The sequence below is a fragment of the Enterococcus sp. 5B3_DIV0040 genome (assembly GCF_002140755.1).
Lineage (GTDB): Bacteria > Bacillota > Bacilli > Lactobacillales > Enterococcaceae > Enterococcus_D > Enterococcus_D casseliflavus.
The window spans coordinates 1,177,300-1,234,970 of record NZ_NGLC01000001.1 but is presented as its reverse complement, the minus strand read 5'-3'; the positions used below and the strand labels follow the sequence as shown (position 1 = coordinate 1,234,970).

The following is a 57,671-nucleotide window of genomic DNA, read 5'->3' as shown; positions in this document are numbered from 1 at the left end:
TCCTCGATACAACTGGTGAAATACATACCCGTCTTTGATAAACAAGACGCGTTGTGCGCGACTGGCTGCGATCGAACTGTGGGTGACCATCACGATCGTCTGTCCGTTTTGATTGATCTGCTGAAATAATGTCAGTAGTTGATCAGAGGTTTTCGAATCCAGCGCTCCGGTTGGCTCATCTGCTAATAGCAGTTCTGGTTTTGTGATGATCGCTCGTGCGACGGCAACACGTTGCTTTTGTCCGCCAGACAATTCATACGGGTAATGCTGCAATAAATCGGCGATTCCTAAAGTTTGTACAATAGGCTGAAGCTGCAATTCCATTTGTTTGACGGAAACTTTCGATAAAACTAATGGCAATAAAATATTGTCCTTTACCGTAAAAGTGTCCAATAAATTAAAGTCTTGAAAGACAAAGCCTAAGTGATCCCGTCGAAAACTTGCTGCATCTTTTTCTTTGATGGTGGTCAAATCGATGCCATTCAGCTGCATCTCACCCGCTGTCGGTTGGTCTAACGTCGCCATCAAGTTCAGTAGCGTACTCTTCCCCGAACCTGATTCCCCCATGATGGCTACATATTCCCCTTCTTCTACCTTAAAGGTGATATTCTTCAACGCTTCGACGGGTTGCCCATTCAGCTGGCTTTGATAGATTTTTTTTACTTGTTGAATGTTTAAAAGTGTCATCTTGTTCCCTCCTTCCTTTTTAGAATAAGCTGACTGGCAGAAAAAAGCGACTTACAATAAAAACCGCAAACTTACAGTGTTGAAAGTTTGCGGCTATCGGTTATTTGTGGTGGGAAAAAGAAGTGTGACGATGGTTCCCTGTCCCACTTCAGAATCAATCGCTAAACGGCAGCCGATTTTTTCAGCCGCTTGTTGACTCATATATAAGCCTAGCCCGCTCGCTCGTTGCTGAAACCGACCATTGTGTCCCGTATATCCTTTCTCAAACACCCTTGGCAAGTCTTCCTTACGAATACCAATGCCGCTATCTTGAATCACCAAGGCATTGTCTTTAGTGAAAACATTAATGCCACCGGTTTCAGTATACTTCAAGCTGTTGAAAAGAACCTGTTCAAAAATAAAAATGAGCCACTTTCGATCAGATGTCACCGTCAAATCCACTGCCATATCCAGTTGCAGATTCTTTTTCGAGAAAAACAAGGCATACTTTTTGATTGTTTGACGAACAAGGGGCTCTAAAGCAATCGACTCAAAGACAAAATCATCATTCGCTAAATTTTGTCGCAAATAATTCAACATCATTTGCAAGTAATCGTTCACCTTAAATAATTCCGCTTTGACCTCCGTCGGTGACAGGGTATCGCTTTGAACCAAAAGATCCAACGCCGCTAGAGGCGTTTTGATTTGATGAAGCCACAAGCCGAAATCTTCATAAATTTCTTCATTTTTCACGGTCGCTTTGTATTCAGACAGAGTTTTTTCTTTTGCCATCTGCCTAAGAAGCGTTTGATACTCGTCTTCTAGCCGATTTCGAGTGGTCGGCAAGAACGCCAACGCCGCTTCCGTCATACGTTCTTTTCTTAATAAATGCTGTAGCTGCTTTCTTTTTTGTGCGTAACGAAAATAATGAAAAAGGGAAAGACCTCCTAAAATCACCCCTGAAAAAACCGCATAGTCAATGAAGGGTTCTAATGGAAGGCTGTGAAGAAAGAATAACCCTAGTAGACCCGCACTAAATAGCAGGTAAACGAGATAAAACTTTCCATACAACACGAAATATTCTTTCACATTAGTCATAGGCGTGTTCCTTTTCTATCAAATAGCCTTTATTCTTTACCGTTTGGATCAAATCGGATAGTTCGATCTGGCTCAATTTTTTTCGCAAACGAGTCATATTGACGGCTAATGTATTGTTATCGATGAACTCTTCACTATTCCAGAGCATTTCAATGATGGTCTCTTTGGCTACGATCTTCCCTCGATGCTGCAAAAGCAAGGAAAGAATCCGAGCTTCATTTGGAGAAAGCGGCAACTGTTCCCCCTGATTTTTTAATACATTTTCTGTTGGATAAAAGGTTACTTGCCCTATGTCAAAGGTCAGCGATTGTTGGTGGCTATACTGATAGCTGCGCCGCAGCAACGCTTGGATTTTTGCCAAAACGAAGGCTAAATCAAAGGGTTTTGTTAAATAATCATCCGCCCCCATGTTCATCGCCATGATTTGATTCATCTGCTGATCCATCGACGAAAGAAAAATGATCGGTACTTCTGACGCCTTGCGAATTTCTTGGCACCAATGATACCCATTGTAATAAGGCAAGGAGATATCTAAAAGAACGAGATCAGGTTTGATGTCGTGAAACTCTTGCAAGAGTTCAGCAAAATTCTTGGCCGAATGGCATTCGTATCCCCACTGCTGCAAATAATCGGCTAAAACAGAGACGATCGTCGCATCATCTTCAACCAGATAGATTCTTTGCATGTCTTTCTCCCCTCTGTTGATTATTCGGTCGGTTCTTTAGAGACAGTGTACCAGAAAAGAAAAAGAATCGTCTAGATGGAGGAACATTCCAAAGGACTGTTTTTCCTTAATCTTCTGCCAAGTGAGCAAGGATTTCTTGGTACCGTCGGGTGGCGAAGGAACTAATTTGTCCTTTTTTACAAAAATTCAGTTTCCCCAGTTTTGGTACAACCCGTTCTACAATAACATTGCCATTTTTAACTTTCGATTCAAACTGCTGCAAAGCCTCCAGAAACCGTGCGTCTTTTCTGGCAGAAGGATAAAAAGACAAGACATACAGATAATAAAAAAGATTGTACCCTCTAAAGGGGTATTCTGTCTGCATAAACAATGTGCCCATTCCGTAATGACAGGGACTGATTGGCTGACGAATCTCCCAATGAGCAAGCAAGCATTCGATTGCTTGATTAAGTGTTTCCATCTGTTCACGATCATGAGTATATCGAAAGGCATCAAGGACCGTTAACGTCGTCATCGGGGTTGAATAGCGGGTCTCCGGGCCGCGACCAAAACTGTATTTATTGCACTTCCAGCCGCCATCTGTTTCCTGAGTAGCAAGAAAATAGTGAAAGGTCTGTTGTAGCCGCGGGTCCCTTGCGTAACCAAGAGCACACAGCGTTCGCAAAGCCAGCGCTGTATGACAGGGATAAATCCCCCCTGATGGCGAAATTTTAAATCTGCCATCTTCTCTCCATCCTTGAAAGATCAATGCAGCGGTCTCTTTTAATAAGTTCTCCTCAGGCGACATACCAAGTTCAAGCAAATAATGAGGACACTCTAAGGTTGTAAAGGGTGCTCCTTTCAGTAATTTATGGTCTGGCGTCGACCATAAATCGGCGCCATGATCATATTGACGGGAAATGATCGCTTCGATATCTTGCTGAACCGTCTGATCCATATTGTTCCTCCTCCATTTCTTAAGTGCCCTGCAATCAACGCAACAATCCTTATTGACCCACAATGCAACAGCTTCTAGAATGATAAAATCGACGTTTTTCAACACATGAGTTAGATTTTTGTATTCGAATTGTCCAAATAAATTTTAGGAACCAACGAGTTTTTCAGGATGGACGTACTTAAAACAAGAGTGTTCAGATTTTCCTGATGACAGGTTCTAAAAAAGTTTCTCTCTAAACTCGCCTGATTATGCTAGCCCCTTAATGAAAGATCACCTTAATAAGAACGCGCTCACGCAATAATTTAATGCCACACTCTTCTAGTTAAAGGAATCAGGCATAATGAAATAGTTCAAAACGAATGCCTTCTGGGCTTTCAAAGAATAAGGCATAGTAGTTAGGAGCGATGCGCTCATTGTACTCCATTGGTCGATCGTGAAGGATCTTTACCCCTAAGGCTTTTATTTTGGGAAAGATCGCATCTACTACTTCGCGGCTTTCCGCCTTAAACGCCATGTGCTGAACCGAGCCAGGTTTTCTTGAATCGATTTTCTCCTTCTTCCATTCTTTTCGTGGGGAACAAATACCGAAATCAAATGAATCCCCTATATATTCTACTACTTCCATCTCGGCATGTTCTAAATACCCAGAATATTTCTTCTGAAGGTCGAAACCTAATAGTGCAAATAATTGATCATAAAAACCTTCTGCTTTTTTTACATCATTGACTGTGATTTGGATATGGTGAAACTGAATGTTCATAATCGCTCCTTTCTGGCTAACAAAATAAGTGTTTCAGGAAGAAAAGCCGCTTGCGGAAGTTTGATTCAATGGGATTAGCCAGGAAGCTCATTTAATGTAGAAATCACATTTCCCATTGCCTTTGCTACCTCTTTAGGCAACTTATTATAGCCATCATTTTCTGTTTCTTGAGCCAAAATAAAGTCCAGCCGTCCTTGCATCCGCTCTCTTAAATGAGCAACATAGGAGGCATCTTGAAAATCGACTTCGAACCCTGTTACTGGCAGGTAACTCATTTCTGTGATTTCACCAAACCTCTTAAAATTGGCCTCGCCTTCCACAATTTTTTCAATCGATGTCAGCGTGACTTCAGGTGTGACCTTCTTGTCTTTGTAAAAGCCTGTATTTAGAATATAACAAGCCGTTTGGTTTTCTTTGAATAAGTTCATGAAATGGGCAAAATCTTCTTTTAAAGGATAGACTCTAAATGGATTGGCATAAGGCTCGATGACCAGTTTATCTATATCCGTGGTCTCGACAACATGTTCAGCTGTCGTGCGCTTCGTAGCTAAGGTCAAACCAAAAACAGCGGCTAAAATCGGATCGTCAATTTTTACTACAGGAGGTAGCGTGTCATCTTTCATGATCCAAAATACTGCATCGATCGGCGACTCTAAATGATCCACCCGGTTAGGTGTGACATACCGTGATTTGACGGTTCGACCATTCCCGTTACGAATATCTTGGGTCACAAGCACCTTCTTTCCTTCCTCGTCTAAAGTAACCCCAACATTTTGACAGGTGATAAAGTAGCGGACATTTGGATTGGTTAATGGATAATCCTGCGTTTTATCAAAATAAGAAGGCTCCAGAGCAGTGGACGCACCGTTTGTTTGATTGATCACAAACGCATCGTCATGCAGAACCTTGATATCATATTTGCCATCATGTTCTGCCAATGTAATGGTCGATTTTCCTGATCCTGAAAGACCAAAAGCAGCCATCGTAAATGTTCGATTCGGTAGCTGATATTGCTTCATTCCTCCATGACACGCCACAAAGCCATTGCGATGCGCGGTAGCCCAAGCCAAAGTTAATGTCGCTTTTTTCAATTCACCAAAATAGTTTAAGCCTAAGACTGCCGCAACATTGTGTTCAGGATCAAAGAGAGATAGCCCATAGGGAAAATCAGGATGTGTCCAGTCCGGATCAGCGTACAAGAATATATCTGTCTCTGGATAGTTCTTGGAGTGTTGATACCTTTCCTGCCATGATTTCGTCAGCATTTGAAAATTCAACAAATAAGAATAAAAATTGGTTTCATAGTACTCTGGTAGCAACAGGTGTGCTTTGACCATAAACGCTTCGTCTAACCCTACAACAACTTCACCGCCATAGAATTTTTTACGTGTCCCTTGAAATAAAGCATCTCTTAAAATCCCTTCATACAATTTTCGATCAATCCCGGGATGTCCGATGATGCGTCGAGCTGCCGCTGTCCGTCCAACAACTTTTCCGTCATTAAACACGATGACTTTAGCATCCTCTGGTAGTCCTAACTCCTTGGTGTGTGTGACCGGCATATCCGTAAGAATAGCACCAGAAGATTCTTTTGCTAAGCAATAGGCCGTGGCTAGATCATGAATCCAAGTGACATTGTTCCCATAAAAAGCTGACTCTATCAACACTTTAAAACTCGACAAATGCGTATTCTGCGGTGTAATCTCTTTGTGTGAAAATGCACGAATCGTTGCCATGTGTAATCCCTCCTAACAAAAATTTTCTATTCACTACGTTTATTATAATACTTTCTAATCACCACACGCCATATTTTTATACACATTAACTATAAATTGCCGACAAACCATTTTGTTAAAGGATTTGGATCTCTGCATATTTGAAGCTTCACTGCTTTTTACATTGATTTTTTCCCCGCTCATCAATAGTGAGAAAGAACAAAAAAACTGGCACAGAAAGAGTATCTTTCAGTTCCAGTTTCTGGTTTTATATTTCATCCATTCTAAACGTCACAATCGACGTAACTAGATAGACAGATGGGTTTTAGTTGCTTATTTCTCAATTGACTTGCTTTCTCTAGTAACTTTGCTATCGTAAGATTTTATGACATTTACCATAAAAAGAATTCAAAATCAAAATTGCTGAAAAAAACTTGTTGTTTCTTAACCACGTTCTAACAACACGACACACTCCACATGGGTCGTTTGTGGGAACAAATCTACAGGTTGAACTTCTTTTGTCACATACCCTTCTTCCGCAAACAACGCGAGGTCACGAGCCAAGGTTGCTGGATTGCAGGAAATGTAAACGATGCGCTCTGGTTTAACCGCAGCAGTCGTTTCGATAAAGCTAGCATCTAAACCTTTGCGAGGTGGATCAACGAAGACGACTGTCGGTTGAATGCCTTCGCGTAGCCATTGCGGCATGATTTTTTCGGCTTTACCGATAAAGTAATGCACGTTTTCGACACCATTTCTTTTGGCATTGGCTTTGGCATCGTTCACTGCTTCAGGAATGACTTCCATCCCTAACACTTCTTTCACGCGATCAGCCAAACTAATCCCGATCGTTCCGATTCCTGCATAAGCATCCACAACGACATCATTTTCAGACAGTTGCGCCATCTCGAAGGCGGTTTGATACAAGACTTCTGTTTGCGCTGTGTTGACTTGGTAGAAAGATTTCGCTGAGATTTGGAAGGTTTTACCTAATAATTGATCATCGATCGATGACTTGCCATACAACACACGCTCGAATTCCCCCATGATCACATTGGTTTTTTCTTCATTGATGTTTTGAATGACAGAAACAACTTCTGGAATCTCTTCGTGGATCACTTCCGCGATTTCTTCTCCTTTGAAGAATTTCGGTTTACGTGTCACTAATACGACCATCATTTCACCTGAGTGATGCCCACGACGAACGACAATGTGGCGTAAGAACCCTTCATGGGCTTCTTCATTGTAGGCTTTGACATTGAACCGCTGCAAAATATCTCTGACTTTGATGATTGCTTGATCGATGTTTGGATCTTGAATATAAAAGTCTTCGATCGGTACCAGAGTATGGCTGTTTTTGCGGTAAAATCCAGTCGTTAATTCCCCATGGATTTTTTGCACAGGGATTTGCGCTTTGTTGCGGTAACCAAATGGTTTTTCCATTCCGATTGGCGCATTGACTGTGATTTCAGGCAATTTGGCGATTTTAGCCAAAACATTCTCTACTTGCTGCTGTTTGAAGGCTAATTGTTTGTCATAGCTCAAATGACTCAATGGAGCGATACCGGTGCGCAACAATGCTTCATTCGGCAATTCTTGCCGATCAGGACTTGCTTGCAACAATTTCATCACTTTGGCAAAACCAAATTTGTTGCCGACTTTCAACACTTTGACTAAGGCACGTTCATTTGGCAGGGTGTTTTCAATAAATAATAAGTACCCATCGACTTTGGCGATCCCATTTCCTTCATGGGAAAGATCCAAAATATCAACTTCAAGTTCCTGATTCTTTTTAACAGGATAATTTTTCATAGATTTCTCCTTTGTGCTTGCTTTCTTCATTTTAAAAAGGAATGGCCGAAATTGCAAGCGGTGCTTATTCTAACGGTTCAACTTGACTTCGAGCAAAAAAGAACCGAAGGAGGGAAATCGGCTGATTGCTTTTTCTGGGTCCTGCGGCGAAGAGCCGCTGCAACACAGGAGCAATCCCTTTTCCATCCTTCGGAAAATCGAACAGATCAGAAGTGTTTAAAACTTTTGATCACTGTTTTAGTTATCAGTTATTTTTCTTTTTCTGTGATTTTTCCCGTTCGCTCTTGTTCAAGATTTGTTTTCTTAAACGAATGCTTTCTGGTGTTACTTCACAGTATTCATCATCATTCAAGAATTCCAGTGATTCTTCCAAAGAAAGAATACGAGGTTTCTTGATAACTGAGGTTTGGTCTTTGTTTGCAGAACGGACGTTGGTCATTTGTTTTGCTTTCGTGATATTGACCGTTAAGTCTTTGTCACGAGAGTTTTCACCAATGATCATTCCTTCGTACACTTCGGTACCTGGTTCAACGAAGACCGTTCCACGTTCTTCAATACTCATGATCGAGTAAGTCGTTGCTTTTCCTGTATCGATCGATACAAGTGCGCCTTGATGACGGCCACCAATTTGTCCTTGGATCATTGGCAAATATTGATCGAAGGTGTGGTGCATGATGCCGTAGCCGCGAGTCATTGATAGGAATTCTGTCGTGTAACCGATCAAGCCACGAGCTGGTGCCAAGAAAATGATCCGTACTTGTCCATTCCCTGTATTGATCATATCTTGCATTTCTGCTTTACGCATTCCCAATGATTCGATTACTGATCCCATGTATTCTTCTGGGGTATCGATTTGCACCCGTTCAAATGGTTCGCATTTCACGCCATCGATTTCGCGTTCGATAACTTCTGGACGAGAAACTTGCAATTCAAAGCCTTCACGACGCATATTTTCGATCAAAATTGACAAATGAAGTTCGCCACGTCCAGAAACGATCCATGAATCAGGTCCGATTGGATCCACACGCAATGAAACGTCTGTTTGCAATTGCGCCATTAAGCGTTCTTCAATTTTACGAGCGGTTACGAATTTTCCTTCGCGACCCGCAAATGGTGAATTGTTCACGATAAAGGTCATTTGCAAAGTTGGTTCATCAATGTGTAAAACAGGTAATGAATCTTGATGATCGATTGGTGTAACAGTTTCACCAACGAAGATATCTTCCATCCCAGAAACGGCAATCAAATCACCGGCTTTGGCTTCTTGGATTTCTAAACGTTTCAAACCGAAGAAACCGAAAAGTTTCGTCACACGGAATTTTTTAACTTCTCCGTTTAATTTCATCAATGCAACTTGGTCGCCGACTTTGATTGATCCGCGGAAGACACGGCCAATACCGATACGTCCAACGTAGTCATTGTAATCAAGCAATGATACTTGGAATTGCAATGGTTCGTCGCTGTTGTCGATTGGCGCTGGAATATGTTCGATGATCGTATCAAACAATGGTGCCATCGTTTTTTGTTGATCAGCAGGATCATCTGATTCACTTGAAGTTCCGTTAATCGCAGAAGCGTAGATCACTGGGAAGTCCAATTGGTCATCGTCGGCACCTAATTCGATAAATAGTTCTAAGACTTCATCGACAACATGCTCAGGACGAGCAGATGGTTTGTCGATTTTGTTGACAACTACGATTGGCACTAAGTGTTGTTCCAACGCTTTTTTCAATACGAAACGTGTTTGAGGCATCGTTCCTTCATAAGCATCAACAACCAAAACAACACCATCGACCATTTTCATGATCCGCTCTACTTCACCACCGAAGTCCGCGTGTCCTGGGGTATCCATGATATTGATTTTTGTACCGTTGTATTCAACCGCTGTATTTTTCGCTAAGATCGTGATGCCTCGTTCTTTTTCGATCGCATTTGAATCCATCGCCCGTTCTTGTAATTGGGTATGGCTATCTAACGTTTGGGATTGTTTCAATAATTCATCAACTAATGTAGTTTTTCCGTGGTCAACGTGGGCAATAATTGCGACGTTGCGGATATCATTTCTAATATTCAATTTATAAACTCCTTTTTTGGTGACATTGCACTCGACAAGCCATTATACCAGAATTTCTTTCTGAAATATAGTGCAAAGTTTTCATTTTTACAGAAAAAACCAGATATTAATAAAATATCTGGTTTTTTTCTTATTGATTAACGATCGCCAATAATTCTTCAAAAGCTTTCGGTGTACCGCCGACAAACAATTCCCGTCCATTCAGGGATAGTGGCTCTCCTTTGATGTTTGCCATTTTTAATCCAAGGGTTTCTAACAAAACACCCCCTGGCGCATAATCCCATGGCGCAAGATGAGAAAGATAGCCTGCTCTTTGTCCTTTAGCGAGGGCGATCAACTCTACCCCAGCACATCCAGTCATACGAATGCCTAATGCTTTGTCACTGACTTCAGTTTCGTGGTGGCGGTTATGGATCAACATGGGTGAATTCAAGCCAACGAGACCCTCGGATAAGGCAATATCTTTCGGCGGTTCGATCTTCTTGCCATTGTTATAAACACCAATCTCTGGACCCCCCCATAAGAATTCATCTTTCATGACATTATAGACAAAGCCAAAGCGCCCTTTGCCCTCTTCGTAGATCGCGATCATGATACAAAAGTTTTCTTTTTCCAACACGAAATTCATGGTTCCATCGATCGGATCAATGATGAAGACCCGTCCACTCATGTCGGCAAGTGTGTCCAGTCCGTTTTCTTCACCTAAAATTTTGGCATCCGGATCATAGGATTGGATCTTACCAATCAGAAAATCTTGCGTGGCTTTATCCAATTCTGTCACTAAGTCTTTCCGTCCTGATTTTGTCTCGACCACCAAGTCTTCTTTATTTAAATTGCCTTTGATCCTTTCGCCTGCAGCGATTATCCACTGGCGAACTTCATTAACGATTTCATGCATTCGTTGATCTACCCTTTCATTTTTAGTTTTCCCTCAGTCTTTTTCGCTGCCTGCACGGCATGGTATAACGAATAGCCTGATAGTTCTTCAAATTCTCTACCTAAACGGCGTTCCTCGCCAATGCTGGGAACGACTTTCTTAAAGGCTTGATACGCCTCAAGAAACGTGCTGCTAGGAAGGCCTTTTTCATAGGCTTGTTCTAACCGTTCCCACATCTTCATGACGACGACCATTTCATCCGTCGACCAATCTAAGTCCAGAGGATATTGATAATCCCGCATATTACCACTCCTATTCATCTTATTCAGTGTACCACAAAATTGAAAATAGGTCAGAGCCTCCGCTGCAAAAAAGGTACATTCTGGCAATGAATGTACCTCTGGTTTACAAACTATTTGGATTTCTAGAAGCTGAACTCCATGAATCTCAAATAAGAAGGAAATTCCTTTGTTCTTTCAACGAGATCGCTGATTAAAAGATGACCGATTTCAAAAAGGTTCGTCTAGAAAAGCCCGCAAAAACAAAAAATTTTTAATGATAGCAATTGATTTCCACCACTGTTTACTAATGAAAAACTCTGGGTAATCTGTTCCCCATTGCCATGGAATGACAAATGATCCGTCTGCTTGTTGGTGTTCTAAAATTTCTTCGGCTTCTTTTTTACATATTTCTTCACTAAAAATCCCAAGCAGCTGCTCTCTTGTAAAGAAAAAATTTGAAGGTTTGCTGACATAAGACGTGAACCACTCTTCTGGCTCGTTTGAGACAGTATGGCGAATTTGCTGGAATAAGATCTCGCGAAAGCGGTCATTTGCTAAAACAGGCTGATACTGGATTTCTTCACAGTCTTGTAATAATTCTAGATAGACGACTAATGTGTGCATTTCACTGGTTGGCTCCTTAAGGAAACTTGCAACTGCTGTTTCGGCGATTTCTTGTGCTTTTTGATAGAGGGTCGTTTCGCCTGTTCTTAAGATCGTACCAGCTAGACTGACCGTTGGGTTGTCTGCTGGCACGCCCACAGGACTCTCCCACCAAATCGCATGCGGATAGGATACCGTTGACGGCACTTGGTTGAGCCATTTCCCTTCAGAAAATTCGTTTCCACTAGCTAAATACCTTAGAATCCCTTGGACTTGTGGATTTGACGAATGAAGGCATTCAAGCTCTCGTAAAATTCGACATGCCTCCCACACTGCAATCGGTGTACTATTGGGATTCCAATAATCAGGTTCCAAACCATGCCCATAACCACCATCTTCATTTTGGTAGACTTGTAACGCCTGTAATACAGCCTCGCGAGATCCATTTTCAAAATGGTACTGCCAACGAGCAAGGTCTAAAGGGCGCGCGTTTTTGTAAATAAATTTTCGTGCTTTTTCGAATGCTTCCATATCTTCGCCTCCTTTGGCTTTCTTTTATTATCGCTTACTCCCCTAATGATTACAACGCTTACATCAATATCATTTCTCTGAACGACCATTCTCAGAATAGCTTCTTGGCATTTTTCAGGAAGCATACTTTTGGTGTTTCCCTTGGCATGATGTTACAGTAAGAATAACAAGAAAAAGGAGGAATTCTCTTGCGTTTAGAAAACAAAAAAATCATTGCCTTAGTCGACAATGATTTCGAAGATTTAGAACTTTGGTATCCGGTCCATCGGTTACGGGAAGAAGGCGCACAAGTCGATTTAGTCGGTGAAGAAGCGCATAAAACGTATATTGGCAAATATGGTGTACCCGCAGAATCAGCCTATGCTTTTTCTGATATTCACGCCGATGACTACGATGCCATCTTAGTTCCGGGTGGTTGGGCACCTGATAAATTACGGCGTTTCCCAGAGGTCATCTCTTTCGTGCGAACGATGGACAAAGACCAAAAAATCATTGGACAAATCTGTCATGCAGGCTGGGTCTTGATTTCTGCGAATATCCTGCAAGGCAAGACGGTTACCAGTACACCAGGCATCAAAGATGATATGACAAATGCTGGAGCCACATGGGTCGATACACCTGTGGTTACGGATGGACATATCGTTTCCAGCCGCCGTCCCCCAGATCTACCAGACTATATGCGGGAATTTATTGCTGTTTTAGAAAAGAAATAGTACCCATTGATCAGATTCAAAAGAGTTGCGACCGAAGGAAATACGGCCGCAACTCTTTTTTCTACCTATCGATCATTCGCTTATGATCGCTAATTTTTTGTTGCTTTTAGGGATTTTTTTCACACCGATAAAGGTCAATGTAGCACCCAAAACGGCAAACCCAGTCCCAATCAAAAGCATTTCCCAGACACCAAAGCTTTGGATCAGCATCCCCCCTAAAAGGTTGCCGATCACGCCACCGATCGTGGTAGCGATAATGATAATCGTTTGTCCAAAAACCCGGTCTTCATCTGCCAAACTATGGTTGAACAAATAAGCAGAAGCAGGAATAAACAAGGCAAAACTAACCCCTTGCATCAAATGGCTCATTTCCATCAGGATGATGGAGCTGATCAACAGCATCAGCACTCCACGAATGGCAAAGGCAACACTGGACAGCAACAGCCAAAAACGGCTAGACCGTATCCTCACTAACTGTTCAAAGAAAATCATGCCCGGCAATTCGCATAACGCCGCAATCATCAGGGCGATGCCAACTTCCTTACTGCCACCGCCAATATCGGCAAAAATTTGTGCCAAAAAACTGTTGATCATCGTGTGGAAGCTGAAGAGAAAGCTAAATCCGACAAAGAGAAAGAGTAAAAAAGGATATTTTTTCAAAAAGGCACCTGAATGACTTTGTTCTGTATGCATCACGGGCATTTCTGGCTTCTTGATCGCTGGCAGCAAAAGCAAAATAATGAGAAACAAAACGGCTTGCCCGATAGCGATCATTGGCAAAAGGGCTGCCGAAAACTCCTCTAAGAGCTGCCCCAGTAAAAAGGAGGTACCCGCAAATCCTAGTGACCCACCGGCACGGGAAAAGCCAAAATTGATTTTGTTGCCGCTATTTGTGTATTCAAACGCCAAGGCGTTGAGAAAGGACTGCATGGAAACGAGCAAAATCCCTCCTAAAACATAGGTCAGTATTGATAATCCAGGGACCATCACACCTGCTAAGAGCACCGCGACCACGCCGATTGTCATCGTTTTCAAGACAACGATCAGTGGTACTTTGCTTTTTTTGATAATGACTTGACTGATGAAGGGCTGCAAAATCGTAGACGCAATATTGACTAGGGCTAAAATACCGCCAATTTTTGCTGGATCGACCTTGAAATAAATCAAAAAGAGTGTCGCAAAGCCATAGATTGAGCAAAACATCATCCAATAAAGAAATTGCAAACTTGTGTAGTAAAACCGAATCCTCTTGTCACTTGCATGATTACGCATACATCCCCCACCTTATCCATATTCCTTAGCAACTAAATATAGCATAGAACCGATGGATTTACTATCCTTCTATCAACAGAAACCGCAGTTTTATTTGAAACACTAACCCACAACAAAAAAGCGCAGCATAGTATCCTGCGCTTTTCCTACTGCTTCAACTATTTAGAGCTGTTGGAAGGCTTGCGTGAGATCTTCCAATAGATCGTCGATGTTTTCCAATCCAATGGATAAGCGAATCGTCTCTGGACGAATTTTGGCTGCTGCAAGTTCTTCTACGCTAAGCTGAGAATGGGTCGTCGAAGCTGGATGGATGATCAAGGACTTTGCATCGCCAACGTTCGCCAGTAGCGAGAAGAGCTTAGTTGCGCCACAAAAGGTTTTGCTTGCTTCTGCCCCACCCTTTAATCCGAAGGAAAAGACCGAACTGGTCCCTTTGGGGAAATACTCCTGCGCCCGCTTAAAATAAGGACTGTCCGGCAGAGTTGGGAAATGAACCCAAGAAACTTCCGGGTGCTTGGCTAAAAATTCAGCAACTTGTTGCGCATTTTCTACATGACGTTCCATCCGCAACGAGAGGGTCTCGATGCCTAAAAGCAACACCCATGAATTGAAGGGAGAAATCGCAGCACCTGTATCCCGTAAAAGAATCGTTCGGGCCCGAGTGATATAGGCAGCGTTACCAGCGGCTTCTATCCATGAGATTCCATGGTAACTATGATCGGGATCGACCAGCTTGGGAAATTTGCCGTTTGTCCAATCAAAGTTGCCACTATCAATAATAGCCCCTCCTAAAGCAGCCCCGTGACCACCGAGGTATTTTGTCGTGGAATAAACGATGATGTCCGCCCCGTGCTCAAACCCTCGAAACAGATAGGGAGTCGCAAAGGTGTTGTCAATGATGAGGGGAATCCCGGCTTCATGAGCAATCGCTGCAATCTTTTTAAAGTCGGCAATATCAATATCTGGATTGCCTAAAGACTCTAGAAAAACTGCTTTGGTATTTTCTTGGATGGCTGCTTTTAGTGCTGGTAGATCTTCACTATCGACAAAGCTTGTGGTGATGCCAAAATCTGGCAATGTATGGGCGAACAAATTATAGGTACCGCCATAAATTGAAGCAGCAGAAACGATATGATCTCCTGCTTGCGCGAGATTTAAAATTGCATAGGTGATCGCCGCTGAGCCAGAAGCCGTAGCTAACGCACCGATACCACCTTCTAATAGGGCTAATCGCTCTTCTAGAACCGCGGTCGTCGGATTGGTAATACGGGTATAGATATTGCCGCTCTCACTAAGACTAAATCTCGCTGCCGCTTGGTCAGCATCATCAAACACATAGGATGTGGTTTGATAAATGGGTACGGCGCGACTTCCTGTGGTAGGATCTGGTATTTGTCCTCCGTGTAATTGAATCGTCTCAAATCTTTCTGTCATACTATTCCTCCTTAATAATGCAAATAAAAAAGCCCTCTGATATCGAGATATCAAAGGACGTGTTTACGTGTTACCACCTTTATTCAAGCAGACTTTCCAGCATGCTTCTCAGCAAGTACGCGACAAATAAACGTCGTTATACTCTGACGCGATAGCGGGCGCACCCGGATCTCCTTATCTTTCGTACAAGTTCAGAAGATCACCTTAGAGGCCATTTTCGATTGATCCTACAAGTTCTTCTTGCACCTTACGAAGACTCTCTAGGCTTGCCAAATCAATTTACTTTCCTCATCAACGGTTGAAATATTAAGAGCATCGTATCATTTCCAGAAGATTCTGTCAATAGCATAGGATCGCTTTATTTCTGGTGATAAAAAAACTCGTTCACCAAATGATGAACGAGTTTCACAAAGCTTAAATGTGGATTGGTAATCCTAGAGCTAACTCAGCAGCATCCATTGTGATCTCACCTAGAGATGGATGTGGATGGATCGTTAACGCGATATCTTCTGCGTTCATGCCAGATTCAATAGCAAGAGCAAGTTCTGAAACCATATCGCTTGCTCCTAGACCAGCAATTTGCGCACCGATGATCACATTGTCTTCAACCGTTGTTACTAAGCGGATGAATCCTTCAGTTTTTCCTAGAGATAACGCACGACCGTTACCTGAGAATGGGAATTTGAATGCTTTTGCTTCAATTCCAGCATCTTTGGCATCTTTGATCGTCATACCGACAGAAGCCAATTCTGGATCAGTAAAGGCAACTGCTGGCATTGCTTTGTAATCAACGGCAACTTTTTTACCAGAGATTGCTTCAGCAGCGATTTTTGCTTCGTAGCTGGCTTTATGTGCTAATGCAGCACCAGGTACAATATCACCAATTGCGTAGATGTTTGATACGTTGGTACGGCCTTGTTTGTCAACCGTGATCAATCCGCGTTCGCCTACTTCAACACCTGCTTGTTCTAAGCCCATGTCATCAGTATTTGGACGACGACCAACAGTAACCATCACGTAATCAGCAGTAACTGATTCTTCTTTACCATCTACGGCATATTTGACAGTTACGCTATCGCCATTGTCAATTGCTTCTTTCGCCATTGCGTTCGTAACGACTGTTACACCTTTTTTCGCAAAGTCTTCTTCAACCAATTTGACCATGTCTTTTTCATAGGTTGGCAAGATTTGAGGAGAGCCTTCAAGGATCGTTACTTCTGCCCCTAGGTTTGCATAAGCTGCACCTAGTTCAGAACCGATGACACCGCCACCGATAACAACGAATTTTTTAGGAACTTCTTTTAATGCCAATCCGCCAGTTGAATCAAGAACACGTCCGCCGAATTTGAAACCAGGGATTTCAATTGGGCGAGAACCTGTTGCGATGATTGCATTGTTGAAAGAGTATGTTTGTGCTGAATCTGGGTGGATGACACGCAATGTGTGATCATCAACGAAGAAAGCTTCTCCTTCAATCGTTTCTACTTTGTGTTTTTTCAATAGGAAACCAACACCTGAAGTTAACGTTTTAACGACTTTGTTGTCTTTCCATTCTTGTGTTTTGGTAAAATCAAGGGAAACATTTTCACTTGTTACACCAAACATTGTTGAATCCAAAGATTCTTGATAATGATGACCTGCAGCGATCAAGGCTTTTGAAGGGATACAACCAACGTTCAAACAAACGCCGCCGATGTATTCTCTTTCAATGATTGCTACTTTTTGTCCCATTTCAGCAGCGCGGATGGCAGCTACATAGCCGCCAGGTCCCGCACCGATTACAACTGTATCTAATTCAACAGCAAAATCTCCAACTACCATTTGTTAATCATCCTTCCATCATTAATAGCTCTGGATCAGCTAATAGACGTTTGATATTATTCATTGCTTGTTGCGCTGTTGCGCCATCAACGATACGGTGGTCGAAGCTTAATGAAAGTTTCATCACACGTCCGACAACGATTTCGCCTTCAGCGTTTACGATTGGTTGTTGCGCGATTGTACCTACACCCAAAATAGCTACTTCAGGGTAGTTGATTACTGGAGTGAACCAGCCGCCACCAACTGAACCGATGTTACTGATTGTGATGGTACCATTACGCATATCATCTGCAGCCAATTTGCCGTCATGAGCAAGTTTTGCTTTTTCGTTGATTTCATCAGCGATAGCAAACATGCCTTTACGATCTGCATCTTTTACGTTTGGTACATACAACCCATGGTCAGTATCTGTTGCGATACCGATGTTGTAATAGTTTTTGTATACGATCTCTTGTTTTGCATCATCGATCGACGCATTCAAGATAGGGAATTTTTTCACTGTTGCAGTCAATGCTTTCACAACATATGGTAAGAAAGTAAGTTTTGTGCCGTTTGCAGCAGCAACTTCTTTGAATTTCTTACGATTATCCCATAGGTTTGTTACTTCAACTTCATCATGCAAGGTTACATGAGGTGCTGTTTGTTTGCTGTTTACCATCGCTTTAGCGATTGCTTTACGTGTAGGTGTTAAGGCAACACGTTCTTCTAAATCACCTAAGTTTGATTTGAAGGCTTTTGCTGGAGCTGCTGGTTTGCTTTCAGTTGCTGCAGCTTTTGTTTCTTCTTTCGCAGGAGCTTGAGTTTCAGCTTTTGCAGCTTGTCCGCCACCTGATAGGAAGTTTTCGATGTCTTCTTTTGTTACACGTCCGCCTTTACCTGTTGCTGATACTTGGGAAATATCCACATCTTTTTCGCGAGCGAATTGACGGACAGAAGGCATAGCCAAGACACGTTTGTTAGGATCTGCTGCTTCAACAACACTTGCTGAACCAGAAGTTTCCACTTTTTCTTTTGGTGCTTCTGCAGGTGCGCTTGATGAAGCAGGCGCACTGTTGTGACCAGGTGCGTCGATTTCAACTAAAACATCACCAACATTTGCAACTGTTCCTTCAGCAACAACGATGTTTTTCACTGTTCCTGTTACTGGAGATGGGATTTCTTCGACTGATTTGTCGTTTTGAACTTCAAGCAACGTATCGTCTTCATTGATGGTATCTCCTGCTTTAACGAACCATTTTACGATTTCGCCTTCTGCAATTCCTTCACCGATATCCGGTAATTTGAATTGGAAAACGCCTGCGCCTTCAGAAGAACCAGCTGATGCTTCAGCCGTTTCCGTTGTAGGTTCTGCTGCTGGTTTTGCTGGTGTTTGAGACTCTGCTGCTACACCTGCATCGCCTTCGTTGTCTTCATGTCCTGGTGCATCGATCTCAACAAGGACATCTCCAACGTTTGCGACTGTACCTTCAGGGACAACGATGTTTTTCACTGTTCCTGTTACTGGAGATGGAATTTCTTCCACTGATTTATCATTTTGAACTTCTAGTAAGGTATCATCTTCATTGATGGTATCCCCTGCTTTGACGAACCATTTTACGATTTCGCCTTCTGCAATTCCTTCACCGATATCCGGTAATTTAAATTGAAATGCCATTTTCTATTCTTCCCTTCTTCAACTATTAAAAGTTCACGATTTCTTTCACTTTGTCTTCGATGTCTTTTGCATTTGGCAACCAAATGTTTTCAGCTTGACCGAATGGGAAGATCGTATCTGGTGCAGACACGCGTCCGATTGGAGCTTCTAGTGATAGAACCGCACGTTCAGAAATTTCAGAAACGACTTGAGCGCCAACACCTGCTTGTTTTTGTGCTTCTTGAACGACAACCACACGACCAGTTTTTTCAACTGATTTGATGATCGTTTCAACATCAAGAGGAGCAACTGTACGCAAGTCGATAATTTCAGCGTTGATGTTTTCTTTCGCTAAGTTGTCAGCAGCTTTGATTGCTTCACGAACCATTGCACCATAAGTGATGATTGAAACATCAGAACCTTCACGAGTTACTGCTGCTTTGTCTAAAGGAACTTCGTATGCTTCTTCTGGCACTTCTTCACGGAATGAACGGTAAAGTTTCATGTGCTCTAAGAAAACAACTGGGTCATTGCTGCGGATAGAAGCAATCAATAATCCTTTTGCATCATATGGGTTTGATGGAATAACGACACGGATACCAGGTGATTGAGCGATCAATCCTTCCAAGTTATCTGAGTGCAATTCTGGTGTGTGCACACCGCCACCAAATGGTGAACGAATAGTGATTGGTAAATTACGTGTACCACCCATACGGTAACGAGTACGCGCCATTTGACCAACGATTTCGTCAAATGTTTCAAATACGAAACCAAAGAATTGGATTTCTGGAACTGGACGGAAACCTTCTAATGCTAAACCGAAAGCCAAGCCGCCGATACCAGATTCAGCAAGAGGGGTATCGAAGACACGATCTTCGCCGAATTTTTCTTGTAAACCTTCTGTTGCACGGAAAACCCCGCCGTTTTTACCGACATCTTCACCAAAGACTAAAATCTCTTTGTCATTTTCCATTTCAACAGCTAAGGCATCTGTAATTGCTTGAATCATTGTTTTTTGTGCCATGACTATTTCGACTCCTTCGCTTCGTAAGTTGCAATTTGTTCTTTAATGTTTTGTGGTTGTACTTCAAACATGTTTTTCAAGAAATCTGAAACTTTTTGTTTTGGCACGCGGTCCGCTTCAGCGATCGCTGCTTTGATTTCTTCTTTTGTTTGTTCAATGACTTGTTCTTCTTTTTCTTCAGACCAAAGTCCTTTTTCAGTTAGGTAAGTACGGAAACGTACCAATGGATCTTTTTGTTGCCATTCGCTGTCCATGTCTTTTGAACGGTAACGGGTTGGATCATCACCAGACAATGTATGTGGACCGTAACGGTAAGTCAAGGTTTCAATCAATACAGGACCGTTGCCGTTTGCTGCCCATTCACGAGCTGCTTTAGAAACATAGTACACTGCCAATGGATCCATACCGTCAACTTGGATACCAGGGATCCCAGCTGCTGCAGCTTTTTGTGCCAATGTTGGTGCCGCGCTTTGTACTTCACGAGGTGTAGAGATCGCAAAACCATTGTTTTGGATATAGAATACAGCGTTTGCATGGTAAGCCCCTGCAAAGTTGATTGCTTCATAGAAGTCCCCTTGTGAAGAACCGCCATCACCTGTATAAGTGAATACAACATTTTTCTTGTTGCGTTTTTTCAATCCTAAAGCAACGCCGGCTGCTTGGACGTATTGTGCACCAATAATGATTTGTGGTGGCAATGCTTTTAAATCTTCTGGATAAAGGTTCCCAGCAACGTGGCCACGTGACCATAAGAAAGCTTCTTTCAATGGCAGACCGTGTTGGATCAATTGTGGTACATCACGGTAACCAGGTAATAAAACGTCTTCTTTTTCAAAAGCAAATTGACTTGCTAATTGGCTTGCTTCTTGTCCAGCAGTTGGCGCGAAGAAACCTAAACGACCTTGACGGTTTAACGCAGTTGAGCGTTGGTCTAATACACGAGACCATACCATACGAGTCATCAATTCAACTAATTCGTCGTCACTTAAATCTGGTACTAACTCTTGATTTACAATTTTCCCGTCTTTGTCCAAAGCTTGGTAAGTTGGAAAATCCGCATTGACTTGCTCCAAAATCGCTTGGAAATCAAGTGCTTTTTGTTTTTTTGCCATCTTGACACACTTTCCTCTCTGATATAAAAATTCACTTTCGTATGTAACAGGGTTTAAATCTGTACTATCGAAATTTCATTTACTCTTATAAATTATCATTTAACTTCGAAAATGACAAGTGAAAAGGGTATTTTTTTTAATAAAAGAATTCCCACTGTAGCAACTCTTAAGAAAACATTAGTGAAATTAATCACATTAAAGCAATCGCTTTCTTCAATTTTTTCTTTTCAGATTCTTTTTTTTATTTAAGAATAGTACAGCATCCACCATTCCGCTAAACAGATTTATCATTAACCTCCTTTTATCACTTGTGAAGGATTCGACTTGAATCAAAGAGAAATTTCTTAATATGAGAAAAAAATAATACAGAGAACGGATAAAAAGAAACAGATCGGCGATTCTCCCCCTGTTAGGAAGAACGCCGACCTGTTTTTTTAAATCCATTCTCTCGTGACATGAATGTAAATGCGTTTCGCAAACTCAACTGTTACTAAATAAGCTAGATTGATACCGACATACCATGGCCAGTAACTTGATGGCAGTGCTGCAAAATCAAAGACGGTATGCAATGGCGTCAAGATGACCAAGAAGCCAACTGCAATCGCTAGAACACTTGAAATCAAAACTGCAGGTGATGCGATACTTTTGATAAATGGTAATTTTCTCGTTCTGATCATGTGAACGACTAAGGTTTGTGTCGTCAAGCCAATCATAAACCATCCTGCTTGGAACAAGGCTTGCTCTTGGATGGTATTTGCACTAAAGACATGCCACATCATAAAGAAAGTCAAAATATCGAAGATGCTGCTGACAGGTCCAATGCCGACGGTAAACTTCAATAGTCCACCCACTTGCCATTTAACTGGTTTTTCTAACTCTTCTTTATCTACGTTGTCCCATGGGATCGTCAATTGGGCCATATCGTACACCAAGTTTTGAACCAACAGTTGAATGGACAACATTGGTAAGAAAGGTAAAAAGGCACTAGCAACTAAGATCGAGAACACATTCCCGAAATTCGAACTCAACGTCATTTTGATGTACTTCATCATATTGGTAAATACTTTGCGGCCTTCGATGACCCCTTTATCAAGGACATTCAAACTTTTTTCTAATAAAATGATCGAGCTGGCATCTTTGGTGATATCTGCTGCGGTATCAACCGAGATACCAACATCTGCTGTACGTAAAGCAGGCGCGTCGTTGATGCCATCTCCCATAAAGCCGACCGTATGGCCTGCCGCTTGAATGGTTTCAATGATTCGGGATTTTTGCATTGGATTTAATTTTGCAAACAGATTAGTTTTTGCAGCTTTCTCTGCTAACTCTTCATCTGACAGATGATCTATATCGGTTCCTAACAAGTATTCATCTGCATCAATACCAACATCTCGACAAACTTTTTGCGCAACGATCGCATTATCTCCCGTTAACACTTTGACATTGATGCCATGACCGTGTAAAGAAGCAATCGCTGTTTTTGCTGTTTCTTTTGCTGGATCTAAGAAGCCCATAAAGCCAATCATGATCATATCTTGTTCATCTTCTACAGAATAAACGGCATCTGCGTGGGCATCTCGTTTTACAGCAACAGTCAACACGCGCATTCCTTGTTTATTCAAGCGCAAATTCACTTGACGCAATTGTTTTCTCAATTGAGGAGTCAATTCCATCACTTTGCCATCAACTTCTACGTACTTGCAGACTTGTTCCATTTCCTCGGCGGCACCTTTAGTGACCATCAGTTGATGACCATCTGCATTGACAACAACCGTCAAGCGGCGACGTGAGAAGTCAAACGGAATCTCATCGATTTTTGTCACATCGTTAAATGGCGCTGCCAAGCCTTCTTCTTCATAGTAGTTTAAGACAGCAATATCCATCAGGTTTTTCCACCCTGTTTGATAGTAAGAATTTAAATACGTCATATCAAGGACTTGTTTATCTTCTACGCCAAATGGGTTTAAATGCTGTACCAGTACAACACGATCTTCGGTGATCGTACCCGTTTTATCGGTACATAGTACATCCATTGCACCTAAGTTTTGAATCGAAGGCAATTCTTTGACGATCACTTTTTCTTTTGATAAAGAGATCGCCCCTTTGGCTAAGTTACTGGTGACGATCATTGGTAGCATTTCTGGCGTCAAACCAACTGCTACTGCAATCGCGAAGAACAACGCTTCGCCCCAATCACCCTTGGTCAAACCATTGATCAATAAAACGATTGGGAAAAGAACCATGACCATTCGCAACAATAGCTTGCTAACTTTTGTTAAGCCATCTTCAAAGGTTGTTTTGCCCCGTTTCGTGGTCGCATTTTTGGCAATATCACCGAAGAAAGTACTTTGACCGGTTTTCAAAATAATGGCTTTTCCTTGACCACTTAAGACATCGGTACCCATGAAAACAAGATCTTGCATATCTAGTGCAGAAATTTGTTCATCGCTTTCTTTGATCCCAGCATCGACAAATTTTTCAACTGGCATTGATTCGCCTGTTAATGAAGATTGATTGATAAATAAATCTTTGGTCCAAATCAAGATCGCATCCGCAGGAATCATGTCGCCGGTTGCTAAGGTGACGATGTCTCCTGGAACGACTTCATCCATCGGAATTTCTCTCGTGATTCCATCTCGGGTTACGGAACAAGTATTTTCAATAAGTTCTTTTAACGCTAAGCTTGCTTTTTGGGAACGGTATTCTTGGACGAAAGTAATCATGACACTGGCTAAAATCATGATTCCCATCACGATCACTGCTTCAATATCGCCTGTTACAAAAGAAATAACCATTAATAATGCCAAAACTAACACAAAAGGATCTTTGAAAGCACCTAGGATCATCAACCAAGCAGGTGTTGGTTTTTGCGCATCCACTTTGTTTGGACCGTACTCTGCCAAACGTTCTGCAGCATCTTCTTCCGATAGCCCTTGGAAGGATGTCCGCATTTCCATCAGCAGTTCTCTTTCGGTCAATTTTGCCAGTAATTTTAGTTCTTGATCTTTCGATAGTTTTTTTAACATCTTTTTTTCCTCCTAGCACTTAGGAGTTGCTTACGCCACCCCTAGCGATTCGATAATTACTCCGCTGTTTCATCTGGGGACTGGGGTATTCCATGTGAATCTTCCTTTCTTTTTATTAGGTAAGTCACTGTGGAACATGCGTAAAAGACACAAAAAAACGCACGCTCCCAATAAGCATGCGTAAAAAACTCATGATCATTGTAGAGCTTTAGCACTATAGGGCGTAGATAGCAAATCTGCTATCAGCTACTTTGGGTTTAACCTTCACGATTAGACCTGTCCTACCAACTAAGTATCTCTCGATACTTTTGCGGCAGCAGCTTGTGTCCATATAGGAGCCTCACCTAACAATTATTTGTATAAAATGTCAGTTCGCCGGAAGTCTATCTTCCAACTACCCACATAATAACTGCTATCCTAGCCAATGTCAACCGCAACAATGGAAAATAGCACCCTTTTTTCATAGATTTTCGTTGGTTTTCAAATGAAAGGTCTTACAATAAAATAACAACGTTAAAGAACTGCTGTGATTTTATATGTGACAAAACTTCTTTTACACGAATAGATAGAGAGAAATCCTCTCAGGGCAAAACCCAGAATCCATCAAGTCACTTCGGCTATCTCATTGAAGGAGAGAATGTAATAAATTTCCAAACTCGAATAAAAAATAGACAGCCATTTAAATAAACAGCTGCCTATTTCTCTTTCATATCCGATTCTGAAAAATGATTTTTTCTATATTCTTTCGATCCAGCTCTCACGAAAAATGATCTGCTAAAATTTTCAAGATTCGCCGACTAGCTTTCCCATCGCCATAGGGATTTTCTGCATGTGCCATGGCATTGTAAGCTTCTGGATCCTCTAGTAGTCGCTTCGTTTCTTGATAAACCGCAGCTTCAGACGTACCGATCAGTTTTAACGTACCTGCAGCAATTCCTTCTGGGCGCTCTGTTGTATCTCGCAAGACCAAAACAGGAACGCCTAACGACGGTGCTTCTTCTTGGACACCACCAGAATCCGTCAAAATCAATGTGCTTTGATTGGCAACATTGTGAAAATCAATGACATCTAAAGGCTCAATCAGCGTGACATTTTCTAGTTCCCCAAGTATCTCCATAGCAATCCCTCGGACTTGAGGATTTTTATGCATAGGAAAAACCACTTTGATGGTTGGTTTCTCCTTAGCGATCTTCGCTAAAGCGCGGAAGACTTGCTTCATCGGAACACCTAAGTTCTCGCGACGGTGCATTGTCAGAAGAATCATGGTTTGATCTGCTGCAGAAAGTTCTGGATGCTGATAGTCCTCCGAGATCGTATAACGCATCGCATCAATGGCGGTATTTCCCGTTACAAAAATTGCAGCTTTATTGCGATTTTCCGCTAATAAATTTTCTTTGCTTTGGACAGTTGGCGCAAAATAAAAATCCGCTAATACATCGATCAGCTGACGATTGGCTTCCTCCGGATAAGGAGATTTTTTGTTCCATGTACGCAAACCGGCTTCCACATGCCCCACAGGAATCTGCTGATAGAAAGCTGCCGTCGCGGCTGCATAAGCTGTGGTCGTATCCCCGTGAACGAGTACGATATCAGGGGTTTCTTTTTGCAAGATAGGTTCCAGATCCAGCAAAACTTTGGTAGTGATTCCTGTCAAAGTTTGCCCTAAAGTCATAATATCCAGATCATAATCTGGTATGATTTCAAAAACCGTTAAAACTTGATCCAACATTTCTCGATGCTGCGCCGTCACCACAACGATCGATTCAAAACGCGGGTCGTTTTCCAATTCCTTTACTAGTGGCGCCATTTTGATGGCTTCCGGTCTGGTACCGAACACAGACATCACTTTGATTGTCATTTGGTCACCCGCTCCTCTACTTCTCATTGCTTCTATTATAACGAAGAAAACAGAAAAACAAAATGGTTGTTCCAACAAAAAAAAGAAACGACCGCTAAAAGGCCGTTTCTTCAGTATCCAGCTTAAATAGTATCTCCATTGAAAATCGAATTTTTCACGATTACGTAATCCACTTTACGAATCGATTCTAAATCTTTTCCACCTGCATAAGAGATCGATGACTGCAAGTCTTGCTGCATTTCAACTAACGTATCTTTTAAAGAACCTTTGTATTGAATCCAAATTTTCTTTCCTTCTACGTTTTTCTTTTCACCTTTTTGAAATTCTGATGCAGAACCAAAGTATTCTTTCATTACAACGCCATTTTCTACCTTGGTTTCTCCTGGTGATTCTTCATGCCCAGCAAACAATGAACCGATCATGACCATGGTTGCACCAAAGCGGACAGATTTAGCGATATCGCCGTGTGTCCGAATGCCACCATCTGCAATGATTGGTTTGCGAGCAGCTTTGGCACACCAGCGTAATGCTGCCAATTGCCATCCTCCAGTCCCGAAACCAGTTTTGATTTTTGTGATACAAACTTTCCCTGGTCCAATACCGACTTTTGTTGCATCGGCGCCAGCGTTTTCCAATTCACGAACTGCTTCTGGCGTTCCAACATTTCCAGCGATCACAAACGTTTCTGGTAAATGCTTCTTGATGTGTTGAATCATATTGATCACGGCGTTTGAGTGACCATGGGCAATATCGATCGTGATAAAATCAGGAACAAGCTCTTTCTCAGCTAGTTCTTCTACAAAGGCATATTCATTTTCTTTGACACCCACGCTGATTGAACTAATCAAGCCGCGGCTTTTCATTTTTTTGATGAATGGAATCCGTGCTTCTTCATCAAAGCGGTGCATAATATAAAAATAGCCATTTTCAGCTAAAAATTCTGCGATTGAATCATCAATAATTGTTTGCATATTTGCAGGAACAACAGGCATTTTAAACGAGTGTCCGCCTAATGTCACCGTGGTATCACATTCTGAACGGCTGTTCACGATACACTTGTTAGGAATCAGTTGTATATCTTCGTAATCAAAAACTTTCATGTCAAACATAAAAATATCCTCCAAATCTTACTAAGAGTGAAGCAAGCATCAAATGGCATCAGCCTATTTTTAACGCCCACAACAATTTAAACCACCTGGAAATGAAATACAAGCTTTTTAGAAATACTTTTTGAAAAAAAAGGATGAATGTTCGTCTTTTACGAACATTCATCCTTATAAGTACTGAAAAAAACGGAATTTACGTATAAATTACGGCAAGATGTTCCCTGCTGCTTTATACACCTCATACCATTCATGGCGGGTCAATACGATCGAAGATGCTTGCGCGATTTCTTCGATCCGATGTGGGGTCATCGTTCCAGCAATCACTTGCATGTTTGCAGGGTGACGTAAGATCCACGCAGAAGCAATACCTGTCGGTGTCGTTTGATACTTGTCCGCTAGTTCGGTCAATTTTTCGTTCAACTCTGGGAATTTCTCGTTACCGATAAAGACCCCTTCAAAGAAACCATACTGATACGGAGACCAAGCTTGGATCGTCATCTCATGCAAGCGAGAATATTCTAGAATTTCTCCATCATGATCGACACTACCAGCATCCGTCATGTTGACATGAATTCCTTGATCGATCATTCCCGTATGCATGATCCCGAATTGCAGCTGATTCGCTACTAAAGGTTGGGAAACATATTTTTTCAACAATTCGATTTGACCAGGTTTTTGATTGCTGACACCGAAGTATTTCACTTTACCGTCTTTTTCTAATTGGTCAAAGGCTGCTGCCACTTCTTCTGGTTCAAACAAAGTGTCAGGGCGATGCAATAATAACGCATCTAAATGATCAGTTTTCAATCGTTGCAAACTACCTTCCACAGAAGAGATAATATGCTCTTTCGAAAAATCAAACATTTCACCTGGAACGATGCCGCATTTTGATTGAATAAATAAATCTTCTCTTTTAGCTGCCGTTTTTGCTAACGCTTCTGCAAAAATCGTTTCACATTCACCGCGACCATAAATATCCGCATGGTCAAAGAAGGTAATGTCATTTTCAATCGCAGTCGTCAAGACCTTCACAGGATCTTTGGCATTGTTGATGCGCATCAATCCTAAAATCACGCTGGATACTTCTAAATCAGTGGGACCGAATTTAATTTTTTTCACGTAAAGTTCCTCCTTATTTAAACTACATTCCTATTTTATCACAACAAGATGAAAACGCTATACAAACGTCAAAAAAACCTCCCATAAAACGAAAACCACCAGCACAACCGATTGGTTCTACTGGCAGCCCTCCTTTTTTTCAGGTTGTGTTATGCACAGAAATATTCTTTACTTCATCGCCTTTGATGAGTTGCTATATTGCAAGGCTTTATCGCCGATATCGTTTCGGTAATATAAGCCAGATAAAGACAACCTGCTGATTGCTTCATAGACGTTCTTTTGTGCAGCAGCTAAATTCTCAGCTGATGCTTCCACAAGAAAAACGCGCCCACCAGCTGCCGTCAAACCACCTTGGTCGGCAGCTTCATCCACTCCTGCATAAAAGAATTGCGTTCCTTCTCCTTCTGGGCTTGGGACAGGCATTCCTTGCTGATACTTGCCTGGATATCCTTGAGAGGCAATCACGACACCGATCGAAGCCGATTGATTCCATTGGATCGTAGGTACTTGGTCCTGTAAGAGATCATCAATGATCTGGGCTAGACTGCTTTCTAAGCGACTTAGCACGACTTGTGTTTCTGGATCGCCAAAACGCGCATTGAATTCGATGACTTTCGGTCCATCATTGGTAGCAATCAGACCTGCATAGAGAATCCCCGTAAACGGTGTATTGTTGCGAATCATCCCTTTTGCTGCAGGAAGTAAAACTTCTGCTACCGCTTGATCGACCATTTCTTGCGGAATCTGCGGTACCGGCGTATAAGCCCCCATACCTCCTGTATTCGGACCTAAATCGCCATCGAAGGCACGTTTATGGTCTTGGGCAATGACCATTGGATAGACGGCTTCGCCCTTCACAAATGCCAATAGCGAAAACTCCTCGCCAGCCAAAAACTCTTCGATCACCACTTTTGCACCACTTTCACCGAAAGCATTTTGCTCCAGCATCGCTTCGACTGCTGCGTTTGCTTCTTCAATGGTTTCCGCGACAACCACGCCTTTGCCCGCCGCTAAACCATCTGCTTTGATGACGATTGGCGCACCTTTACGTTGGATATAGGCTTTTGCCTGGGCACTATCTGTAAAGCTTTGATAGTCTGCTGTTGGAATGTGATTGGTTCGCATCAATTCTTTGGCAAACTCTTTTGATCCTTCAATCATCGCTGCTTGGCGATTGGGGCCAAAAATTTCCAAGCCCGCCCCCTGAAAATCATCTACGATGCCATTTAGCAACGGAACTTCCGGACCAACGAAGGTCCAATCAACCTCCTGCTCTTGAGCAAAAGCAATTAGACTTTCATGATCGGACTCTTCAATTGCGACTGTCTTGATCCCGTCTTTTCGCATACCGGGATTGCCCTTCGCACAAAAGACTGTTTCCACTTGAGGATCCTGCAGAAACTTTTTTGCGACGGCATGCTCTCTACCGCCACTACCAATAACAAGTATTTTCATCGTCTTCTCCTATTTCTTAGTGTTTAAAATGACGAACACCAGTAAAGACCATCGCCACACCGTATTTATCTGCCATGTCGATCGACTCTTGATCTTTGATACTGCCACCAGGTTGAATAATCGCTTTGATTCCTTGTTGCGCTGCATATTCAACACTGTCATCCATTGGGAAAAAGGCGTCGCTTGCCAGCACTGAACCAGCCAGTTTATTGTTTTCACGGGCTTGTTCGACGGCGATTTTCACCGAACCCACGCGGTTCATTTGACCAGCGCCGATCCCGACGGTTTGCTGTTGATTGGCTAAAACGATGGCATTAGATTTCACGTGTTTCACCGCTTTCCAAGCAAAAACCAAAGCTGCGCTTTCTTCTGTTGTTGGCTTTCTCTTTGTCACCACGGTCCAATCTTCTGGTGTTTCCATTTGATCATCTGGTTCTTGCACCAATAAGCCCCCAAGGACAGAGACAACTTCTGGCTGTTTGGCTGCTTTTTCGAAATCAACAACCAGCAGGCGCAGATTTTTTTTCTTCGTTAAGATTTCTAGTGCTTCTTCTTCAAATGCAGGTGCAATGATGATCTCAAGAAAAATCCGCTGCAGTTGCTCCGCAGTTGCCACTTCAACTGGACGATTCAAAACAATGATCCCGCCAAAAATCGACACTGGGTCTGCTTCGTAAGCTTCTTGGAAAGCTTCAGCAATCGTTTCTCCACTTCCGATTCCACAGGGATTCATGTGCTTTAGGGCTACCGCAGTTGGCTCTGTAAATTCTTCTGCGATCCGCAAGGCAGCGTCAGCATCTTTAATGTTGTTGTAAGACAATTCTTTGCCGTGGATTTGTTTTGCGCTGGCAATCGAATAGGGCACGGGTAATGCATCTTGATAGAAGGAAGCTTTCTGATGACTATTTTCACCATAACGCAATGTTTGTTTCAAAACATAAGTTTTCGTCAAGGTCTCTGTTTCTGTTTCAGCCACCGCTTTGGTCAAGTATTCACCAATCAAGGCATCGTAAGCGGCGGTATGGCGGAAGACTTTGGCAGCTAATTTCTTTCTTGATGCCAACGTCGTATTGCCTTCCTTCAGCTCAGCTAAAACCCAGTCGTAATCGTTGGGATCAACGACAACAGTTACTGAGGCATGATTTTTCGCCGCAGAACGTAGCATGCTTGGTCCGCCGATGTCGATATTTTCGATTGCGTCGGCTTCTGTGACGTCAAGCTTACTGATGGTTTCTTTAAATGGATAAAGATTGACGACAACAAGGTCGATCGGTAAAATGCCATGCTCAGCCATTGCCTCCATATGAGAAGGCAGATCACGCCGTCCTAACAGACCACCATGCACCCTTGGATGTAGCGTCTTGACCCTACCATCCATCATTTCAGGAAATTCTGTGACCGCTTCGATGCCGATCGGTTGAAGCCCCGCTTGTTCCAAGGCCGTTTTTGTCCCGCCAGTTGAGATAATCTCAAATCCTAAAATGGTCAATTCTTGGACAAATGGTACGAGTCCTTCTTTGTCAGACACACTGATTAATGCACGTTTATTCACGATTCGATAGCCCCTTTTCCACGATTTCAGCTAAAACAGCTGGATAGATTTGATGTTCTACTTGATGAATTTTTTCTGTCACATTTGCTAATGTATCGTCGGTGTCGATCCGAACGATTTCTTGGGCAATGATTGGCCCTGTGTCAATGCCGGCATCGACATAATGAACCGTCACTCCCGTCACTTTCACGCCGTAAGCGAAGGCATCGGCGATCCCAGATTTACCTGGGAAACTCGGCAACAAGGAGGGATGGATATTGATGACTCTGCCTTCATAAGCGGATAATAGAGTGTTGCCGATGATTCGCATATACCCTGCTAAAACAATAAAATCGATGGCATGATCCTGCAATTCTTCGATCAATTTATTTTCAAAGGCTGCTTTTGATGCAAATGCCGCTGGCTCTATGACAAGCGTTTCATAGTCTCTCGCGCGGGCTTTTTCTATTACTGGCGCTGTAGGTTTATCGGAAAAGACCAACCCGATCTGCGCTCCTTTGATTTTATTTGCTTGGATCGCATCGGCGATTGCTGTAAAATTGCTGCCCGTTCCAGAAGCAAAGACGGCGATCCTCATCGGACTGCCTCTTTGAAGCAAACGGCTTCGTTGTTACGTTTGGTCACTTTACCGATCCGGTATGCTTGTTCTTCATTGGCGGATAGAAGTGCCATCACAGCCGCAACATTTTCTGGCGCAACGGCTAAGACCATACCGATACCCATATTGAAAATCTCGAACATTTCTTGATGAGGAATCGCGCCATGAGTAGCGATCATATCAAATATTGGCAACTGCGGCCAAGTGTCTAAGGCGATTTCTGCCGCCAGACCTTCAGGCAGCATCCGTGGGATATTTTCAACAAAGCCGCCACCAGTGATATGAGAAATTCCAGCTAACAATCCTTCTGTCAATAAAGGTTTCAGTGCATCAACGTAAATTCTCGTTGGCGTCAATAAACTTTCTGCAAGCGTTTGGTTACCAAGTTCCGCAAACGTTTCTGCTCCTGTATAGCCATGCTGTTCAAAAAAGATTTTTCTGACTAAAGAGTACCCATTGGAGTGAATGCCTGAAGAAGGCAAACCAATCAGCTCATCGCCTTCTTTAATGGTTTCTCCAGTGATCAAGCGACTTTTTTCGACGATCCCTACGGCGAAACCAGCAAGATCATATTCTTCTGGCTGATACATCCCCGGCATCTCAGCGGTTTCCCCACCAATCAGGGCAGCCCCCGCTTGCACACAGCCCTCTGCGACACCAGCAATGATTTGTTCGATCTTTGCCGGATCGTTTTTACCAACTGCAACATAGTCAAGGAAGTAGATAGGTTCTGCCCCTTGAGCGACGATATCATTCACGCACATCGCGACGCAATCAATGCCGATCGTTGTGTGCTGTTCTTGTTGGATCGCCAACAAAAGCTTGGTTCCTACACCATCTGTCCCAGAAACGAGTACCGGTTCTTTCAATTGGTACGATGATAAGTCAAAACAGCCACCAAAGCCCCCGATTGCCCCCATCACGCCTAGCCGTTCTGTTCGTTTCACATGCTTTTTGATCCGTTCGACTACTTCATAACCGGCTTCGACATCGACACCGGCTTTTGCATATGCATTTGCCACGTTCGTTCCTCCTCAATCATTCATCCGCTTTTCTTCATTCAGCTCATTCGTCGTTAACGCAAGTAAACCAGCGGTCCTTCACTGCTTCGTTTGAAAAACCATTTTTGCCTACTATTTATTCAGCTTATTCAGCTAAAGACGCGAGATAGTTTTCTTCATAATCATACAAAGGGGTTGGATAATCGCCATTGAAATAGGCCATACACAATCCTGAGTAAGGTGCGTCGAAATCTAAACCGATCGCTTCGATCAACCCGTCTTCACTTAAAAAGGCCAAAGAATCTGCTTCGATTTTTTCACAAATCTCAGCTTCCGTATATTTGGCTGCGATCAATTCTTTTCTCGTTTGAATGTCGATCCCGTAAAAACATGGATAGCGCAAAGGCGGCGAACCGATACGCACATGAACTTCTTTGGCACCTGCCTCTTTTAGCAGTTGCACGATACGGCGGCTGGTGGTTCCTCGGACGATCGAATCGTCGACTAGAATCACTCGTTTGCCTTCGACTACGCCACGAACAGCTGAGAGCTTCATTCGCACGCCTTGCTCTCTTAACTCCTGTGTCGGTTGAATAAACGTTCGTGCAATGTATTGATTTTTTACTAAGCCCAATTCATAAGGAATACCTGAAGCTTCTGCGTACCCGCTGGCAGCAGATAAGGATGAATTCGGTACACCAATGACCATATCCGCTTCGATCGGCGCCTCTTTTGCCAAGCGACGGCCCATATTTTTACGGGCACGATGAACATTGACGCCAGCGATGTTGGAATCAGGACGGGCAAAATAAATAAACTCCATCGAACAAATCGCCGGTTGTACTTCTTGGGTATACTGCTCGATTTGAATGCCTGCATCATCAATGATCACGACTTCGCCCGGTCGGACATCACGAATAAATTCCGCACCGATGACTTCCAACGCACAGGTTTCTGAAGCCACCACATAAGCACCATTGACCATTTTCCCGATTGACAATGGCCGAAAGCCATTGGGGTCTAGTGCTGCGATCATGGCATTTTCCGTCAGTAAAAGGTACGCAAATCCACCTTTAACTTGATTTAATGCCTCCTTGACCCGATCCATAAAAAGCGGTTCTTCGCTGCGACGGATCAAGTGCATGAGAATCTCTGTATCGGAATTCGAGTGGAAAATCGCACCAGCCTCTTCTAATGATTTCCGTAGACTTTTCGCATTCGTCAAGTTGCCGTTATGAGCTAAGCCAATCTGCTGATCAAAAAATTTGAATAAAAATGGTTGAATATTATCAACGCTACCATTACCAGCAGTTGCGTAACGAACGTGACCAATGGCAGCATCTCCTGTCAGACGCTGGAGGACACGTTCATCCGAAAACACTTCCGCTAGCAAACCTAAATCACGGTGACCATTGAGTTTTCCCGCATCATTCGTGACGATCCCAGCACCTTCTTGGCCGCGATGTTGCAAACTGTGTAGTCCGAAGTAGGTGACACGAGCGGCATCTGGATGACCCCAAACACCAAAAACCCCACATTCCTCGTTGAGGCTCTTTACTTCATTAAACATGGAATGGCTTCCTCCCATTTCAATTTCGCCTCAGTAAGGGGCATCTCGATCGTATCATCTTGTGCTTGCATGCGAATCTGGCCATCAGCAGTCACTTCCCCGATCGCTATTGCAGCAGCACCTACCAGTGCTTCAAAAGCTGCTTGCTTATCAGGTGCGACTGAAAGCACAAAACGGGATTGGGTTTCTGAAAACAATTGTGCTGCTGGCAATGACACGGTCACATTTAGACCAAAGCCCTTGTCAAAAGCGGATTCGGCTAAAGCGATCGCTAAACCACCTTCGGCACAGTCGTGGGCACTTTGAACAAGACCTGCTTGGATCGCTGCGGTAACCAAATGTTGGTTCGTTTTTTCTGTTTCAAGATCAAAGGACATTAAACGCCCAGCGATCTTTCCTGTCTGCAGTTTTTGCAATTCAGACCCATTGAAATCAGCATGGGTTTCCCCTAGGACATAGATCACATCCCCTGCTGCTTGGAAATGCTGCGTCGTGATATGCGCCAGCTCTTCGATCAATCCGACCATCCCAATTACAGGCGTTGGATAGACCGATTGTCCGTCCGTTTCGTTGTATAAGGAGACGTTCCCAGAGATTACTGGTGTCTCTAGTACACAACAAGCTTCTGAGATCCCGTCAGCAGCCGTAGATAACTCCCAGAATCCTTCTGGTTTATCTGGCGAGCCGAAGTTAAGGCAGTCAGTGATCGCCAATGGACGCCCACCGGAAGCGACGATATTTCGAGCAGCTTCTGCAACTGCGATCTGTCCGCCGACTTCAGGATCTAAGTAAAGGTAACGAGCATTACAGTCAGTCGTCATCGCCAAGGCTTTATTGGTTCCCTTGATTCGTAAAACGGCCGCATCACTGCCGGGTCCTACCACGGTATTGGTACGAACTTGCGAATCGTAGGTTTCAAAAATCGAGCGTTTCGAAGCGATCGTCGGCTGCTGCAGCAGATCCGCAAATACAGACGTTGCTGAATGAATCACTGGAACAAAGTCCGGTGTTTCCTTAAACACTTTGATCCGTGCTGGTTCTGCCATCTCTTTGTAGTAAGTCGGTGCATCTTCAGCTAACGCATCCACTGGTAAATTAGCGACTTCCTGTCCATGATGGAACAAACGATAGTTGCCATCATCCGTCACTTCACCGATCACGACTGCTTCTAGATCGTATTTCTTAAAGAGGGCTTCCACTTCAGCTTCATGCCCTTTTTTGACACAGATCAGCATCCGCTCTTGGGATTCTGACAACATCATTTCATAAGGCGTCATATTGGTTTCTCGTTGTGGAACATCATCTAACGTTAAACGCAACCCTGATCCGGCTTTTGATGCCATCTCGGCACTAGAAGAAACCAATCCAGCAGCACCCATATCTTGAATTCCGACTAAAATGTCCGAATGATCCACGATCAATTCCAAACAAGCTTCCAACAAAAGTTTTTCCATAAAAGGATCACCGACTTGTACGGCGGAACGTTGTTGTTCTTCTCCTTCGACAAATTCTTCCGATGCAAAAGTCGCCCCGTGTATCCCGTCGCGTCCTGTTTTTGCGCCGACATACATGATGGTGTTTCCAACACCTTTGGCTTGCCCTTTTTGAATATCCTTGTGAGCAATGATCCCTACACACATGGCATTGACTAATGGATTGCCTTCATAACAAGGATCAAATGCCACTTCACCACCGACGGTCGGAATCCCAATACAGTTGCCATAGCCACTGATCCCAGCAACGACTTCTTCCAAAAGATATTTCGTTCTTGGATTATCTAACTCACCAAATCGTAAGGAGTCTAAAACAGCAATCGGTCTTGCTCCCATACTGAAGATGTCGCGGATGATTCCACCAACACCAGTTGCTGCTCCTTCATAAGGTTCCACCGCAGAAGGATGATTATGGCTTTCCGCTTTAAATACGACAGCTAGATCATCGCCGATATCCACGATACCCGCACCTTCTCCCGGACCTTGCAGTACTTGCGGCCCATCTGTCGGGAATTTCCGCAAAACAGGTTTGGAATTTTTGTAAGAACAATGTTCACTCCACATCACTGAAAAGAGTCCAGTTTCGGTATAGTTTGGTAAACGTCCCAAAATATCTTCTGAGATCATCCGATATTCTTCTTGGGTCAATCCCCATTGCTCGTATAATTTCGTGTCTTTGATTTCTTGTGGTGTAGGTTCTTTTACGATCATTTTATCCATTTACCGGCACCTTCCCAAAATTTTTCAATAATGAAGCAAAAAACTTCTTGCCATCTTCTGAGCCTAATAAACTTTCCATCGCTCGTTCTGGATGAGGCATCATGCCTAGGACATTGCCTGCTTTGTTGCAGATACCAGCGATATTGTGTAGACTGCCGTTGACGTTATCTTCATAACGGAAAACGATTTGATTGTTGGCAACCAATTCCTGATAAGTCGTTTCATCACAATAATAATTGCCCTCACCATGAGCGACAGGAAGCGTAATGACTTGATCCGTTTCATATTCAGAAGTAAAAGCTGTTCGATTATTCACTTGCAGACGGACCGGCTTGCAAATAAAATGCAATGATTCATTTCTTTGTAAAACCCCTGGTAACAAGCCCGCTTCCGTTAAAATTTGAAACCCATTGCAGGTACCAAAGACAGGTTTGCCTTCATTTGCCAAACGAATGACCTCTGACATGATCGTAGAAAAACGGGCAATCGCTCCGCATCTTAAGTAATCACCATAAGAAAATCCTCCTGGAAGCAAAACACCGTCAAAACCGGCTAAGCTTTCTGCATCATGGCGCACATATTCTGCTTCTACCCCCATGATATCTTTGATTGCCCACATCAAATCAACATCACAATTTGATCCAGGAAAGACGATCACTGCAAATTTCATAGGGCTGCTTCCTCCATTTGAACTATTTCATAACGGTAGGTTTCCATATTGACGTTTGCTAAAAGTTTGTCACAGATCGCTTCAATCTCCTCTGCTACTGCTGCTTGTGTTTGATTGTTGGAAGGTGTCACTTTGATTTCAAAGTATTTCCCGATGCGAATATCACTGACATCTTGATATCCTAAGCGATGAACAGCTCCTTTGACGGCTTCTCCTTGAGGGTCCAAAACAGATTCCTTATAAGTGACGTAAACTTTGACTAAATACATGTTGAATTCTCCTTTTCTAAACGATTTAAAACTTCTTCATAAACAGGAACGATGTCCCCTAAATCACGACGATAGACATCTTTATCAAGATGTTCATTTGTACCCATATCCCATAAGCGGCAAGTATCTGGTGAGATCTCATCAGCCAGGAGCAACTCGCCCTTCTTGGTTTTGCCGATCTCGATTTTAAAATCGATCAGTTGAATCTGGATACTTGCAAAGATTTCCAGTAACGCAGCGTTGACTTGTAGTGCCAGTTTTTTGATCAGGTCCAGTTCCTCTTTTGTGGCAAGACCCAAATAGAACACATGATCGTCATTGATAAACGGATCATCTAAGCGATCCTCTTTGTAGTAAAACTCCACGATCGGCTTTGGCAGTTTGGTTCCTTCTTCGATGCCCAAGCGCTTTGAAAAACTACCAGCAGCCGTATTGCGAACAACGACTTCTAAAGGAATCATGGTGACAGCTCGAATTAATTGTTCGTGTTTAGACACTAATTGAAGAAAGTGACTTGGGACATTTTTATCAGCTAAACGCTGAAAAAGATGCGCAGTGATCTGATTGTTTAGGGCACCCTTCCCTGCGACTGCATCTTTCTTTAAACCGTTCAGCGCAGTTGCTTGGTCCAGATAAAGGACTCTCAACACATCTTCTTCGTTGGTTTTAAACAATTTCTTGGCTTTTCCTTCATAAAGAAGCACTTCTAATTCCATAATCCACCTCAGTTAAGTATTATTTTTCACATAGCGATGACACACATCTTTATTTGTTTATTATTCTAACAACGCTGAAAAAGCGGGTCAACGATTATCTGTACATTTACACATTAATAAACACGAATGTTCGCCTTTTATCCCGTCAAGCAAGTTTACCTCTCCCGTTTGACTGGCGAAGGGTTTTATAAAGCGTTTACAACATTCTATTTTCATGCTATATTTAGGTCGTATTGTAGCTACATTCAAGGAGGAGTACTATATGTGGTCGCTAAAGAATCGTGCTGAACTTTTTTTAGCTCATTTATCAGACAAAGAAAAACAACAGCTCCATAACGAATTATTGGCCGTGCAGCAAATCCTTTCCATCAACCAACAAACAAGTTTCTATGTATTCAGTCCCTTCAAAAAAGGGGCACGTCCTCACTATGCGGAAGAACAAAAAAGAGTCTTACAATTTCAAAATGGCCGCAATGACGAATTGATCATTCACCAGATTCATCGTCAAAGCTTATTTAAACATACGTATTCTTTCCGTATTTATTTTAACTTAGAAGAAATGGATTTTTCTTTCTTGGATGATCTTCTGCATCTTTTGAAGGAACAAAGCCTTGCCCCTACCTTTAACTTAAGTCCCGCTGCGAATTAGCTAGTGATCACTAAATAAAAAAAAGATAAAAAAAACAAAAGCCCGAAATTTTACGGGCTTTTTTTGTTATACTGTTTTCAGACAAAAGAAAGGACACGATTATGCTATTTACAAAACAGTCATTTGATGTTTTTGCTTTAGAAACATTAGAAGAAAGAATGGAAAAAATCCGTTCAGAGATCCAGCCAATTTTCCAAACCATCGGCGAGGCAGCGATCCCATTATTTGAAGAAAGCTGTCACGAACCTTTTTATTTGCATATTGCTCAGCATCGGCGTAGAACCGTCTACCCTCCTGCCGAAACGTGGGCGGGGATCGGCCCTAACAAGCGTGGTTATAAAATGGATGCCCACTTTCAAATTGGGATCAATCAAGCGTATGTCTTTGTTTGGCTCAGTGTGATCGATCAACCGAAAAATCAAGCAACGATCGCGGAATCTTGGCTGGCTCAAAAAGAATTATTTGATCAATTGCCAGCAGACTTTACGCTATCTCCTGATCATACCAAGTATGACCACTCTCCAATCGCTAAATGGCCAACCTACTTAGAACGATTACAGAAAGTCAAAAAAAGTGAACTTCAGATTGGCAAGATTTTTCCGAAAAAAATGATCGAAGACGTTGAGATGGCGGATATTTTAGCAGTTTATCAAACGCTGTTGCCGCTTTATCACGCCCGTTTGTCGGCACTAAAGGAGGAACAATAATATGTCAGAAAACCGGCGCTCTCGCAAAGAAAAACCAGCGAAAAAACCTAAGCGTTTCGTCTGGCTGGCACTCCCTGCCGCCTTATTAGTACTTGGTGGCGGTTATTATGGCTATACAGTCTATCAAAATCGACAAGAAGAAGCAGCAGCAAAAAAAGTCCTCAATTCCTTTATCGGTGCTATATCTGATCAGAAGTACAGCAATCTATCTGCTTTACTGACCGAAGAAAGTTTGGAATCAAACGGCTTTACCGCAGACGAAGTCTCAGCAAAATACGAAGCGATTTTCACTGGTATCGGTGCCGAATCATTTAAAGCTTCAGGAATTGAGGTAACGCCCGATGATAAGGATTCCGATCAATTCAATTTCCAATACAACGGTTCCTTAACCACCTCGTTAGGTGAATTAACCGAGCTGTCTTATAGTGGCACGATTACTCTGGCTGATGACCAAGCCAAGATCGATTGGTCGCCTCAATTGATTTTTCCGGGAATGGAAGGACAAGACAAAGTTAGTATCTCTGTAGATAATGCCACACGTGGAGAAATCTTAGACCGAAACAACGAACCGCTAGCAGAAAATGGCACGCTCTATCAACTAGGCGTCATTCCAGGACAGCTGGGTACGGGAGACGAAAAAACCGCCAATATCAAAGCAATCGCGGAGCGTTTTGACCTAACAGAAGATGCGATCGATCAAGCATTGGCTCAATCGTGGGTCCAAGATGAGTTGTTCGTTCCCTTGAAGATTATCGAACCAACCGATGAAATGCCAACTGGAACAAGTTTAAAAGAAACGACGGGACGGACTTATCCTCTTGGAGAAGCCGCTGCCCAGTTGATTGGTTATCTAGGGAACGTGACTGCAGAAGATATCGAAAAGGATGAAACGCTAGCAAGCAACGGACAAATTGGTCGTAGTGGTCTGGAAGCTGCCTTTGACAAAGAGTTGCGGGGCGAAAATGGCGGAAAAATCGCCATCACAGATGAAGACGGTGCTGAAAAATCGGTTCTTTTAGAAAAAGAACGGGCAGATGGTAAAGATATCCAACTGACCATTGACGCACAAGCCCAAAAGACAGCTTTTGACGCCTTACAAAATCAGGCGGGGTCCACGGTCGTCACAGAACCAAAAACCGGTGATCTGCTGGTATTAGCCAGCTCACCGAGTTATGATCCCAATAAAATGACCCAAGGGATCTCCCAAGAAGACTACGATGCGTATGAACAAAACGAAGACTTGCCTTTCATCAGCCGCTTTGCTACGGCCTATGCACCAGGTTCGACCTTTAAGACCATCACGGCAGCGATTGGCTTAGAAAATGGTACGATCGACCCTACCCAAAGTATTGCGATCGATGGATTGAAGTGGCAAAAAGACAGCTCGTGGGGGGACTACTTTGTCACCAGAGTCAGCGACGTAGCTTCTGTCAATCTAAAAGATGCACTGGTTTACTCTGATAACATCTATATGGCACAACAAACCTTAGCTATGGGTGAAGATGCTTTTCGTAACGGTTTGTCGAAATTGATTTTTGGTGAAACGTTGGATTTACCGATTGCGATGAATCCTGCTCAAATTTCCAATGAAGACTCCTTCAACTCAGAGATTTTACTGGCAGATACCGGCTATGGACAAGGAGAACTGTTACTGAATCCCATTCAGCAAGCTGCTGCTTATTCGGTCTTTGCCAATCAAGGAAAACTGGTTTATCCTCGTTTATTGAAAGAGGCAGAGCAAAAAGACAAAGAAGTCTTTAAACCAGAGACGATTGAGCAAATCAATCAAGATTTGACAGCTGTTGTCTCAGATGCCAACGGAACGGCACACTCTTTGGCAGCGCTGAACATTCCGCTAGCTGCCAAAACAGGAACTGCTGAAATCAAAGAAAAGCAAGATGAAAAAGGCCAAGAAAACAGCTTCTTATTCGCCTTCGATTCGCAAGATCAAGGATTTCTGATGGTTTCCATGTTAGAAGATCGCCAGGAAAACCAATCAGCAACTGGTTTAGCACCTGATCTATTGACCTACTTAGCTGAAAATTATTAAAAAAGCCGCAACCTTAAGACGGAGGTCTCAAGGTTGCAGCTTTTTTTATTCGGCTAAACCGACACGTTCAAAGATCGTGTCAACTTGTTTTAAATGATGGTTGTAATCAAACGCATCATCCAAATCAGCTTTGGTCAAAACATCCGTGATTGCTGGATCAGCTTCTAACAATGGGCGGAAATCCGTTTGTTCATCCCAAGCTTGCGCTGTTTTCGGCTGAACCAAGTCATAGGCTTGCTCTCTGGTCATCCCGTGATCGATCAATTTCAACATCACCCGTTGGCTGTAGATCAATCCAAAGGTCGCATTCATATTGCGCTTCATATTCTCTGGGAAAACGGTCAGATTTTTGACGATATTGCCAAAGCGATTCAGCATGTAATCGATCAAAATCGTCGTATCCGGAATAATGATCCGTTCTGCCGATGAATGTGAGATATCCCGTTCATGCCAAAGGGAGACATTTTCATAAGCCGTCACCATATGACCGCGAACGACTCTTGCAAGTCCGGCCATATTTTCAGAACCGATTGGGTTACGCTTATGGGGCATGGCAGAAGAACCTTTTTGTCCTTTGGCGAAGAATTCTTCAACTTCCCGCGTTTCTGATTTTTGTAGTCCACGGATCTCGGTGGCGAATTTCTCAATGCTGGTTGCGATCAATGCCATTGCTGAAAAATATTCTGCATGTAGGTCACGAGGCAATACTTGCGTGGAAATATCTTGCGCACGAATCCCTAGTTTTTCACAGACATACTCTTCGACAAATGGAGGGATATTTGCAAAGGTTCCAACAGCACCACTGATCTTTCCAGCTTCGACCCCTTTTGCTGCCCGCTCAAAACGTTCAACATTGCGTTTCATTTCTGAATACCACAAGGCTAATTTCAAGCCAAAGGTCGTTGGTTCCGCATGAACACCATGGGTACGTCCCATCATCACGGTATGCTTGTATTCTTTGGCTTTTTCACCAATGATCGTCACGAAACGGTTCAAATCTTCCCGAATCAAATCGTTGGCCTGTTTCATCAAGTAACCATACGCCGTATCAACAACATCCGTCGACGTCAAGCCGTAGTGGACCCATTTACTTTCATCACCCAAAGATTCAGAGACTGCTCGGGTAAAAGCAACCACATCATGTCGCGTTTGCGCTTCGATCTCTAAGATACGGTCGATATCAAAGGATGCTTTTTCACGAATCAATGCAACATCCTCTTTCGGTATCTCTCCTAATTCCGCCCAAGCTTCGTCAGCTAAAATCTCGACTTCTAGCCACGCTTGGTAGCGATTTTGATCGGTCCAAATAGCACCCATTTCTGGTCTTGTATAACGCTCTAACATGTTTTTATCTCCTTTAATCCCAAATATTGGTTTGATAGATTTCTTCAGTGGTTTCTGCAATGTCTTCCGTCAAAATAGTGATATGTCCCATTTTGCGACCGGTTTTTGCTTCTTCTTTGCCATAGTAATGAAATTGCCAAGCAGGTTTTGTGGCAATCAGATCATAGGTTTCTGTCAATTCATCTCCTAAGACATTGACCATGACTGCTGGTGAAAGCAAAGAAACTTCCGGCAACGGCCAGCCACAGATGCCGCGGATATGAGCGTCAAACTGACTCATGGAGCAAGCTTCGATCGAATAGTGACCCGAATTATGCGGACGTGGCGCCAATTCATTGACATACAAGCCGCCGCTTTTGGTCAGGAACATTTCGATGGCTAAAACGCCTTGCAGATCCAAAGCTTTTGCAATAATGTGAGCGATCCGTTTGGCTTCTTCGGCAACTTCTGGATCAATGTGCGCAGGAGCGATCGTTTGATGCAAAATATTGTTACGGTGGATGTTTTCTACCACTGGGAAAGTGGTAAAGGTTTCTCCATTACCGGCAACTAAAATCGATAATTCTTTTTCAAAAGGAATCCATGCTTCTAATTCGCAAGTTCCTTCGCGAAGTAAATTCATGGAAGGCGCCAAATCAGCCGTACTGTAAAGCACGTGCTGTCCTTTTCCGTCATAGCCGCCTCTGGTGGTTTTTAATACACAAGGGTAACCAATGCTATCGATGGCATCTTGGATGTCTGTCGGGCTGATGATCGTGGCATAAGGTGCAATCACGATATTGTTTGCCTCTAAAAATGACTTCTCTAACAAACGATCTTGAGTGATTGCTAACAGATCGGTGCCTTGAGGGATATGTGAGTAAGGCAAAATAGAGTTCAATGCTTCAACACTGACATTTTCAAATTCATAGGTGATTACATCGGCACGTCGAGCCATTTCTTCTAAAGCAAACACATCATCATAGGCAGCAACAATATGCCAATCAGCGACTTGGGCTGTTGGACAATTGGCAGTAGGGTCTAAAACGCCAACCCGAAAGCCCATTTCTTTGGCACTCATTGCCATCATACGACCTAGCTGTCCTCCGCCAACGATTCCGATCGTTGCGTTGGGCATTAAAGGTTTAATCAAGTTGATCACTACTTTCCAATACGATTTCTTTTAATGTATTTCTTCGTGCGTCTAATTTCTCCGCTATCTCTAAATCATACATGGAAAGCATCTGGGCTGCAAGTAGTCCTGCGTTAGTTGCGCCAGCTTTTCCGATCGCCGTTGTTGCTACTGGTACACCACCCGGCATTTGCACGATCGATAAAAGGGAATCCAAACCGTTTAATGCGCGTGATTGGACGGGAACACCAATGACCGGCAATGTTGTTTTAGCTGCCACCATTCCCGGCAAATGGGCAGCGCCACCCGCTCCTGCAACAATGACTTTAATCCCTTTTTCTCGGGCTGTTTCTGCAAATTCGAACATCAAATCTGGTGTACGATGTGCCGAAATGACTTTTTTCTGATAAGGTATCGCTAACTCATCTAAAATCAAGCAGCACTCCTTCATTGTTTCCCAATCTGATTGACTTCCCATAATCACTGCAACTGCTGGTTTCATTCAATTTTCCCTCCAACGATTTTTTACGATTCTCTTCTGAATAAACCTCAGAAGTATTTTTCTTACGAAAATCATTTTGTTAGCAACCTTTTGTCGCTACGTCTGAGATATCCCGAAGTCACATGGCTCTGCTAACAATCACTTTCACCTCTAAATAGTAACGAGTAGCCCGTGCAATGTCAAAATATTTTCGAACTATTAACAAATTTTACTTTTCATTGTTCGCTTTTATCTCAAAGATATGTATTCAACACGTCAGATAACCGATAATAAGACAAATAAAGGAACAATACAAAAAATCCAGACGAATCCTCGTCTGGATCAAATAAACTTACTGTTGCAAGCGCAATTCCGTCACTTCGTCTGTTTCTTTCGGCAGCCCATTAAAGAACAGATTCAAAACAATGGCAGTCAAACTACTCATGACGATCCCATTGCCTGTAAACATTTGAACGGTTTCAGGCATTTGACTGAATAAAGTGGGCATCATATTGAACCCTAAACCAAAACCGATTGATACTGCAATCACTAACAAGTTCTTGTCATTCATAAAATCAACTTTGCTCAGCATTCTCATCCCTTGAACAGCCACCATGCCAAACATCACTAACATGCCGCCGCCAAGCACTGCCTCTGGAATGATCTGTGCGATGGCACCGACTTTTGGAAACAACCCTAATACGATCAAAAAGATTGCTGAAAAGAAAATCGGACGGCGCGTCTTAATGCCTGAAAGTTGAACCAAACCTACGTTTTGTGAAAATCCAGTATAAGGAAACGTATTGAAGATCCCACCAAGGATCACCGCCAAGCCCTCCGCACGATAGCCGCGCTTTAAGTCATTGCCTGTAATCGGTTTTTCAGTAATGTCTCCCAGTGCAAAATAAACGCCTGTGGATTCTACCAAACTAACGATGGAAATAATGATCATCAAGACGATCGACCACAGATCAAAGGTTGGTAAACCGAAATAAAAAGGCTGTGGCAAATGAAACACAGGTGCATGAGTGATGGCAGAAAGATCAACCAAGCCTAATAATGCTGCTAAAATAGTCCCACCGATCAAACCGATCAGTACGGCAATCGAGCGAATAAAGCCTTTGCCAAACACTTGCACGCCAATGATCAGCGCAATCGTCACAAAGCCTAACAATAAATTCGTTGGATCACCAAAGTTAGCAGCTGCGGCATCCCCTCCACCGATTTTGGTGATGGCGACTGGAATCAAGGTCAAGCCGATGACGGTAATCACCGTTCCTGTCACCAATGGAGGGAACAAAACTTTGATTTTCGAAAAAATGCCGGCGATCAAGACAATGAAAATCCCAGCAGCAATGATCGCTCCGTAAATCGCACTGATTCCTGATTTGGTGCCAATCAAAATCAATGGGGAGACAGCTTGGATGGCACAACCTAAAACGACTGGTAGGCCGATCCCAAAAAAGCGGGTGACGACTAATTGCAAAAGCGTAGCGATTCCGCACATGAAAATATCGATCGAGATCAAATACGTCATCTGCGCTTCATTAAAGCCGAGGCCTGTTCCAATCAACAAAGGGACGGCAACAGCTCCTGCATACATCGCTAGCAAATGCTGCAAGCCTAAAACTGCTGAACGGCTATTCGTCTCTTTCATTAGGCATCTCCTTCTAAAAAGCTAACTTGGCCTTCCGACAATGAGGCGATTCGTGCTAAGGAAACAACGGGGATTCCCATTTCTTCAAGCAATTGTCGACCAGTTTGGAATGATTTTTCAATGACGATCCCAATGCCAACGACTTTTGCTCCTGCTTGCTGACACAATTCGATCAATCCTTTTGCAGCTTGTCCGTTTGCTAAGAAATCATCAATTATTAATACCGTATCATCTGAAGATAAGAATTTCTTAGAAATCGATACTTGGCTGGTCACTTGCTTAGTAAAGGAATAGACCGATGCGGTCAACAACTCTTCATCCATCGTCAGACTCTTTGCTTTTCGAGCAAAGATCATTGGTACCTGCAACTTTTCTGCAGTATAAAGTGCTGGTGCGATCCCTGAAGCTTCGATGGTCACTACTTTGGTGATCCCACTTTCTTGAAATCGTTCTGCAAAAACTGTACCGATTTCTCTCATCAACTCATAATCCACTTGGTGGGTCAAAAACTGGTCCACTTTGAGAACCCCTTCACCCAAGACGTTCCCGTGTGTTTTGATACGCTCAACTAATTTATCCATCCTAGCTCTCCTCGTTCCTTTCTATTCCATCCTGAAAAAAAAGACACTCTTTTTGCCAAAGCAAAAAAAGTGTCTAACAGGCACGATTTTTACTTATAGTCCGATATTTACGGTATCGGGTAGAGACTGTCGACCATATTTCGACGATATACAAGTAATTTTTAAATGATAGATTCGATTTTGCCTGTCTTTGATTAAAAACACAAGCATGGAATGCCCTTTATAAATAAAAATATTCTCATTTGTGGATCATTTGCTACTCTGGTTTCTCCATATCACGATAGTGCTCCATCTTTTTACTGAAAAGCTCCCCGTTGGAAGGCGGCGTGTAAGTGATCGCATTCGCACCTGCTTCAATCGTTTCTAAGATGCTCTCCTCAGTTGGACCACCCGTTGCAATGATCGGCAGCTTCGGATATTTTTTACGGAAGAAAGCCACGGTATCCGCTGTGTCCTTGCCGGCACTGATATTGATGACCTTCACACCAGCTTCAAGTTTGGCATCAATTTCAGTATACTTACTCGTTACGGTACTGATAACGGGAATATCCACGACTTTACAGACTTGCTCCACAGTTTTCAATGGCGTGGGTCCGTTTAAGACGACCCCGATCGATCCCTGAGCTTCAGCAAACATGCTCATATAAGAAGAGCGGAATCCTTGGGTCAAGCCGCCGCCGACACCAGAAAACACTGGAATATCCGCTGCTTCGATAATTGCTTTCGTAATTGCTGGGTGCGGTGTAAAAGGATAGACCGCTATCACAGCGTCCGCATTTGTATTACGGATGATCGCAATATCCGTAGTAAAAATAATGGAGCGGATTTGTTTCCCAAATATTTGAATGCCGCTAGCCTCTCGAATAACTTTAGGCACTTTGACGATATCTTTGCGTAAATCAGTGGTGATTTTTGGCATATATTTTTCTTCCATAAGCAGCCAACTCTCTTTTCTTATTGATCAAATCGATTCAATTGGTAGGTTTCAATGACTTGAATGATTTTGCTGGCATAATCTGGATCCGTTGCATATCCTGCATCTTGTAAGGCTTGTGCGGCACTGCGGTAGTCGTTTGCTGTCAAGACATCTACATAAAGCGCAGGATTCCAATCAACACCATTTACAAACAACATCGTATGATCATCCATTGATTCTTCCCAAGTATCATAGACACGAAAATCTCCTTGAATCGTGACCCATTCTCCATTATAAAACTCTTGGGTATCTAATGTCACCTTTTTTGAATGACCAAATGACTTGATGCCAAATAAATTATTGTATTTGCTGGCTAGAGAACTCTGGCCCCAATCTGATTCAAGAATCGCCTGACCTATAATGATACTTGGTAAAATCCCATAGCCTTTTTGCAGTTCTTGCGCGTAAGGAGCAATGCGATCGATAAATTCTTCATGAGAGATCGCTTCAGTATTTGTTTCTTCCTCTTTCGGAAGAGGATCCGCCAAACTATTTAAGGAAAAAATAAAAGCAATCCCAATTAAGAATAACCCTAGAAAGACTAATGGGAAACGAGTCTTCTGTTTTTTTCGTCTTGCGCTCATTTTTTCACTTCCTTTGTCTGACTAAACACGTTCTTAGCGAACAAATCGCCTCCACTCATCAACAACTCTTCTTGTGCTCGTTGACTATTTTCTTGATTTCTAGTAAGAGAATTAGTAAAGATCCAGTCCTCCTGCAAAGGATCTGCCACTTCGTGATACGACAGTTCTGCTTCTTTACGAGTGATGTGTTCTTTTGCCTCATCAAGAAACTCTTCGAATGTTACCTCATGTTCTTCAATATATGTCGCCACTTCGACGCCTACATAGCGTAAATGCCATGGTTCATAATCGATTTGGGTAATGTCATGTTTCCCTTTCGGATAACGGATGATGAACCCATACTCTCTCGCATGGGCTTGTAGCCATTTTCCACCGTCTGTAACGCCGAATCCCTCATTGAGAAGTTCGCCTGTATGATTTTGATACCAGTCTTCATCGATTACGTCAATCGCAAGACCGGTATGGTGCTCACTATATCCCGGTTCAGTAAAGGTCAGTTTCGTGATACGAATTGCTTCTTCTTTTGTATTCCCTTGGCGGATCAAGCTATTGACATTGGCATCGAATATTTCCTGTTGATACTCTACCGAACGGTAAGCAGAGACCATGACTAAAGGATATCCAGCCACCTTTGCTGCGTCAGCTAGTTCTTCGTATGCCGAAACGATTCGCTTGTCCACAAGGTAGCCATTTGATAATTTCCCCAAATCTTCTTGCGCGATTTCGCTGACGATTTTATTTTTTGGTCCTACCAGAGCCAATGACCAATCATCCAATGAGACAGTTGGGAAATCATCTTCGTTCACTTCATCACTAACAGCTGCTTGTTCTTGCGCATCCTCTGAGTATTCCGTCGAAGTTTGACTGCTGGATTCAGTTGTTGCGCTCGTCACTGTTTGAGTAGTAGAACGAGCGATACTTAGATTCTTTATTGGGGTGACTGCGGTCACTCGGTTCACTTGAATGGTTAAAAGAACCAGAAACAAGAATCCTGCTGCCGCAGCCATTCCATAATACTTTTTCAAAAAATACCCTACCTTTAATTATAAGTTTCTTCCAGATTTTCTTTAACCCACTCTAACAACTCGATTTTTTCATTGCGGATCTGCTGCTGAACAACAGCGGGCAATCGGAAGTTTAATATATCATCATAACCCCACTCATCATACGTAATACTGACTCTCAAATCAAGGTATTGGGCTGTTTCTTCAGATTCTGTTAACAATTCGACTTTTGCTAAATCGCTACCTAGCCACGTTCTGGCGATTTGGGTTTTCATTTTTTTGAACTCGACGACCGCTTGATTGCGTTTTTCTGGATAAATGACGGTCTGGCGAATGATTTTTTGGATCAGCATCCATTCATAATCCGAAAACAGCAGTTTCACTTTCTGATTTTCAGCAGGCGATAAACTCATTGTGCCGCTTTTCCAAGCTTCCCATTGCTCCTCAGTGATTCCTAAATGTGTCTCATAAAACTGTTTTTCTGATGTATATTGCTCGATAATCGTATTTAAAATAATGGCTATTGATACATTATGCATATGTTATCCCTCCTCTTCTATATTTTACTGAAAGTCAGCCGTAATGGAAACTTTTTGCGATTGTTTTTGATTATTTTAAAGAATTCATTTCTTTTGTTATACTAAATATGAAGGAGATGATCAATGATGAAAAAATACCGTTGGGGAATGATTGGACTTGGAGACATCGCGACACAATTTGCCGCTGGTTTTTCCAATGAAGCAAGTGAACTGTATGGAGTCAGCGCCCGCAGTTTGCCAAAAGTCCAGGCCTTTGCCGAAAAATACGCTATCCCCCATGCTTATGAAAGCACAGATGCTATGCTGGAAGATCCGCAAATTGATATTGTGTACATTGCAGTACCTAATGATCTTCATCACGAATTTATTATGAAAGCTCTAATGGCCGGAAAACATGTCCTCTGTGAAAAAGCCATTACGACCAGTGCCGATGAATTAGCTGAAGAATTGACCTTAGCCAAAGAAAAAAATCTGATCTTAGAAGAAGCTATGACGATCTTCAATATGCCGGTTTATGCACGTTTGAAAGAAGAGATCGATGCTGGACGCTTAGGAAAATTAAAAATGATCCAAGCACCATTTGGCAGCTATAAAGATCCTGATCCCACCAATCGTTTCTTCAACCCAGATTTAGGTGGCGGTGCGTTACTGGATATTGGCACATATGCCGTTTCATTTGCTCGCTTTTTCATGACGGATACGCCAGAAGTGGCGTTTAGCAGCATGAAGCCCTTCTCTACTGGTGTAGACGAACAATCTGTAACGATCCTCCAAAATCCAGCTGATGAAATGGCTAGTGTCACGCTGACTTTTCAAGCGAAAATGCCTAAAACCGGTATCGTCGCTTTCGAAGAAGGATACATTACCGTAGATGAATACCCTCGTGCGGACAAAGCCGTGATCCATTTCCGAGATGGAACAAATGAAGTGATTGAAGCTGGCGACAGCAGTCAAGCCCTTAATTATGAAATTGCCAATATGATCAAAGCCATCGATGGCGAGATCGAAGGATCGATCCATTTGACCACCGATGTCATTGACGTTCTTGATCAAATGCAAGCTTTTTGGGAACAACAGTAAAAGTGAAAAGACTCCTTTGCAGGAGTCTTTTTTTTAGCGCTCCATCGTCTGAATCTGTTCAGAAAAGTCGGCTTTGATTTCAATAAAACTTTTAAAGGTTTGCAGAAACTGAAACAGCTGGGCCCGATTTTCAAATTCTGCTCTTGTTTGCGGCAATGGTTTTTGTCGATAATCTTCGTATAAAGCTGCAATTTTTGCCAAGATCTCTTTTCCATCGTTATTTTCATGAAAGGACTGGGCGGTAAAGGATAGCAGCTCTTGAAACGCATTTGTATAGGCTTCTTCTACCCAAAACAATTGTAATAGATCAACCATTTCCAAGAGTAAGCGCGCTTGACTTTGCCGCATGGTGAAATACTCTTCATAATAAGAGGCTTCTCCTCGCCACTGGTTTTCACTATGAACCATCGCTTGCTGTTTGCCTTGCTTGATTTCTCCTAACAATGCTTGGCAAACATGAGGGAGCGTCGCCTTTTCTTTTTCTGTTAACGCGATCGACATGTCTTTTAAAAGACTTTTAAACGTTTCTTCCACCAACTGCTGTTTTTCTTTCAATGCCCGTTCGCCGTCTGGCATATACAAGTTAAATAAAAGTGCAAAGCCGATGCCAATACTCATCAACAAAAAAGCATTTCCAATCAATGGCCAAGCAAAAGAACGTTCCATCATATAATGGGTCACCAAGACCGAATTGACCACGATCCCATCGGTTAATTTGAAATAGACTGCCGTCGGAATAAATAGGAAGAGAAAAAGAACAAAGCCCAGCGGACCAAAGCCTAAAAGATGAAAGCTGACAAAAGCTAGGAGCGTCGCGATCGCCAAGGAAACCAAGCGACCGATTCCTGTAAAGAGCGAGGTTTTCTTTGTATTCCCAACACTCAAAATTGCGATGATCCCTGCGGCTGGTGCATACAATAGACCGATCTGCTGAGCAAGAAACATGGACAAACCGGCAGCAACTGCTGTCTTCACTGTTCTCAATCCAATTTTCATTTTTGTCACCTCCTTTGAAAAGTATACTAAATTGTGAGGAATAAGACTAGAATTTCTCAACAGCATTGGGTATGATTAAGTAAAGGGGGCATTCTACCATGAAACTGGGGCGTTTTCGCTTAGGTATGCGAACGATAAAAACAGCCATCGCTGTCATGCTTTGTATTCTGCTCTTTCATTTCCTTGATCGCGGCCAGCCTTTGATTGCTGCCTTGTCTGCTGTCTTTTCATTGCGACAAGACCTGACAACAACAATCTCTTTTGGGAAATCACGGGTACTAGGAAATACGATCGGCGGCGGTACAGCCATTTTTTATTTTTTGACGAAGCAATATTTTCAAAATGATTTTCTGATCGAATTGTTTGTCCTGCCCGCACTGGTCATCTTTGTCATCGTTTTTTCAGATGGCATCAATAACAATTCTGGCATCATCTCTGCCATTGCGACGATGCTGTTGATCACTTCCAGTGTCCCACAAGGGGAATCGATCATCTTTGCATTGGACCGTGTGCTTGATACCTTTATCGGTACCTTAGTTGCCCTGTCAATCAATTTTGTTATTCGACCACCTGAGGAAGAGAAAAAAGATGAGATTCAAGAAGATTTGGTCGTGCTAAGGCAAAAAGAGCTTGAACTAAAAGCCATGCTAGAAGAAGTCCAAGGGGAAATCTCTGAGCAAGAAAAACAAGAAAAATAAAAACAGCCTTTTTCCAGAATGCTTCTGAAAAAAGGCTGTTTTTGTTACTCATTGGCTTTCAAGGCATCGATCATATTGACATGTTTCAACTTGAAATACATCGCGATCCCTACCACGCCTGAAAACAAGCAGGTCAATCCCGCTGCATACACATAGCTCATTGGTTCGACTGTCGGTGAAAACATGGCGATATCAACTTCGATGGTCTGTAAGACAAATTGATGCTGAAGCACCCCTAATAACAAGCCAAAACCAATACCGAAAATCGTTAAAAAGATATTCTCACGAAAGACGTACATCGTCACTTCTCGATCATAAAAGCCTAATACTTTGATAGTCGACAACTCGCGGATCCGTTCCGCTATATTGATATTGTTCAAGTTGTACAACACGATAAAGGCTAATGCCCCTGCTGACGTGATCAAGATCCAAATGACGATGTTCAAGGTTGCTGTCGTGTCATCTAAGGCATCCGCTGAAGCTGAGAGGAAGGAAACATTGATGACATTATCTTGTGCCATCAGGTCAGCTGCGATCGCTTCTTCATCTGTTTTGCTTAAGCGCTGATTGAATTTCAATAACTCACTATTGTAAGCAGGCGTTTCCTGAAAGATCTTTTCGTACGTTTCAGGTGTCAAATAAGCAAAATGGCCCGTGTAGTTTTCTGCGATGGCAGCTACCTTCAGTTGAAATTCCTCGCCGCTTTCATTCGTCAACGTTATCGTATCACCCACCGATAATCCAAACAACTTAGCAAGCTTTTCATTGATGATGGCACCCTCTCCTTCTAGCTCGTAAGCTTCTCCTGAAACCCGATCATTCAAGTGGACAAATCTCGATAAAGCCGCAGGATCTTCTGGCACGGTGACGGTTACTTCTTGCTGCGTGACCCCCGATTGAGCCAACGTCAGACTTTCCGTATGCAAGAATAACCCTGCTTCAAAGCCTTCAATATCTTCTGCGGCGGCTTTTGTTTCACTCATTGCTTCCGAATCCTCGTCATCAAAGGTAATCACCGCCTGATATTGCCAGATTTTCTCAAACTGCAAAGGAATGATATTGCTGATGGAATCTCTCAGGCCAAACCCAGTTAAAATCATCGACGTGCAACCAGCGATTCCTAAGATGGTCATGAGCATTCTTGACTTGTAGCGAAACAGGTTTCGCATTGTAACTTTTTGAATAAAACTTAAGTGCCGCCAAAAAAAAGTGATTCTTTCTAAGAGAATTCGTTTCCCTGTTTTTGGGGCCTTTGGTCTCAACAAGGAAGCCGATGACTGTCTTAAATCAAATCGTAAAACCAGCAGCGCAATTCCGATGGTGCAAAGCAAGCTAACACCCACAGCAATCAATGAAAGCCGTAAATACCATGGGGTGTCATACTCCGTGAGATTGTAAAGCGGTCCATAAGCTTGAATGATGATTGCTGGAAAAAAGGAAAAGCCTACTGCTAGGCCCAATACAGCACCTGTGATGCCTGCTGCAGAGGAATAAAGCAAAAATTTCTGTCCAATCTCCCAGTTGCGATAGCCTAGTGCTTTCAACGTTCCGATCTCACTGCGTTTTTCATCGATCATCCGCGTCATAGTGGTTAGACTCACTAAGGCTGCGATCAAAAAGAAAATGACTGGAAAAATCGTCGCTAACGAAGAAACGCGTTCCGCATTGTCTTGGTATTCTGAATAACCAGGATTCGCATCGCGGTTCGCGACACGATAAACTGCCGGTTTTAGCTCCAACAATTCCTGCTCTTTTTCCGCAACTTCTTTTTTGACATCTTCAAGCTTTTCGCGTTCTTTTGGTGCTCTTTCTTTAAATTCGGCTAGCTTTTCTTGAAGGGTTGCTTCGTTTTCTCGGTATTCCAGCCAGCCCTTGTCTAGCAAAGACTGACCATTAGCTTCCTCAGAAGCTAAAGTCTCACGAGCAACACTCAGCTGCGATTCTCCTTGAGTGATCTGGGTCTGAGCCTGTGCCAATTCTTGGCGTCCGGCACTGACCTGGCTCCAGCCAGCGTTGACTTGCTGTTGCGCCCGTTGAAGTTGCACTTCTTGTTCATTGATTGCAGCCAGTTGTCCGCTTAATTGGGCACGTTGTTGCTCACCTTCAGCAATGAGTGGATTCAATGTATCTTCAGCTGCCGTCAGCATAGTAGCAATCATCGTTTCATCGATTTCCTCCAGATCAGGAATCGGACCAAGGACATCTGTCGGTAGGTTCAACTGTGCCAGAGCGGCTGTTACTTGTGCATAGACGGTAGGCAGCTGGGCCATTTGCTCCTCTGCAGAAAGTTGACCCACACTTCTGATTTGATCCATGCCTTGGTATGCCAGCGCAAGTTGCTCCTCCACTTGTTGGGTGCCACTTTGTAGTTCTGACTTTTGTGCCGAAATGGGCGCTAACTGGGCTTGGGCTGATTTTACTTGGGCTTCTTGCTGAAGCAACGCTTGTTCGCTTTGATCCAGCAGTCGTTGGTTTTCCGCCAACGCTTGCTTACCCTCAGCTATTTTTTGTGCTTCACTATTCAACTGCTCTTGGGCAGCTTGAATTTCTGTTTGGAAAGCTGCTTCTTGTTCCGTCAGTTCCCGGTGCGCCTGCGCTAATTTTTCTTGTGCGTCGTCGAGTTCCCTTTGTGCTTCTTGCAGAGCCGTTTCTCCGTTGCGGATCTGTTCTTTGGCTTCGTCAATGGCTGGTTGTGCTTCATCGATCAGCTCTTGTCTGCGTCCTTGCGCCCGAGGAGCCAACTTTTTCTCAACTTCAGCACTTATTTGATCTCTTTTCGTCTGATACGCCACTGAATAGCTTTCCATTTGAGATAAGTCATCAAAGCGAACTAAAAATCGGGCGTACGCACTTTCTTTAAAATCCTCCTCAGGAATCACCGCAAAGTAATCCACTGTCCCATTACCAACGGTACTGTTCCCCCGATGAAAGTTCTCAATATATTCAGGACTATTGACAAAGCCCACGATCGTGAAGGTATGGGTTTTTAATTGATTTTCGCCACTTTCTGGCAACTCAAAGGATTCATCTAATTCGAAACCACCACTATTTTGTGCCGCTTGATCTAAGGCGATTTCCCCTGATTTTTGCGGCAATCGACCAGAAGTCACCTCATATTGATTGACAGGTCGATCAGTTGAAAGAGAGAAGACACGAATCACAGCACGATGATTTTCGGCATTGATATCAGCGATCTGCTCCGTCTCAACCGCTGTGACGCCAGGCATTTCCTCAATGATTTGCCGATCGGTATCCGACAACCCCAAAGTTGAAGCAATTGTAAGGTCGGCTAATTGTTGGCGAGAAAAGTAATCTTCAGCAGCTTGTTTCATATTAGGGCCGGTGGCGCTGATCCCGACAAAAAAAGCGACTCCTAAAAAGATAATGCCTAAAATGGACAAAAATCGCCCGGGTGCTTGCCTAATTTCACGTAAACTGGAACGTAATAATGTTTTTTTCATAGGCATTTACCAAGAAATAGAGGCAATTGGAATCGGATGAGTATTTTTTTCCATCTTGCGAACCTTTGCGTCATTGATATGGATCACGCGATCCGCCATGGGAGCCAATGCACTGTTGTGTGTAATGATCAAAACGGTCGTCCCAGTCTCGCGAGCTGTTTTTTCTAAAATAGCCAAAATCTGTTTTCCCGTTTCATAGTCAAGTGCCCCAGTTGGTTCATCACAAAGCAGCAGTTTGGGCTTCTTGGCTATGGCACGAGCAATCGTGACCCTTTGCTGTTCACCGCCAGACAATTGTGCAGGAAAGTGATCCAAACGATCACCTAATCCAACTTGGGTCAAAATCTCAGCTGCATCAAGTGCTTCGGGTACGATTTGTGCCGACAGTTCCACATTTTCTCTAGCCGTCAAGTTCGGCACCAAATTGTAAAATTGAAAGACAAATCCGACGTCTTTGCGACGATAGGTCGTTAGTTGTTTAGCATCAAAACCAGCAATATCCGTTCCATCGACAATCACTTGGCCGCTGTCACATTGATCCATCCCGCCTAGTATGTTCAAAACGGTGGACTTACCGGCGCCACTAGGACCAAGGATCAGCGCGATCTCGCCTTTCTCTACGGAAAAAGAGACGCCATCATTGGCAGCAATCATCGTATCGCCCATTGTGTATTTCTTCACTTCTTTCACTACTTCAATATAACTCATTTTATTCCTCCAAGAATTCCAGCGCCGCATGCGCTTTCTCGCTTAACAGTGTATCACACTTTTTCCCTTGAAAGAAACCGCAAAAAAGCAGCACAAGGTCGTGCTGCTAAAAAACAAGTCATTTATTCAAAGTGATCCAGATTGGCAAAAGCAAAACAAATCATTTTGTGTGGTCCGCAATTCTTTGTTGCGTTTCTTGCCATAGTTTCTGTGCTTGTTGCTGCTCCTTCGGGATCTCGGTTAGGACTGCTTGACGATCAACAAAGTAGCGGCCACTGATATCCGCAACGTCTGGACTTAGCGCTAAGTAAATCGCTGTATCTGCCCCTTCTTCGGCTGTTTTAAAAAAAGGCGTCAACATTTTATAAATAGATTGACCAAATCCTGTTTGTCGACTGACCCCTAAGCTGGTCGCCACAGCTCCCGGATGCAAGGAATTAGCAGTAACGGTCGTATTGCGTAGCTGGAACGCAAGCGCATCCGTAAATAAAATCAGGGCTTTTTTTGAGCGGCCATATTCCCGCCAAGGGAAAAAATCCGGTACATCGAAAAAGCGCTGATCCTTTTTCTTTACAAATTTGTAGGCGCCGGATGACACATTGACGATCCTGCCGGCATCGGCACGTTTTATTAGCGGCAATAACTGACGGGTCAGTTCAAAATGCCCCACGTAGTTTACGCCCAGCATTTGTTCAAATCCATCGGCTGTTCGCTCTTTTTTTAAATTGACGATGCCCGCATTATTGATCAGTACATCCAATTTCTCAAAGCGGGCGTTGATTTCAGCGGCTGACTTGCGTACGCTAGCCAACGACCCCAAATCACCGATCACTAGATCGATGCT

The 57,671-nt window shown here is 43.0% G+C and carries 49 protein-coding genes, 2 riboswitches and 1 other annotated feature (2 of these 52 only partly in view); of the genes, 6 read left to right on the top strand and 43 right to left on the bottom strand.

The genetic code is table 11. The features are described 5' to 3' along the window. The 11 genes from A5883_RS05905 to A5883_RS05850 all read right to left on the bottom strand — a co-directional run. On the bottom strand, nucleotides 1-687 hold the 5' portion of the coding sequence (locus A5883_RS05905) for an ABC transporter ATP-binding protein (RefSeq protein WP_005236354.1). The gene continues 72 nt to the left of window position 1, outside the view; only the first 687 of its 759 coding nucleotides appear in the window; the start codon lies at nucleotides 685-687; its stop codon lies beyond the left edge, outside the window. Between the two features lie 93 nt (nucleotides 688-780). After that, entirely contained in the window at nucleotides 781-1,764 is a 984-nt protein-coding gene (locus A5883_RS05900) for a sensor histidine kinase (RefSeq protein ID WP_086338140.1), read from the bottom strand. Beyond that, nucleotides 1,757-2,449 carry a response regulator transcription factor gene (locus A5883_RS05895; RefSeq protein ID WP_086299510.1) on the bottom strand — a complete coding sequence of 231 codons (693 nt, stop codon included), beginning with the start codon at nucleotides 2,447-2,449 and terminating at the stop codon, nucleotides 1,757-1,759. The genes A5883_RS05900 and A5883_RS05895 overlap by 8 nt, the downstream gene beginning before the upstream one ends. 106 nt (nucleotides 2,450-2,555) lie before the next feature. After that, on the bottom strand, nucleotides 2,556-3,386 hold the full coding sequence (locus tag A5883_RS05890) for a prenyltransferase (protein WP_086317325.1): 831 nt from the start codon (nucleotides 3,384-3,386) through the stop codon (nucleotides 2,556-2,558). Nucleotides 3,387-3,717: 331 nt separating this feature from the next. Continuing rightward, nucleotides 3,718-4,146, bottom strand: a complete 429-nt coding sequence (locus tag A5883_RS05885) for a VOC family protein (protein WP_086338139.1) — start codon at nucleotides 4,144-4,146, stop codon at nucleotides 3,718-3,720. A gap of 74 nt (nucleotides 4,147-4,220) precedes the next feature. Further along, nucleotides 4,221-5,882: a phosphoenolpyruvate carboxykinase (ATP) gene (locus tag A5883_RS05880; RefSeq protein ID WP_086338138.1), complete on the bottom strand. Its 1,662-nt coding sequence runs from the start codon at nucleotides 5,880-5,882 to the stop codon at nucleotides 4,221-4,223. A gap of 423 nt (nucleotides 5,883-6,305) precedes the next feature. Then, complete coding sequence (gene rlmD / locus A5883_RS05875; RefSeq protein WP_010749606.1) at nucleotides 6,306-7,673, bottom strand: 23S rRNA (uracil(1939)-C(5))-methyltransferase RlmD; 1,368 nt, start codon at nucleotides 7,671-7,673, stop codon at nucleotides 6,306-6,308. A gap of 244 nt (nucleotides 7,674-7,917) precedes the next feature. Continuing rightward, the gene (gene typA / locus A5883_RS05870) at nucleotides 7,918-9,747 is read right to left on the bottom strand and encodes a translational GTPase TypA (protein ID WP_005236363.1); all 1,830 of its coding nucleotides are present in this window, start codon (nucleotides 9,745-9,747) and stop codon (nucleotides 7,918-7,920) included. A 130-nt stretch (nucleotides 9,748-9,877) separates the two neighbouring features. Beyond that, complete coding sequence (locus tag A5883_RS05860; RefSeq protein ID WP_086338136.1) at nucleotides 9,878-10,645, bottom strand: inositol monophosphatase family protein; 768 nt, start codon at nucleotides 10,643-10,645, stop codon at nucleotides 9,878-9,880. An 8-nt stretch (nucleotides 10,646-10,653) separates the two neighbouring features. Further along, on the bottom strand, nucleotides 10,654-10,926 hold the full coding sequence (locus A5883_RS05855; protein WP_008381425.1) for a UPF0223 family protein: 273 nt from the start codon (nucleotides 10,924-10,926) through the stop codon (nucleotides 10,654-10,656). A gap of 207 nt (nucleotides 10,927-11,133) precedes the next feature. Beyond that, nucleotides 11,134-12,039, bottom strand: coding sequence for a hypothetical protein (locus tag A5883_RS05850; protein ID WP_086338135.1), 906 nt, complete (start codon nucleotides 12,037-12,039; stop codon nucleotides 11,134-11,136). Between the two features lie 188 nt (nucleotides 12,040-12,227). On the opposite strand from A5883_RS05850, the gene A5883_RS05845 reads away from it, so the two are divergent. Continuing rightward, a complete protein-coding gene (locus A5883_RS05845; RefSeq protein ID WP_005236373.1) occupies nucleotides 12,228-12,752 on the top strand; it encodes a type 1 glutamine amidotransferase domain-containing protein in 525 nt (174 codons plus the stop codon). A 72-nt stretch (nucleotides 12,753-12,824) separates the two neighbouring features. Here A5883_RS05845 and A5883_RS05840 read toward each other — a convergent pair whose 3' ends face one another. From A5883_RS05840 to purC, 19 genes are all read right to left on the bottom strand, one after another. Then, nucleotides 12,825-14,024, bottom strand: coding sequence for an MFS transporter (locus A5883_RS05840; protein ID WP_086338134.1), 1,200 nt, complete (start codon nucleotides 14,022-14,024; stop codon nucleotides 12,825-12,827). Between the two features lie 162 nt (nucleotides 14,025-14,186). Continuing rightward, nucleotides 14,187-15,458, bottom strand: coding sequence for an O-acetylhomoserine aminocarboxypropyltransferase/cysteine synthase family protein (locus A5883_RS05835; RefSeq protein WP_086338133.1), 1,272 nt, complete (start codon nucleotides 15,456-15,458; stop codon nucleotides 14,187-14,189). Nucleotides 15,459-15,508: 50 nt separating this feature from the next. Then, nucleotides 15,509-15,762, bottom strand: a binding site (T-box leader). Nucleotides 15,763-15,872: 110 nt separating this feature from the next. After that, on the bottom strand, nucleotides 15,873-17,279 hold the full coding sequence (lpdA, locus tag A5883_RS05830; protein WP_005230052.1) for a dihydrolipoyl dehydrogenase: 1,407 nt from the start codon (nucleotides 17,277-17,279) through the stop codon (nucleotides 15,873-15,875). 7 nt (nucleotides 17,280-17,286) lie between these two features. Continuing rightward, the gene (locus A5883_RS05825; RefSeq protein ID WP_005236379.1) at nucleotides 17,287-18,933 is read right to left on the bottom strand and encodes a dihydrolipoyllysine-residue acetyltransferase; all 1,647 of its coding nucleotides are present in this window, start codon (nucleotides 18,931-18,933) and stop codon (nucleotides 17,287-17,289) included. A 25-nt stretch (nucleotides 18,934-18,958) separates the two neighbouring features. After that, the gene (locus tag A5883_RS05820) at nucleotides 18,959-19,936 is read right to left on the bottom strand and encodes an alpha-ketoacid dehydrogenase subunit beta (protein WP_005230047.1); all 978 of its coding nucleotides are present in this window, start codon (nucleotides 19,934-19,936) and stop codon (nucleotides 18,959-18,961) included. Between the two features lie 2 nt (nucleotides 19,937-19,938). Then, entirely contained in the window at nucleotides 19,939-21,048 is a 1,110-nt protein-coding gene (gene pdhA / locus A5883_RS05815) for a pyruvate dehydrogenase (acetyl-transferring) E1 component subunit alpha (protein WP_005231936.1), read from the bottom strand. 434 nt (nucleotides 21,049-21,482) lie between these two features. Further along, nucleotides 21,483-24,074, bottom strand: a complete 2,592-nt coding sequence (gene mgtA / locus A5883_RS05805) for a magnesium-translocating P-type ATPase (protein ID WP_005236382.1) — start codon at nucleotides 24,072-24,074, stop codon at nucleotides 21,483-21,485. A gap of 187 nt (nucleotides 24,075-24,261) precedes the next feature. Continuing rightward, nucleotides 24,262-24,433: riboswitch (M-box (ykoK) riboswitch) on the bottom strand. Nucleotides 24,434-24,831: 398 nt separating this feature from the next. Further along, nucleotides 24,832-25,932, bottom strand: coding sequence for a non-hydrolyzing UDP-N-acetylglucosamine 2-epimerase (wecB, locus tag A5883_RS05800; protein ID WP_042890118.1), 1,101 nt, complete (start codon nucleotides 25,930-25,932; stop codon nucleotides 24,832-24,834). A 122-nt stretch (nucleotides 25,933-26,054) separates the two neighbouring features. Next, a complete protein-coding gene (gene guaC, locus A5883_RS05795; protein WP_086317478.1) occupies nucleotides 26,055-27,032 on the bottom strand; it encodes a GMP reductase in 978 nt (325 codons plus the stop codon). Between the two features lie 210 nt (nucleotides 27,033-27,242). Continuing rightward, complete coding sequence (locus A5883_RS05790) at nucleotides 27,243-28,157, bottom strand: aldo/keto reductase (protein WP_086317297.1); 915 nt, start codon at nucleotides 28,155-28,157, stop codon at nucleotides 27,243-27,245. Between the two features lie 168 nt (nucleotides 28,158-28,325). Further along, the gene (gene purD, locus A5883_RS05785; RefSeq protein ID WP_086317295.1) at nucleotides 28,326-29,612 is read right to left on the bottom strand and encodes a phosphoribosylamine--glycine ligase; all 1,287 of its coding nucleotides are present in this window, start codon (nucleotides 29,610-29,612) and stop codon (nucleotides 28,326-28,328) included. A 16-nt stretch (nucleotides 29,613-29,628) separates the two neighbouring features. Next, nucleotides 29,629-31,164, bottom strand: coding sequence for a bifunctional phosphoribosylaminoimidazolecarboxamide formyltransferase/IMP cyclohydrolase (purH, locus tag A5883_RS05780; RefSeq protein WP_086338132.1), 1,536 nt, complete (start codon nucleotides 31,162-31,164; stop codon nucleotides 29,629-29,631). Beyond that, on the bottom strand, nucleotides 31,157-31,741 hold the full coding sequence (gene purN, locus A5883_RS05775) for a phosphoribosylglycinamide formyltransferase (RefSeq protein ID WP_086317291.1): 585 nt from the start codon (nucleotides 31,739-31,741) through the stop codon (nucleotides 31,157-31,159). Before purN ends, purH begins: the two co-directional genes overlap by 8 nt. Next, nucleotides 31,738-32,784 (bottom strand): phosphoribosylformylglycinamidine cyclo-ligase, encoded by a 1,047-nt coding sequence (gene purM, locus A5883_RS05770; RefSeq protein WP_005236392.1) that lies wholly within the window; start codon nucleotides 32,782-32,784, stop codon nucleotides 31,738-31,740. The genes purN and purM overlap by 4 nt, the downstream gene beginning before the upstream one ends. A 124-nt stretch (nucleotides 32,785-32,908) precedes the next feature. After that, complete coding sequence (gene purF, locus A5883_RS05765) at nucleotides 32,909-34,333, bottom strand: amidophosphoribosyltransferase (protein WP_016613330.1); 1,425 nt, start codon at nucleotides 34,331-34,333, stop codon at nucleotides 32,909-32,911. Continuing rightward, a complete protein-coding gene (gene purL, locus A5883_RS05760) occupies nucleotides 34,318-36,546 on the bottom strand; it encodes a phosphoribosylformylglycinamidine synthase subunit PurL (RefSeq protein ID WP_176273496.1) in 2,229 nt (742 codons plus the stop codon). Before purL ends, purF begins: the two co-directional genes overlap by 16 nt. Beyond that, entirely contained in the window at nucleotides 36,539-37,216 is a 678-nt protein-coding gene (purQ, locus tag A5883_RS05755) for a phosphoribosylformylglycinamidine synthase subunit PurQ (protein WP_086317288.1), read from the bottom strand. Before purQ ends, purL begins: the two co-directional genes overlap by 8 nt. After that, entirely contained in the window at nucleotides 37,213-37,485 is a 273-nt protein-coding gene (gene purS, locus A5883_RS05750) for a phosphoribosylformylglycinamidine synthase subunit PurS (protein ID WP_005230018.1), read from the bottom strand. Before purS ends, purQ begins: the two co-directional genes overlap by 4 nt. Then, complete coding sequence (gene purC / locus A5883_RS05745) at nucleotides 37,476-38,201, bottom strand: phosphoribosylaminoimidazolesuccinocarboxamide synthase (RefSeq protein WP_086317286.1); 726 nt, start codon at nucleotides 38,199-38,201, stop codon at nucleotides 37,476-37,478. The genes purS and purC overlap by 10 nt, the downstream gene beginning before the upstream one ends. Nucleotides 38,202-38,415: 214 nt before the next feature. Here purC and A5883_RS05740 point away from each other — a divergent pair, with 214 nt between their 5' ends. The 3 genes from A5883_RS05740 to pbp4 all read left to right on the top strand — a co-directional run bounded on the left by A5883_RS05740 (nucleotide 38,416) and on the right by pbp4 (nucleotide 41,607). Continuing rightward, nucleotides 38,416-38,850 (top strand): hypothetical protein, encoded by a 435-nt coding sequence (locus tag A5883_RS05740; RefSeq protein WP_081118538.1) that lies wholly within the window; start codon nucleotides 38,416-38,418, stop codon nucleotides 38,848-38,850. A 101-nt stretch (nucleotides 38,851-38,951) separates the two neighbouring features. After that, complete coding sequence (locus tag A5883_RS05735; protein WP_086317284.1) at nucleotides 38,952-39,557, top strand: DUF1054 domain-containing protein; 606 nt, start codon at nucleotides 38,952-38,954, stop codon at nucleotides 39,555-39,557. Between the two features lies 1 nt (nucleotide 39,558). Then, on the top strand, nucleotides 39,559-41,607 hold the full coding sequence (pbp4, locus tag A5883_RS05730) for a penicillin-binding protein PBP4(5) (protein ID WP_016620874.1): 2,049 nt from the start codon (nucleotides 39,559-39,561) through the stop codon (nucleotides 41,605-41,607). 45 nt (nucleotides 41,608-41,652) lie between these two features. On the opposite strand, the gene purB is transcribed toward pbp4, so the two are convergent. The 9 genes from purB to A5883_RS05685 form a co-directional block, all read right to left on the bottom strand. Beyond that, the gene (purB, locus tag A5883_RS05725) at nucleotides 41,653-42,951 is read right to left on the bottom strand and encodes an adenylosuccinate lyase (RefSeq protein ID WP_008381467.1); all 1,299 of its coding nucleotides are present in this window, start codon (nucleotides 42,949-42,951) and stop codon (nucleotides 41,653-41,655) included. Nucleotides 42,952-42,964: 13 nt separating this feature from the next. Further along, nucleotides 42,965-44,083: a 5-(carboxyamino)imidazole ribonucleotide synthase gene (gene purK / locus A5883_RS05720; protein ID WP_172634721.1), complete on the bottom strand. Its 1,119-nt coding sequence runs from the start codon at nucleotides 44,081-44,083 to the stop codon at nucleotides 42,965-42,967. Beyond that, nucleotides 44,076-44,564, bottom strand: a complete 489-nt coding sequence (purE, locus tag A5883_RS05715) for a 5-(carboxyamino)imidazole ribonucleotide mutase (protein WP_016620876.1) — start codon at nucleotides 44,562-44,564, stop codon at nucleotides 44,076-44,078. Before purE ends, purK begins: the two co-directional genes overlap by 8 nt. 331 nt (nucleotides 44,565-44,895) lie before the next feature. Beyond that, nucleotides 44,896-46,200, bottom strand: coding sequence for a nucleobase:cation symporter-2 family protein (locus A5883_RS05710; RefSeq protein ID WP_016613324.1), 1,305 nt, complete (start codon nucleotides 46,198-46,200; stop codon nucleotides 44,896-44,898). Beyond that, complete coding sequence (locus tag A5883_RS05705; protein WP_016613323.1) at nucleotides 46,200-46,781, bottom strand: xanthine phosphoribosyltransferase; 582 nt, start codon at nucleotides 46,779-46,781, stop codon at nucleotides 46,200-46,202. Before A5883_RS05705 ends, A5883_RS05710 begins: the two co-directional genes overlap by 1 nt. Nucleotides 46,782-46,857: 76 nt before the next feature. Next, nucleotides 46,858-46,955: riboswitch (purine riboswitch) on the bottom strand. Between the two features lie 82 nt (nucleotides 46,956-47,037). Then, nucleotides 47,038-47,715 carry a hydrolase gene (locus A5883_RS05700; protein ID WP_008381475.1) on the bottom strand — a complete coding sequence of 226 codons (678 nt, stop codon included), beginning with the start codon at nucleotides 47,713-47,715 and terminating at the stop codon, nucleotides 47,038-47,040. Nucleotides 47,716-47,735: 20 nt separating this feature from the next. Continuing rightward, nucleotides 47,736-48,341, bottom strand: coding sequence for a glycoside hydrolase family 73 protein (locus A5883_RS05695; protein ID WP_005236425.1), 606 nt, complete (start codon nucleotides 48,339-48,341; stop codon nucleotides 47,736-47,738). After that, complete coding sequence (locus tag A5883_RS05690; RefSeq protein ID WP_086317476.1) at nucleotides 48,338-49,348, bottom strand: M15 family metallopeptidase; 1,011 nt, start codon at nucleotides 49,346-49,348, stop codon at nucleotides 48,338-48,340. The genes A5883_RS05695 and A5883_RS05690 overlap by 4 nt, the downstream gene beginning before the upstream one ends. A 32-nt stretch (nucleotides 49,349-49,380) precedes the next feature. Continuing rightward, nucleotides 49,381-49,884 (bottom strand): hypothetical protein, encoded by a 504-nt coding sequence (locus A5883_RS05685; RefSeq protein ID WP_086317279.1) that lies wholly within the window; start codon nucleotides 49,882-49,884, stop codon nucleotides 49,381-49,383. Between the two features lie 123 nt (nucleotides 49,885-50,007). Between A5883_RS05685 and A5883_RS05680 the strand changes: the two genes are divergently transcribed. Further along, nucleotides 50,008-50,964 (top strand): Gfo/Idh/MocA family protein, encoded by a 957-nt coding sequence (locus A5883_RS05680; protein ID WP_086317277.1) that lies wholly within the window; start codon nucleotides 50,008-50,010, stop codon nucleotides 50,962-50,964. Between the two features lie 33 nt (nucleotides 50,965-50,997). Here the strand turns inward: A5883_RS05680 and A5883_RS05675 are convergent, their stop codons facing one another. Then, entirely contained in the window at nucleotides 50,998-51,960 is a 963-nt protein-coding gene (locus A5883_RS05675) for an aromatic acid exporter family protein (RefSeq protein WP_086317276.1), read from the bottom strand. Nucleotides 51,961-52,058: 98 nt separating this feature from the next. Here A5883_RS05675 and A5883_RS05670 point away from each other — a divergent pair, with 98 nt between their 5' ends. Continuing rightward, nucleotides 52,059-52,658 carry an FUSC family protein gene (locus A5883_RS05670; RefSeq protein WP_005231932.1) on the top strand — a complete coding sequence of 200 codons (600 nt, stop codon included), beginning with the start codon at nucleotides 52,059-52,061 and terminating at the stop codon, nucleotides 52,656-52,658. A 44-nt stretch (nucleotides 52,659-52,702) separates the two neighbouring features. Here the strand turns inward: A5883_RS05670 and A5883_RS05665 are convergent, their stop codons facing one another. From A5883_RS05665 to A5883_RS05655, 3 genes are all read right to left on the bottom strand, one after another. Continuing rightward, nucleotides 52,703-56,125 carry an ABC transporter permease gene (locus A5883_RS05665; protein WP_086317274.1) on the bottom strand — a complete coding sequence of 1,141 codons (3,423 nt, stop codon included), beginning with the start codon at nucleotides 56,123-56,125 and terminating at the stop codon, nucleotides 52,703-52,705. Then, the gene (locus A5883_RS05660) at nucleotides 56,126-56,827 is read right to left on the bottom strand and encodes an ABC transporter ATP-binding protein (RefSeq protein WP_086317272.1); all 702 of its coding nucleotides are present in this window, start codon (nucleotides 56,825-56,827) and stop codon (nucleotides 56,126-56,128) included. It lies immediately after the preceding gene. Nucleotides 56,828-56,987: 160 nt separating this feature from the next. After that, nucleotides 56,988-57,671, bottom strand: partial view of an SDR family oxidoreductase gene (locus A5883_RS05655; protein ID WP_086317269.1) — the 3' portion only. 156 nt of this gene lie beyond the right edge of the window; 684 of the gene's 840 nt are visible here — the last part of the coding sequence; its start codon lies off the right edge, out of view; the stop codon is at nucleotides 56,988-56,990.

Coding starts and splice junctions, on each gene's coding strand:
- A5883_RS05685 (WP_086317279.1), bottom strand. CDS start 49,884: ATGCATAATGTATCAATAGCCATTATTTTAAATACGATTATCGAGCAA.
- purN (WP_086317291.1), bottom strand. CDS start 31,741: ATGAGGATCGCCGTCTTTGCTTCTGGAACGGGCAGCAATTTTACAGCA.
- A5883_RS05660 (WP_086317272.1), bottom strand. CDS start 56,827: ATGAGTTATATTGAAGTAGTGAAAGAAGTGAAGAAATACACAATGGGC.
- rlmD (WP_010749606.1), bottom strand. CDS start 7,673: ATGAAAAATTATCCTGTTAAAAAGAATCAGGAACTTGAAGTTGATATT.
- pdhA (WP_005231936.1), bottom strand. CDS start 21,048: ATGGCAAAAAAACAAAAAGCACTTGATTTCCAAGCGATTTTGGAGCAA.
- A5883_RS05680 (WP_086317277.1), top strand. CDS start 50,008: ATGATGAAAAAATACCGTTGGGGAATGATTGGACTTGGAGACATCGCG.
- purL (WP_176273496.1), bottom strand. CDS start 36,546: ATGGATAAAATGATCGTAAAAGAACCTACACCACAAGAAATCAAAGAC.
- purF (WP_016613330.1), bottom strand. CDS start 34,333: ATGTTTAATGAAGTAAAGAGCCTCAACGAGGAATGTGGGGTTTTTGGT.
- purD (WP_086317295.1), bottom strand. CDS start 29,612: ATGAAAATACTTGTTATTGGTAGTGGCGGTAGAGAGCATGCCGTCGCA.
- A5883_RS05895 (WP_086299510.1), bottom strand. CDS start 2,449: ATGCAAAGAATCTATCTGGTTGAAGATGATGCGACGATCGTCTCTGTT.
- A5883_RS05705 (WP_016613323.1), bottom strand. CDS start 46,781: ATGGATAAATTAGTTGAGCGTATCAAAACACACGGGAACGTCTTGGGT.
- A5883_RS05740 (WP_081118538.1), top strand. CDS start 38,416: ATGCTATATTTAGGTCGTATTGTAGCTACATTCAAGGAGGAGTACTAT.
- A5883_RS05735 (WP_086317284.1), top strand. CDS start 38,952: ATGCTATTTACAAAACAGTCATTTGATGTTTTTGCTTTAGAAACATTA.
- lpdA (WP_005230052.1), bottom strand. CDS start 17,279: ATGGTAGTTGGAGATTTTGCTGTTGAATTAGATACAGTTGTAATCGGT.
- purC (WP_086317286.1), bottom strand. CDS start 38,201: ATGGAATTAGAAGTGCTTCTTTATGAAGGAAAAGCCAAGAAATTGTTT.
- A5883_RS05670 (WP_005231932.1), top strand. CDS start 52,059: ATGAAACTGGGGCGTTTTCGCTTAGGTATGCGAACGATAAAAACAGCC.
- guaC (WP_086317478.1), bottom strand. CDS start 27,032: ATGAAAGTTTTTGATTACGAAGATATACAACTGATTCCTAACAAGTGT.
- purQ (WP_086317288.1), bottom strand. CDS start 37,216: ATGAAATTTGCAGTGATCGTCTTTCCTGGATCAAATTGTGATGTTGAT.
- A5883_RS05700 (WP_008381475.1), bottom strand. CDS start 47,715: ATGGAAGAAAAATATATGCCAAAAATCACCACTGATTTACGCAAAGAT.
- purE (WP_016620876.1), bottom strand. CDS start 44,564: ATGAAACCAGCAGTTGCAGTGATTATGGGAAGTCAATCAGATTGGGAA.
- A5883_RS05825 (WP_005236379.1), bottom strand. CDS start 18,933: ATGGCATTTCAATTTAAATTACCGGATATCGGTGAAGGAATTGCAGAA.
- A5883_RS05695 (WP_005236425.1), bottom strand. CDS start 48,341: ATGAGCGCAAGACGAAAAAAACAGAAGACTCGTTTCCCATTAGTCTTT.
- purS (WP_005230018.1), bottom strand. CDS start 37,485: ATGTATTTAGTCAAAGTTTACGTCACTTATAAGGAATCTGTTTTGGAC.
- A5883_RS05675 (WP_086317276.1), bottom strand. CDS start 51,960: ATGAAAATTGGATTGAGAACAGTGAAGACAGCAGTTGCTGCCGGTTTG.
- A5883_RS05900 (WP_086338140.1), bottom strand. CDS start 1,764: ATGACTAATGTGAAAGAATATTTCGTGTTGTATGGAAAGTTTTATCTC.
- A5883_RS05690 (WP_086317476.1), bottom strand. CDS start 49,348: ATGGCTGCGGCAGCAGGATTCTTGTTTCTGGTTCTTTTAACCATTCAA.
- A5883_RS05850 (WP_086338135.1), bottom strand. CDS start 12,039: ATGGAAGCATTCGAAAAAGCACGAAAATTTATTTACAAAAACGCGCGC.
- A5883_RS05890 (WP_086317325.1), bottom strand. CDS start 3,386: ATGGATCAGACGGTTCAGCAAGATATCGAAGCGATCATTTCCCGTCAA.
- A5883_RS05665 (WP_086317274.1), bottom strand. CDS start 56,125: ATGCCTATGAAAAAAACATTATTACGTTCCAGTTTACGTGAAATTAGG.
- A5883_RS05710 (WP_016613324.1), bottom strand. CDS start 46,200: ATGAAAGAGACGAATAGCCGTTCAGCAGTTTTAGGCTTGCAGCATTTG.
- wecB (WP_042890118.1), bottom strand. CDS start 25,932: ATGACAATCAAAGTGATGTCTGTGTTCGGTACCAGACCGGAAGCCATC.
- A5883_RS05880 (WP_086338138.1), bottom strand. CDS start 5,882: ATGGCAACGATTCGTGCATTTTCACACAAAGAGATTACACCGCAGAAT.
- A5883_RS05885 (WP_086338139.1), bottom strand. CDS start 4,146: ATGAACATTCAGTTTCACCATATCCAAATCACAGTCAATGATGTAAAA.
- mgtA (WP_005236382.1), bottom strand. CDS start 24,074: ATGTTAAAAAAACTATCGAAAGATCAAGAACTAAAATTACTGGCAAAA.
- pbp4 (WP_016620874.1), top strand. CDS start 39,559: ATGTCAGAAAACCGGCGCTCTCGCAAAGAAAAACCAGCGAAAAAACCT.
- purB (WP_008381467.1), bottom strand. CDS start 42,951: ATGTTAGAGCGTTATACAAGACCAGAAATGGGTGCTATTTGGACCGAT.
- A5883_RS05835 (WP_086338133.1), bottom strand. CDS start 15,458: ATGACAGAAAGATTTGAGACGATTCAATTACACGGAGGACAAATACCA.
- A5883_RS05840 (WP_086338134.1), bottom strand. CDS start 14,024: ATGCGTAATCATGCAAGTGACAAGAGGATTCGGTTTTACTACACAAGT.
- A5883_RS05820 (WP_005230047.1), bottom strand. CDS start 19,936: ATGGCACAAAAAACAATGATTCAAGCAATTACAGATGCCTTAGCTGTT.
- A5883_RS05860 (WP_086338136.1), bottom strand. CDS start 10,645: ATGCATGAAATCGTTAATGAAGTTCGCCAGTGGATAATCGCTGCAGGC.
- A5883_RS05855 (WP_008381425.1), bottom strand. CDS start 10,926: ATGCGGGATTATCAATATCCTCTGGACTTAGATTGGTCGACGGATGAA.